The sequence below is a fragment of the Streptomyces sp. NPDC018029 genome (genome assembly GCF_044327655.1).
GTDB lineage: Bacteria > Actinomycetota > Actinomycetes > Streptomycetales > Streptomycetaceae > Streptomyces.
In genome coordinates, this window is sequence record NZ_JBIRFV010000014.1 from 114,248 (window position 1) to 169,157 (window position 54,910).

General features: G+C 72.1%; 55 protein-coding genes, 1 tRNA gene and 1 riboswitch (2 of these 57 cut by a window edge). Of the genes, 19 read left to right on the plus strand and 37 right to left on the minus strand.

The genetic code is table 11. The annotated features are described in order from the left end of the window. The 4 genes in view from ACH4D5_RS34315 to ACH4D5_RS34330 are tightly spaced (at most 3 nt apart) and all read right to left on the minus strand, a layout consistent with a single transcriptional unit that may run on beyond the window. On the minus strand, positions 1-129 hold the 5' end (the start) of the coding sequence (locus ACH4D5_RS34315) for a glutamine synthetase family protein (RefSeq protein ID WP_398310532.1). 1,383 nt of this gene lie to the left of the window's left edge; the window shows 129 of its 1,512 coding nt (coding positions 1-129); it begins with the start codon at positions 127-129; its stop codon lies beyond the left edge, outside the window. A 3-nt stretch (positions 130-132) separates the two neighbouring features. Further along, the gene (locus ACH4D5_RS34320; protein WP_398310535.1) at positions 133-1,530 is read right to left on the minus strand and encodes an amidase; all 1,398 of its coding nucleotides are present in this window, start codon (positions 1,528-1,530) and stop codon (positions 133-135) included. Continuing rightward, entirely contained in the window at positions 1,527-3,464 is a 1,938-nt protein-coding gene (locus ACH4D5_RS34325) for a hypothetical protein (RefSeq protein ID WP_398310538.1), read from the minus strand. Before ACH4D5_RS34325 ends, ACH4D5_RS34320 begins: the two co-directional genes overlap by 4 nt. After that, entirely contained in the window at positions 3,461-3,787 is a 327-nt protein-coding gene (locus tag ACH4D5_RS34330) for an ATP-binding protein (RefSeq protein WP_398310541.1), read from the minus strand. Before ACH4D5_RS34330 ends, ACH4D5_RS34325 begins: the two co-directional genes overlap by 4 nt. Before the next feature lie 197 nt (positions 3,788-3,984). Here ACH4D5_RS34330 and ACH4D5_RS34335 point away from each other — a divergent pair, with 197 nt between their 5' ends. Continuing rightward, a complete protein-coding gene (locus ACH4D5_RS34335) occupies positions 3,985-4,470 on the plus strand; it encodes a VOC family protein (RefSeq protein ID WP_398310544.1) in 486 nt (161 codons plus the stop codon). A gap of 93 nt (positions 4,471-4,563) precedes the next feature. On the opposite strand, the gene ACH4D5_RS34340 is transcribed toward ACH4D5_RS34335, so the two are convergent. Next, a complete protein-coding gene (locus tag ACH4D5_RS34340) occupies positions 4,564-5,016 on the minus strand; it encodes a carboxymuconolactone decarboxylase family protein (protein WP_398310547.1) in 453 nt (150 codons plus the stop codon). Between the two features lie 181 nt (positions 5,017-5,197). Continuing rightward, positions 5,198-7,381 carry an MMPL family transporter gene (locus ACH4D5_RS34345; protein WP_398310550.1) on the minus strand — a complete coding sequence of 728 codons (2,184 nt, stop codon included), beginning with the start codon at positions 7,379-7,381 and terminating at the stop codon, positions 5,198-5,200. Positions 7,382-7,598: 217 nt separating this feature from the next. On the opposite strand from ACH4D5_RS34345, the gene ACH4D5_RS34350 reads away from it, so the two are divergent. Beyond that, positions 7,599-8,468: a sigma-70 family RNA polymerase sigma factor gene (locus tag ACH4D5_RS34350; protein WP_398310804.1), complete on the plus strand. Its 870-nt coding sequence runs from the start codon at positions 7,599-7,601 to the stop codon at positions 8,466-8,468. 61 nt (positions 8,469-8,529) lie between these two features. Here the strand turns inward: ACH4D5_RS34350 and ACH4D5_RS34355 are convergent, their stop codons facing one another. The 12 genes from ACH4D5_RS34355 to ACH4D5_RS34410 form a co-directional block, all read right to left on the minus strand. Continuing rightward, on the minus strand, positions 8,530-9,027 hold the full coding sequence (locus ACH4D5_RS34355; RefSeq protein WP_398310553.1) for an RICIN domain-containing protein: 498 nt from the start codon (positions 9,025-9,027) through the stop codon (positions 8,530-8,532). Between the two features lie 98 nt (positions 9,028-9,125). Next, positions 9,126-9,992, minus strand: coding sequence for an alpha/beta hydrolase family protein (locus ACH4D5_RS34360; protein WP_398310807.1), 867 nt, complete (start codon positions 9,990-9,992; stop codon positions 9,126-9,128). A 521-nt stretch (positions 9,993-10,513) separates the two neighbouring features. Continuing rightward, complete coding sequence (locus tag ACH4D5_RS34365) at positions 10,514-12,082, minus strand: FAD-dependent monooxygenase (RefSeq protein WP_398310556.1); 1,569 nt, start codon at positions 12,080-12,082, stop codon at positions 10,514-10,516. Between the two features lie 97 nt (positions 12,083-12,179). Next, positions 12,180-13,745 (minus strand): FAD-dependent monooxygenase, encoded by a 1,566-nt coding sequence (locus tag ACH4D5_RS34370; RefSeq protein ID WP_398310559.1) that lies wholly within the window; start codon positions 13,743-13,745, stop codon positions 12,180-12,182. Position 13,746: 1 nt separating this feature from the next. Continuing rightward, positions 13,747-14,691 (minus strand): aromatase/cyclase, encoded by a 945-nt coding sequence (locus tag ACH4D5_RS34375; RefSeq protein ID WP_398310562.1) that lies wholly within the window; start codon positions 14,689-14,691, stop codon positions 13,747-13,749. Between the two features lie 44 nt (positions 14,692-14,735). Next, a complete protein-coding gene (gene fabG, locus ACH4D5_RS34380) occupies positions 14,736-15,521 on the minus strand; it encodes a 3-oxoacyl-ACP reductase FabG (RefSeq protein WP_398310565.1) in 786 nt (261 codons plus the stop codon). Positions 15,522-15,534: 13 nt separating this feature from the next. Next, entirely contained in the window at positions 15,535-15,801 is a 267-nt protein-coding gene (locus ACH4D5_RS34385; RefSeq protein WP_398310568.1) for an acyl carrier protein, read from the minus strand. A 68-nt stretch (positions 15,802-15,869) separates the two neighbouring features. Then, a complete protein-coding gene (locus tag ACH4D5_RS34390) occupies positions 15,870-17,081 on the minus strand; it encodes a ketosynthase chain-length factor (RefSeq protein WP_398310571.1) in 1,212 nt (403 codons plus the stop codon). Next, positions 17,078-18,349, minus strand: coding sequence for a beta-ketoacyl-[acyl-carrier-protein] synthase family protein (locus ACH4D5_RS34395; RefSeq protein ID WP_398310574.1), 1,272 nt, complete (start codon positions 18,347-18,349; stop codon positions 17,078-17,080). Before ACH4D5_RS34395 ends, ACH4D5_RS34390 begins: the two co-directional genes overlap by 4 nt. Next, the gene (locus ACH4D5_RS34400; RefSeq protein WP_398310577.1) at positions 18,346-18,675 is read right to left on the minus strand and encodes a TcmI family type II polyketide cyclase; all 330 of its coding nucleotides are present in this window, start codon (positions 18,673-18,675) and stop codon (positions 18,346-18,348) included. Before ACH4D5_RS34400 ends, ACH4D5_RS34395 begins: the two co-directional genes overlap by 4 nt. A 169-nt stretch (positions 18,676-18,844) precedes the next feature. After that, positions 18,845-19,540, minus strand: a complete 696-nt coding sequence (locus ACH4D5_RS34405) for an antibiotic biosynthesis monooxygenase family protein (RefSeq protein ID WP_398310580.1) — start codon at positions 19,538-19,540, stop codon at positions 18,845-18,847. A 60-nt stretch (positions 19,541-19,600) separates the two neighbouring features. After that, a complete protein-coding gene (locus tag ACH4D5_RS34410) occupies positions 19,601-21,064 on the minus strand; it encodes an FAD-dependent monooxygenase (protein WP_398310583.1) in 1,464 nt (487 codons plus the stop codon). Positions 21,065-21,239: 175 nt separating this feature from the next. Here ACH4D5_RS34410 and ACH4D5_RS34415 point away from each other — a divergent pair, with 175 nt between their 5' ends. Continuing rightward, positions 21,240-21,707 carry a nuclear transport factor 2 family protein gene (locus tag ACH4D5_RS34415; protein ID WP_398310586.1) on the plus strand — a complete coding sequence of 156 codons (468 nt, stop codon included), beginning with the start codon at positions 21,240-21,242 and terminating at the stop codon, positions 21,705-21,707. Between the two features lie 50 nt (positions 21,708-21,757). Here ACH4D5_RS34415 and ACH4D5_RS34420 read toward each other — a convergent pair whose 3' ends face one another. Both ACH4D5_RS34420 and ACH4D5_RS34425 read right to left on the minus strand, forming a co-directional pair. Further along, complete coding sequence (locus ACH4D5_RS34420; protein WP_398310589.1) at positions 21,758-22,174, minus strand: pyridoxamine 5'-phosphate oxidase family protein; 417 nt, start codon at positions 22,172-22,174, stop codon at positions 21,758-21,760. Positions 22,175-22,263: 89 nt separating this feature from the next. Continuing rightward, complete coding sequence (locus ACH4D5_RS34425) at positions 22,264-22,392, minus strand: hypothetical protein (RefSeq protein ID WP_398310592.1); 129 nt, start codon at positions 22,390-22,392, stop codon at positions 22,264-22,266. A 211-nt stretch (positions 22,393-22,603) separates the two neighbouring features. Here ACH4D5_RS34425 and ACH4D5_RS34430 point away from each other — a divergent pair, with 211 nt between their 5' ends. Then, positions 22,604-22,870 carry a DUF6059 family protein gene (locus ACH4D5_RS34430; protein WP_398310595.1) on the plus strand — a complete coding sequence of 89 codons (267 nt, stop codon included), beginning with the start codon at positions 22,604-22,606 and terminating at the stop codon, positions 22,868-22,870. Between the two features lie 37 nt (positions 22,871-22,907). Here the strand turns inward: ACH4D5_RS34430 and ACH4D5_RS34435 are convergent, their stop codons facing one another. The 12 genes from ACH4D5_RS34435 to ACH4D5_RS34490 form a co-directional block, all read right to left on the minus strand. Further along, positions 22,908-23,975: a ParB/RepB/Spo0J family partition protein gene (locus ACH4D5_RS34435; RefSeq protein WP_398310598.1), complete on the minus strand. Its 1,068-nt coding sequence runs from the start codon at positions 23,973-23,975 to the stop codon at positions 22,908-22,910. Between the two features lie 293 nt (positions 23,976-24,268). Continuing rightward, positions 24,269-25,150: an ABC transporter permease gene (locus ACH4D5_RS34440; RefSeq protein ID WP_398310600.1), complete on the minus strand. Its 882-nt coding sequence runs from the start codon at positions 25,148-25,150 to the stop codon at positions 24,269-24,271. Further along, positions 25,137-25,925 (minus strand): ABC transporter ATP-binding protein, encoded by a 789-nt coding sequence (locus ACH4D5_RS34445; protein ID WP_398310603.1) that lies wholly within the window; start codon positions 25,923-25,925, stop codon positions 25,137-25,139. The genes ACH4D5_RS34440 and ACH4D5_RS34445 overlap by 14 nt, the downstream gene beginning before the upstream one ends. 29 nt (positions 25,926-25,954) lie before the next feature. Continuing rightward, a complete protein-coding gene (locus ACH4D5_RS34450; RefSeq protein ID WP_398310606.1) occupies positions 25,955-27,115 on the minus strand; it encodes an ABC transporter substrate-binding protein in 1,161 nt (386 codons plus the stop codon). 2 nt (positions 27,116-27,117) lie between these two features. After that, the gene (locus ACH4D5_RS34455) at positions 27,118-28,443 is read right to left on the minus strand and encodes a sulfate adenylyltransferase subunit 1 (RefSeq protein WP_398310609.1); all 1,326 of its coding nucleotides are present in this window, start codon (positions 28,441-28,443) and stop codon (positions 27,118-27,120) included. A gap of 1 nt (position 28,444) precedes the next feature. Beyond that, positions 28,445-29,392: a sulfate adenylyltransferase subunit CysD gene (cysD, locus tag ACH4D5_RS34460; protein WP_398310611.1), complete on the minus strand. Its 948-nt coding sequence runs from the start codon at positions 29,390-29,392 to the stop codon at positions 28,445-28,447. Continuing rightward, entirely contained in the window at positions 29,389-29,925 is a 537-nt protein-coding gene (gene cysC, locus ACH4D5_RS34465) for an adenylyl-sulfate kinase (RefSeq protein WP_398310614.1), read from the minus strand. The genes cysD and cysC overlap by 4 nt, the downstream gene beginning before the upstream one ends. Positions 29,926-29,972: 47 nt before the next feature. Then, positions 29,973-31,460 carry an FAD-dependent monooxygenase gene (locus ACH4D5_RS34470; RefSeq protein WP_398310617.1) on the minus strand — a complete coding sequence of 496 codons (1,488 nt, stop codon included), beginning with the start codon at positions 31,458-31,460 and terminating at the stop codon, positions 29,973-29,975. A gap of 2 nt (positions 31,461-31,462) precedes the next feature. Beyond that, a complete protein-coding gene (locus ACH4D5_RS34475; protein ID WP_398310620.1) occupies positions 31,463-32,956 on the minus strand; it encodes an FAD-dependent monooxygenase in 1,494 nt (497 codons plus the stop codon). Positions 32,957-33,193: 237 nt separating this feature from the next. Further along, the gene (locus tag ACH4D5_RS34480; RefSeq protein ID WP_398310623.1) at positions 33,194-34,732 is read right to left on the minus strand and encodes an alpha/beta hydrolase; all 1,539 of its coding nucleotides are present in this window, start codon (positions 34,730-34,732) and stop codon (positions 33,194-33,196) included. A gap of 280 nt (positions 34,733-35,012) precedes the next feature. Beyond that, the gene (locus tag ACH4D5_RS34485; protein ID WP_398310626.1) at positions 35,013-35,738 is read right to left on the minus strand and encodes a sulfotransferase family protein; all 726 of its coding nucleotides are present in this window, start codon (positions 35,736-35,738) and stop codon (positions 35,013-35,015) included. A gap of 137 nt (positions 35,739-35,875) precedes the next feature. Then, positions 35,876-36,322, minus strand: a complete 447-nt coding sequence (locus ACH4D5_RS34490; RefSeq protein WP_398310629.1) for a carboxymuconolactone decarboxylase family protein — start codon at positions 36,320-36,322, stop codon at positions 35,876-35,878. A 313-nt stretch (positions 36,323-36,635) separates the two neighbouring features. Between ACH4D5_RS34490 and ACH4D5_RS34495 the strand changes: the two genes are divergently transcribed. From ACH4D5_RS34495 to ACH4D5_RS34515, 5 genes are all read left to right on the plus strand, one after another. Next, entirely contained in the window at positions 36,636-37,373 is a 738-nt protein-coding gene (locus ACH4D5_RS34495) for an SDR family oxidoreductase (RefSeq protein WP_398310631.1), read from the plus strand. Positions 37,374-37,504: 131 nt separating this feature from the next. Then, positions 37,505-37,822 (plus strand): Rieske (2Fe-2S) protein, encoded by a 318-nt coding sequence (locus ACH4D5_RS34500; RefSeq protein WP_398310634.1) that lies wholly within the window; start codon positions 37,505-37,507, stop codon positions 37,820-37,822. A gap of 12 nt (positions 37,823-37,834) precedes the next feature. Further along, a complete protein-coding gene (locus tag ACH4D5_RS34505; RefSeq protein WP_398310637.1) occupies positions 37,835-38,563 on the plus strand; it encodes a gamma-glutamyl-gamma-aminobutyrate hydrolase family protein in 729 nt (242 codons plus the stop codon). 219 nt (positions 38,564-38,782) lie between these two features. Beyond that, positions 38,783-40,561 carry an FAD-dependent monooxygenase gene (locus tag ACH4D5_RS34510; RefSeq protein WP_398310640.1) on the plus strand — a complete coding sequence of 593 codons (1,779 nt, stop codon included), beginning with the start codon at positions 38,783-38,785 and terminating at the stop codon, positions 40,559-40,561. Between the two features lie 124 nt (positions 40,562-40,685). Further along, positions 40,686-41,552, plus strand: a complete 867-nt coding sequence (locus tag ACH4D5_RS34515; protein WP_398310643.1) for an NmrA/HSCARG family protein — start codon at positions 40,686-40,688, stop codon at positions 41,550-41,552. 98 nt (positions 41,553-41,650) lie between these two features. On the opposite strand, the gene ACH4D5_RS34520 is transcribed toward ACH4D5_RS34515, so the two are convergent. Next, positions 41,651-42,427, minus strand: a complete 777-nt coding sequence (locus ACH4D5_RS34520; RefSeq protein ID WP_398310646.1) for an alpha/beta fold hydrolase — start codon at positions 42,425-42,427, stop codon at positions 41,651-41,653. 218 nt (positions 42,428-42,645) lie between these two features. Here ACH4D5_RS34520 and hemG point away from each other — a divergent pair, with 218 nt between their 5' ends. The 6 genes from hemG to ACH4D5_RS34550 all read left to right on the plus strand — a co-directional run bounded on the left by hemG (position 42,646) and on the right by ACH4D5_RS34550 (position 47,793). Next, on the plus strand, positions 42,646-44,106 hold the full coding sequence (gene hemG, locus ACH4D5_RS34525; RefSeq protein ID WP_398310649.1) for a protoporphyrinogen oxidase: 1,461 nt from the start codon (positions 42,646-42,648) through the stop codon (positions 44,104-44,106). 48 nt (positions 44,107-44,154) lie between these two features. Then, positions 44,155-44,793, plus strand: a complete 639-nt coding sequence (locus ACH4D5_RS34530; RefSeq protein ID WP_398310652.1) for a disulfide bond formation protein DsbA — start codon at positions 44,155-44,157, stop codon at positions 44,791-44,793. A gap of 158 nt (positions 44,794-44,951) precedes the next feature. Then, a complete protein-coding gene (locus ACH4D5_RS34535; protein WP_398310655.1) occupies positions 44,952-45,401 on the plus strand; it encodes a YdeI/OmpD-associated family protein in 450 nt (149 codons plus the stop codon). Between the two features lie 447 nt (positions 45,402-45,848). Continuing rightward, a complete protein-coding gene (locus ACH4D5_RS34540; RefSeq protein ID WP_398310658.1) occupies positions 45,849-46,475 on the plus strand; it encodes a hypothetical protein in 627 nt (208 codons plus the stop codon). A gap of 111 nt (positions 46,476-46,586) precedes the next feature. Continuing rightward, positions 46,587-46,832 carry a hypothetical protein gene (locus tag ACH4D5_RS34545; RefSeq protein WP_398310661.1) on the plus strand — a complete coding sequence of 82 codons (246 nt, stop codon included), beginning with the start codon at positions 46,587-46,589 and terminating at the stop codon, positions 46,830-46,832. A 181-nt stretch (positions 46,833-47,013) separates the two neighbouring features. Beyond that, entirely contained in the window at positions 47,014-47,793 is a 780-nt protein-coding gene (locus ACH4D5_RS34550) for a hypothetical protein (RefSeq protein ID WP_398310664.1), read from the plus strand. Between the two features lie 3 nt (positions 47,794-47,796). On the opposite strand, the gene ACH4D5_RS34555 is transcribed toward ACH4D5_RS34550, so the two are convergent. Next, positions 47,797-48,303: a hypothetical protein gene (locus ACH4D5_RS34555; RefSeq protein ID WP_398310666.1), complete on the minus strand. Its 507-nt coding sequence runs from the start codon at positions 48,301-48,303 to the stop codon at positions 47,797-47,799. A 44-nt stretch (positions 48,304-48,347) separates the two neighbouring features. Between ACH4D5_RS34555 and ACH4D5_RS34560 the strand changes: the two genes are divergently transcribed. Next, positions 48,348-48,920, plus strand: coding sequence for a S1 RNA-binding domain-containing protein (locus ACH4D5_RS34560; RefSeq protein WP_398310669.1), 573 nt, complete (start codon positions 48,348-48,350; stop codon positions 48,918-48,920). A 25-nt stretch (positions 48,921-48,945) separates the two neighbouring features. On the opposite strand, the gene ACH4D5_RS34565 is transcribed toward ACH4D5_RS34560, so the two are convergent. From ACH4D5_RS34565 to ACH4D5_RS34575, 3 genes are all read right to left on the minus strand, one after another. Then, complete coding sequence (locus ACH4D5_RS34565; RefSeq protein WP_398310672.1) at positions 48,946-49,380, minus strand: VOC family protein; 435 nt, start codon at positions 49,378-49,380, stop codon at positions 48,946-48,948. Between the two features lie 126 nt (positions 49,381-49,506). Further along, positions 49,507-51,117, minus strand: a complete 1,611-nt coding sequence (locus ACH4D5_RS34570) for a hypothetical protein (RefSeq protein WP_398310675.1) — start codon at positions 51,115-51,117, stop codon at positions 49,507-49,509. A gap of 418 nt (positions 51,118-51,535) precedes the next feature. Next, positions 51,536-51,609, minus strand: a tRNA-Met gene (locus tag ACH4D5_RS34575). An 868-nt stretch (positions 51,610-52,477) separates the two neighbouring features. After that, positions 52,478-52,638: riboswitch (cyclic di-AMP (ydaO/yuaA leader) on the plus strand. A 4-nt stretch (positions 52,639-52,642) separates the two neighbouring features. On the opposite strand from ACH4D5_RS34575, the gene ACH4D5_RS34580 reads away from it, so the two are divergent. From ACH4D5_RS34580 to ACH4D5_RS34590, 3 genes are all read left to right on the plus strand, one after another. After that, on the plus strand, positions 52,643-53,362 hold the full coding sequence (locus ACH4D5_RS34580; RefSeq protein WP_398310678.1) for a transglycosylase SLT domain-containing protein: 720 nt from the start codon (positions 52,643-52,645) through the stop codon (positions 53,360-53,362). A 301-nt stretch (positions 53,363-53,663) separates the two neighbouring features. Further along, entirely contained in the window at positions 53,664-54,455 is a 792-nt protein-coding gene (locus ACH4D5_RS34585) for a hypothetical protein (protein WP_398310681.1), read from the plus strand. A gap of 338 nt (positions 54,456-54,793) precedes the next feature. Then, positions 54,794-54,910, plus strand: the 5' end (the start) of a protein-coding gene (locus tag ACH4D5_RS34590) for a catalase (RefSeq protein WP_398310684.1). The gene runs 2,163 nt beyond the window's last position; the window shows 117 of its 2,280 coding nt (coding positions 1-117); its start codon is at positions 54,794-54,796; its stop codon lies off the right edge, out of view.

The window sequence follows — 54,910 nt, forward strand, 5'->3', positions numbered from 1 at the left end:
GGCGAGGTCGGCCTCGATCTGTTCGGCGGCGGCCGACTGTTCCTCGTTCCACAGTCCGTGGTCGGCGACGAAGGAGGGGGTGCCGACGGCGTCCTGGGCGGCTACGGAGCGCCATGACCGGGTGTACATGGTTCAGGGGGTCCTTTCGGTGGCGGGGACGAGCGCGGGCCGGGCGTGGGGCGGGGGCAGCGGCCCGAGCTCCCGCTCCAGCCGGTGGGCCACTCTCAGGACCAGGTCGTCGGCGCCGACGGGTCCCACGAGCTGGACGCCGGCCGGCAGTCCGGAGGCGGTCAGGCCGGCCGGGAGGGTCACCGCGGGCTGGCCGGTCATGTTGAAGGGGTAGGAGGCCGGTGACCAGGCCAGCCAGAGCAGGTCGCGGGGGTCGGCCGCCCAGGGCGGGGCGATGGCGTCGAGGGCGAATGGCTCGATGGGGACGGTGGCCATGGCCAGCAGGTGGTGGCGGCGCATCACCGAGCGCAGCCGGGTGCGCAGTTGCTGGCGGACTCCTTCGGCGCGCATCAGGGCGGTGCCGCTCAGGGTGCGTCCGTAGCGGACGATCTCCAGGCGGCCCGGGTCGCAGTGTTCCTCGTCCTGGCGGTCGGTACCGGCCGCTTCGGCCGCGGCCAGGATGTCCACGAGGGCCGGGTAGAGGTCGTCGCAGCGCACCTCGACGCGCTCGACCTGGTGTCCCTGGCCGGCCAGGGCGGCCATCGCCTGTTCGCTCACCGTGCGGATCTCGTCGGTGGTGCCCTCGTACTCGATCCATCCGATGCGCCGGCAGGGGCGGTCGGCGGGCAGGTCGATGGAGCCGAGTCCGGAGTCGGGGTCGGCGGGGTGGGGGCCCGCGATGACGGCGGCCAGGGCGGCCGCGTCGGCGACGGTGCGGGCCAGCGTGCCCTGGTGGGCGAGCCGGTCGACGCCGTTGGGGACGTAGGGGACGCGGCCGTAGGAGGGTTTGTAGCCGGCCACGCCGCAGAATGCGGCGGGGATGCGGATGGAGCCGGCCCCGTCGGTGGCCAGGGCGCCCTCGCCCAGGCCGGTGGCCACCGCGGCGGCGGCCCCGCCGCTGGAGCCGCCCGCGGTGAGGTGGGGCGCGTAGGGGTTGGCGGTGGGCGCGGTGAGGCGGCCCAGGGTGGCGGCGCTCCAGCCGTACTCGGAGGTCGTCGTCTTGCCGATGACGACGGCGCCGGCCGCGCGCAGCCGGGCGACGGCCGGGGCGTCCTTGCGGGCGCGCCGGTTGGTCAGCAGGGAGCCGCGGGTGGTGGGCAGGTCGCGGGTCTGCAGGAGGTCCTTGACCGAGACCGTGACGCCCAGCAGCGGCGCCCCGTGCCAGGCGTCGGCGCCGCGTTCGCGGATGCGCCGGTCGGCCGCCTCGGCGGCCTGCAGGGCGGTGTCGCCGGCGGCGGTGACGAACGCGCCCAGCGTGTCCTGTTCGCGCACCGCGTTCAGCACGCGCTGGACGTGCTCGGTGACGGTGCTCTCCCCGCGGCGCAGGCGTGCGGTGAGCTCGGCGATCCCCGGGGCGGTCATCGTGGGGTTTCCACGGGGTCGGGGCGGGCCGGCCCGGTGGCGGTGATCGTGCGCCAGTGCCAGGCGGCGTCGAATGCGGTGACCTGCAACGGCGCCCCGGCCAGGGCCAGTTCGGCGGCCAGCGTGGTGGCGCGGGCGATGAAGCGCGAGACGCGGTGGGCGGCGAGCAGGTCCTGTGCGTCGAAGGCGGTGCCCGCGCAGCGCAGCAGGCGCAGGTCGACGAAGCCGTTGAAGGTGCGTCCGGCCACCTCGACGGGCTGCGGGGAGCGGATGGAGAAGCGCACCTTGTTGTTGACGTGCCCGTGGTGGTGCTGGTCGGAGAAGAACGCGATGTCGGGGATGGTGGGCGGCACGAAGTGGTCGCGGGCCACCACGGCGGGGTGGCGGGGCAGGTTGCCGGGGACGAAGTGCCAGGAGTTGTACTGCATGCGGGAGGACATCGCCCAGGCCGCGTCGGCCACCGCCTCGATGGAGCCGCCGAAGTGGGCGCGGGCCCGGGGCCGGGGCACCACGCAGCAGAAGTAGTGGGTGATGTCCCAGCCGCAGATCTCCGCCCAGTTCTCCGCTTGCAGCGCGCCGATCAGGGCGGGCAGGGAGCGCATGCCGCGGCTCATGGCGAAGTCGACGTCGCACACGTCCGCGACGGCCGCCACGCTCTCGTGGACGAGGGCTTCCAGGCCGGTGCCATGGGAAGCGTGCGGGCGGGCGAGCCACTGCGGGGCGGCGGCGGCGCTGTCGCCCAGCGCGTCCAGGGTGGCGCCGTCGAGCGGGAGGCACTCGGCCAGGCGCCGGCTGATCTCCTCGTCGAGGCGGCGGGCGCCTTGGGCCGGGGCGGCGATGCGCTCCACCTTGTGCATCAGCGTGCCGTGGATCTCGCGGTAGAGGGGGGCCTGGCGGATCACCTGCCGGCGGCGTGCGCCCAGGGCGTCGGCCAGGGTGTTCAGGTCCTCCATGCCGTGCGAGGCGGCGGGGGCGACCGGTTCGCCCGGGACGCTGTTGTAGGAGCGGCGGATGCGCTCCAGCATGGCCGCGACGTGGTCGATGCTCAGCTGGGTGCCGTTGGCCTCCTCGACGCGGCCGAAGCCGGCCGAGCGGATGAGCAGGGTCAGGCCCGCCACCAGTTGCACGTCGTGGTCCGACCACAGTTCCAGGGGCAGTTGCTGCAGGCTGCTCAGGACGCAGTCGGGGTGGCCCGGCCACAGGGTCTTGCCGGTGAGGCTGTTCTGCTCGCGGAAGTTGGTGTACTGCCGGTCCTCCTGGTAGAGGACGAAGGGGGCGGTGCGCAGGGCGGCTTCCTTGGCCTGGTCCAGGAGGGCGTCGCGGCCCTTGTCGCCCTGCCGCTCCAGCCAGGCGCGGCAGTCGGCCAGGGTGGCCGCGCCGCGGGCGGCGGCGCGGTTCAGCTCGGCGTGGTAGGCGCGGGCGGCCTGCAGCGACCAGGGCACGCGCACCACCCCGCCGACCAGGTTCCGCCGGTCCAGGGGCCCTTGGGCGGGGCCGCGCAGGAGGATCCGGCCGGTGGTGGCCAGCGCCAGCTCGCCGATGAAGACGGGTTCTTCGTCGGCCGCCTCGATGAGGTCGAGGGCTGGGTCGGCGCCGCCGCCAGGGTGGGGGTCGGGGTCCTTCGGGCGCCAGGTCAGCTGCCACAGGGCCTGGAAGGCGGCCTCGTCGGAGGTGCTCAGGGCCCGCAGCTGGACCTCGGGGGGCACGTGCCGGTCGAGGCTGAGCAGGATGTCCACGCAGGCGCGCAGGTCCGCGGCGGTGCGGGCGCGTTCCCAGACCCGCTCCAGGAGGCCGGGGAACCCGGCGCCGGGCTCGCGGGCGCGGTCGGGTCCCGGCGCGGTGCCCGCGGGGGTGCCCAGCCTGCTGGGGCGGCGGCTGACTCGCTTCCTGGCGTTGGCGGCGCGGCGGCTCTCGCGCTCGGCCGGCCCGCTCATGAGGTGCCCGCGGTCAGGTCGATGTGGCTCCACACGCTCGCGTCGGTGGGCTCCCAGTCCTCGTCGACGTAGATGCAGTCGACGGGGCACTCGAGCACGCAGGCGGGACAGCCCGAGCACAGTTCGGGAATGATGATGACGTCGAGACCGCGGTCGAATATGGCGCCGAACTCCTCGGGACAGCTGCGCAGGCAGCTGTCGCAGGTGATGCACTCCGAGGTTTCTATGCGGCGCGGTGGCTTCTTCCAGTTCTCGCCGCGAGTTCGCGCGGCGATCCGCTCGGAACGGGCGGATTTCGCCGCCGGTAATGCGTTCTCGCTCACGGAACACTCACCCTTCGGGTCGGTTCGAGACGCCCACATCGTTACGACGGGGTCTCGACCACTCCATGAGCTTCGGTGGTGGATTACTCGACTGCTTTGTTCAACCGGAGAAATGCCCGGTTGAACAGTGGCGGGTGGCCGATACCGTCGGGCCGGGAAGCCGACGGGGACACCGACCACGAACAGGAGCAGCCACGATGCCTGCGACGCCGGGGCCGAAACTGATGACGTTCCTGACCTTCAGGAGCCAGGCCGAGGAGGCGCTGGAGTTCTACACCGCGCTCTTCGACAACTCCGAGGTGCACCGGATGATCCGGGCGCGCGCCGGGGAGCCGGGGTGGGAGGAAGGCGTGCTGCAGCACGCCGTCTTTACACTCGACGGGCAAATGTTCATGTGTACGAACATGCCGCCGCCCGGGGCCGTTGGATACGATCTTGCGCCGTGGGATTCGTATGAGTTCTCCCCCGCGACCGCGATATACGTGCAGTGCGAATCGGAAAGCGAATTTGATCGTCTCTACACGGCGCTTTCCGAGAAGGGTGAGGTCATCATGCCGGCGGGCGGGTATGAATTCAGTGCCCGGTTCGGGTGGCTGACCGACCGGTTCGGGGTGTCCTGGCGCATCAATCTCGTGCCGGCCAGGGGGGCTCGCGCCCGCCGGGCGGCGGGCGCGGCGGGCTGAGGCGGGCGCCGGGCGCGGACCGGCAGACGGACACGGCTGAGGCCGGCCCACCGCTGGAGGTGGCCGGCCTCAGCCGTGTCCGTGCCCGGCCGCTCAGCCCCAGGCGCCGGCCACCTGCTTGGTGGTCACGTTCAGACGGTTGAAGAAGTTGGACAGGGCGACCATCAGGACCAGTGCCGCCAGGCCCTTCTCGTCGTAGTGGGCCTTGGCGCGCTCCCAGACGTCGTCCGGCACCGGGTCGCTGCGGTCGGCCAGCCGGGTGACGACCTCGGCCAGCTCCAGCGCGGCACGCTCGGCGTCGGTGAAGTAGTTCGTCTCCCGCCAGGCGGCGACGGCGAACAGGCGCTCCTCGGTCTCGCCGGCCTTGCGGGCGCCGCGGGCTCCGGAGTCCACACAGGGGCTGCAGCCGTTGATCTGGCTCGCGCGCAGGTGGACCAGGTCCAGGGTCGCCTTGGGGACCCCGCCGGAGTAGATCGCCTTGTACATGTCCTGCACAGGCTGGGTGGCGTCAAGGATCATCGCCGGGTTCTGCAGGCGCGCTTCCATGGTTCTTCCTCTCTTCGATCAATACGACGCCGCTCGGGCAGCGTCACTTCTATGACGAACGGGGACGGACATGTGTGACAGCGACAGGTCACCGGGTCGGCGGTGACCCGGCGGGCGGGTCGGGGGCGGGCGCCGCGCCGCGGGGGAATCCGGCGCGGCGCCCTTCCGTCCGGCGCGCCGGTCAGGTGCCGACGTCGACGCGGGCGGTCTGTGCGGGGCGCTCGCCGGCGGGCGGCGCCTCGTCCTCGGGGTGGCCCGGGCGCCAGATGCGCGGGCCGATGCCGAGGGAGAGTGCGGGGATCAGCAGGCTGCGCACCAGGAAGGTGTCCAGCAGGATGCCGATCGCGACGAGCAGGCCCTGCTGCAGCGAGCCCACGGTGGGAATGGCGGCCAGGACACAGAAGGTGGCCGCCAGCACGACGCCCGCGGAGGTGATGACGCCGCCGGTGACGGTCAGGCCGGTCAGGGTGCCCTCGCGGTGCCCGCGCAGCTTGACCTCCTCCCGGACCCGGGCCATCAGGAAGATCGTGTAGTCCACCCCGAGAGCGACCAGGAACAGGAAGCCGATCAGCAGCAGCCCGCGGTCGATGCGCGGGTAGTCGATGGCGTGGAAGAGCAGGGAGGCCGCGCCGACGGCGGAGGCGTAGGAGAGCACCACCGAGGCCAGCAGGACGAGCGGGGCGACCACCGCGCGCAGCACCAGGACCAGCATGAGCAGGACGACCGCGAGGATCAGCGGGATCAGCAGCATCTCCTCGTCCTTCTGGGCGTCGGAGGTGTCGAGCACGATCGCGGTCTGGCCGCCCACGACGGCCTCCGCGCTCTCTCCCCCGGCCCGGTCCAGCGCCGTGCGCATCCGCTCCACGGTGTCCTTGGCCGCCGCGGTGTCCGGGGCGTCCTCGAACACGGCCGTCAGGTGGGTCCAGCCGCCCGCGGTCCGCTCGGTGGCCGCGGACTCCACGCCGGAGACGTCCTGGACGGTGCGCAGGGCGGCATCGGCCGCGCCGGCGGGCACGTAGATGTCGGCGGGCGCCGCCGAGCCCGCGGGGAAGTGCTCGGCCAGCAGCCGCTGGCCCTCGACGGAGTCGACGGTCTTGGTGAACTGCTCGGCCTGGGTCTGGCCGGTCTCCACCGTGGTGGTGCCAAGAGCCAGGACGGCCAGCACGCCCAGGGAGGCGGCCCAGATCACCCGGGGCCTGCGGCCCACGGCCTGCGCCACGCGGGCCCAGGCGCCGTGCTCCTTCTCCGCGCTCGCGTCGTAGCCGGGGGTGTGGCGCGGCACGAAGGGCCAGAACGTCCAGCGGCCCAGGATGACGAGCAGCGCGGGCAGCAGCGAGGTCATCGCCAGGAAGACCACCGCGATGCCGATGGCCACCACCGGGCCCAGGCCCTGGGTGGAGTTCATGCTGCCGAAGACCAGGCAGAGCGTGGCGACGCCCACCGTGGCCGCGGAGGCCGCCAGCGCCGGCATCGAGCGGCCCACGGCGATCTGCATCGCCTCGTGCCGGTCCGCGTGGCGGTGCAGTTCCTCGCGGTAGCGGGCGATGAGCAGCAGGGCGTAGTCGGTGCCCACGCCCACGCACAGGATCATCAGGATGTACGCGCTGAGTCCGTTGACGAGCAGGCCCGCGTGCTTGGCCAGCAGGTAGACCACGCCGCTGGCGACCTGGCTGGCCAGGAAGACGGTCAGCAGCGGGACCAGCCACAGCACGGGGCTGCGGTAGGTCAGCAGGAGCAGCAGCGCGACGACGCCCAGGGCCGCGCCCAGCAGCGCCCCGTCCATGCCGCTGTAGACCTCGGCGAAGTCGCGGACGCTGCCGGCCTCGCCGGCGACGCGGATGTCCAGGCCGCCCGGCGCACCGTCCTTGACGATGTCCTCGGACTCGCTCACGGCGTCGGTGAGGACCGCGTTGTCGCTGGGGCTGGTGCGCAGCGGGTAGCTGAGGAAGGCGGCCTTGCCGTCCTCGGAGATCTGGGGCTTGGGCACGTCGCCCACGGCGACGTCGTTCTCCAGCTCGGTGCGGTCCGCCGCGATCTTCTGCCGGTCGGCGTCGGTGAGTCCCTCGCCGCGGGCGTAGACGATGATGGCGGTGCTGCTGTCCTTGTCGGCGAAGTGCTTCTCCGCCAGGGCCACCGCCTGGGTCGACTGGGCGCTGGAGGGCAGCCAGGTCTCGGGGTCGTTGTCCTGGACGTCTCCCAGCTTGGCCGCCAGGGAGCCGCCCGCCATGATCAGCACCAGCCAGATGACGAGCACGGCCCACTTGGAGCGGCGGCCGCTGACCATTCGGGCGTACCGGGTCAGGAAACCGGCCGCGGCACTCGGATCGTCACCGTGCGTCACTGGTCGCCGACGTAGAGTTGTCATGGATGCTCGCAAAGGGTCAGGGAGCCTGCTCTCGACAGCTCCGAGCTGAATCCGGGAGAGAGCGCGACCAGGGGCGCGGAGTCTTTCGTGGCCGGCGGCCGCCGCATCCCGTCACACGCGGGTGGTCCCGTTCGTCACTGCTATGACGCCCGGCAGCGCGAAGATGTGACAGGCGTTTGTCACACACCGACCGGGATCGAAGGGGACGACGGTGGTCATGCAGGAAAACGAACGGTTGGCACGCGCGTTCGAGGAGAAGCGGCCGCGGCTGCAGGCCGTGGCCCACCGCATGCTCGGTTCGTCCGACGAGGCCGAGGACGCCGTGCAGGAGGCCTGGATCAGGCTGCACCGCAGCGAGACCGACAGCGTGGAGAACCTCGACGGCTGGCTCACCACGGTGGTGGGCCGGGTCTGCCTCGACATGCTCCGCGCCCGCAACCGCCGCGAGGAGTTCCTCGCCGAACACGCCGAACCCGCGGGCGAGCCCCGCACCGAGGAGCTCTCCGACCCCGAGCAGGCGGCCGTGCTGGCCGACTCCGTGGGGCTGGCGATGCTGGTGGTCCTGGACACGCTCGCCCCGGACGAGCGGCTCGCCTTCGTCCTGCACGACACCTTCGCCGTGCCGTTCGCCGACATCGCCGCGATCATCGGGCGCAGCCCGGCGGCCACCCGGCAGCTGGCCAGCCGGGCCCGTCGGCGCGTGCACGGTGCCTCTCCCCTGCCCGACCTGCAGCGCCAGCACCAGGTCGTGGACGCGTTCCTGACCGCCGCGCGCAGCGGCGAGTTCGAGCGGCTGCTGACCCTGCTGGCCCCCGATGCCACCATGCAGGCCGACGACACGGCGGTACGCATCGGGGCCGCGCCGCTGACCGAGGGCGCCCGGGGCGTGGCGAGCATCTTCTCCGGCGGCGCCGAGGCGGCCCGCATCGCGCTCATCGACGGGTCGGTGGGCGCGGTGTGGCAGTCCAAGACGCGCCCGATCGTGGTCTTCAACTTCACCATCGAGGACGGGAAGATCGCCGCCATCGACCTGGTGGCCGGGCCCGAGCGGCTGAAGGAGCTGGACATCGTGGTGCTGGACGCCTGAGCGGCCGCTTTCGCCGTTTCGTCCCGGCGGCGACGAAACGGCGGGGGCGGGTGCCGGCCGCTCAGCCGATGGTCCACCGCTGCGTGCGGTCGTTGCGGTCGCACGTGGCCGTCCGGTAGAGGCCGCCGGTGGTCTGGTAGAGGCAGAGGCGGGTCGCTGTGTTCCGGAGCATGACCGCACTGGCCGGCGCGGGCTGGATGACCTGCCACAGCTGGTTGTTCCCGCCGTTGCAATCGCCTATGTAGACGTGCCGCTCCTTGTTGCTGTCCAGGCAGTGGTCCCAGACGTAGTTCTGGAGTGTCGAGGAGGTGTTGGTGGTGCCGGTCCACCGCCAGTACTGCTCGCTGTAGGCCTTGTCGCAGGGCAGGGCCCACAAGTTGTAGTAGTGGTTCTCCGCGATGCACTGCTTGTACTCGTAGTTCGCGAACCGGGCCGGGGACGCCGCGGTCTCAGCGGCGGCGGCCGTCCCCGGTGCCGCCAGGGTCAGCGACAGGGCGAGCCCCACCGACGTCCCGATGACCGACACGGCCTGCTTGATCCTTCTCCCTGAAATGGACAAGATCGGTTCCTCCCAATCGCTGTGTGACTCCTGCGAGTTGGCGTCGGCAGGCGTCGGCACATGGTCGCAGGGGACCGTCTTGATCGGGGCGCGGCCGGTCAGCTTTCGGGGGCGGCGGGTGCGGTGGCGGCCGGGGGCAGGCACTCCTCCAGGAACGCCAGGGCCCGCAGGTGGTAGGCGCGGGCCGCCCAGCCCAGGCTGATGTTGTGTCCCGCGTCCGGCTGGCGCTCCAGCAGGACGCGGGGGGAGGCGGTGAACCCGGCCGCCAAAGCAGCCAGTTCGCTCTCCCCCTGGTGCCACCACCCCTCGTGCTCGGCGAAGGTGAGCCGCACCGGCACCCGCACCCGGGCCGCGAGCCGGTCGAACGCGCCCGGCCAGGACGCCAGGTCGGCCGCCTCCCGCGCGGGCATCGGCGCCACCACGCCCGCACTGGCCCGGAAGGTGCCCGGCGGATACAGCCGCAGCGGCCCCCAGTGCCGCCGCCGGTTTCCGGGACGGCCGCCGCGCACCTCGTCCTCGGCGCCCGGCGCGTACCGCCGGCCGCAGCCCGAGACGTCCACACCCAGCAGCCCGTCGCCGTGCTGCGCGTGCGCGGCGGCCGACAGAGCCAGCTTGCCGCCGAAGGAGTGCGCCAGCAGGAAGACGCCCGCGCCCACACGGTGGCGGCGGGCGAAGTCGGCGATGGCCGCGCGCAGCAGCGGGCTCTGCTCGGCGACCGGCAGCCCGGCGGGCAGCGCGGCGGCGGACCGGCCGTAGCCGGGGCGGTCCACCGCCAGCACCGTGTAGCCCAGCCGGGCCCCGAGCCGGAGCAGGGACAGCTCCGGGCGGGCCGCCCCGTCGAAGTACCCGGCGCTCATGCCGCCGCCGTGCACCGCCACGACCAGCGCGCGCGGGGCGGCCCCGGCGGGTTCGCTCAGCAGGGCGGACAGGGTGAGTCCGGCCGCGTCCAGCACGATCTGACGCACCCCGCCGTCCGGGGCGGCCCGCCGGACCTGGACGGTGCGCTCCGCGCCGCCGGACACCGCGCCGCCGGGCTCCTCACCGATGGGCACCGCACCGGCGGGTACCGCGCCGGTGAGCGCCACACCGGCGGGTGCCCCGCCGACCGCCTCCTCACCAGCAGGCCCCCCACCGGTGAGCGCCGCACCAGCGGCTGCCCCACCAATGGACTCCTCGCCAATCGCTTCCGCGCCAGCGGACGCCACACCGGCGGCTGCCCCACCGGCGGACTCCTCGCCAACCGCCTCCTCACCAGCAGGCCCCCCACCGATGGGCACCGCACCGGCGGACCCCTCGCCAACCACCTCCTCACCAGCAGGCCCCCCACCGATGGGCACCGCACCGGCGGCCGCCCCACCGATGGACTCCTCGCCAATCGCTTCCGCGCCAGCGGGCGCCGCACCGGTGGGTGCCTCATCGGCGGGCTGCGCGTCGGCGGGCGCCGCGTGACGCGGACCGGCCGTGGCCGGTCCAGGAGCCGTTGCCACTACGCGGCTCGATCCTCGCCGAACCACCGGCCCAGCGCGTCGGCCAGCCCGTCCGGTGTGCCCTCGCCCGTCCACACCACGTGTCCGTCGGGTCGTACCAGGACCGCGTCCAGGCCGGCCAGTACGTCGCTGGCGCCCTCCACCGGCTTGGCGGTGGCCGTCACCACGTCGACGCGGTCGGACCAGCGGGCGGCGATGGCACGGACTCCGGCGTCGTCGGACAGGTCGAGCAGGACGCCGCGCGCCGGGTGCAGCAGGCGCAGCGTGTCGCTCTCGCCGTCGGCGCCGGTCAGCGGGCGCTTGGCCAGTCGGCGGCCGAGCAGGGGGTGGGCGGGGGCCGCCGTGTCCCGACCCGAAGCGCCGGGTGCGGCGGATGCGGCGGATGCCTCGGGGGTGTTCACGTCGTAGCGGATGTCGAGGTGGCTGACGATGCCCGCCAAGTGCCGTTTGACCGCGTCGTGTTCGATGAGCTCGGCGAACAGGGCACGCAGCGGGTCCGACTGCTCGCCACCTAGGAACACGATGCCCTGGGCGCGGGTGTTCATCAGCAGCCGCCGGCCCACCGGGTGCCGCTCCTGGTGGTAGGTGTCCAGGAGCGTGGCCGGGGCGGTGCCGCGCACCGTGGCGGCCAGCTTCCAGCCGAGGTTGGCCGCGTCCTGCACGCCGGTGCTCAGCCCCTGTCCGCCGGCCGGCAGGTGGATGTGTGCCGCGTCGCCGGCCAGCAGGACCCGGCCGCGCCGGTACTGGCCGGCCTGGCGGGTGGCGTCGCTGAAGGAGCTCACCCACTGGGCGCTGCCGCCGCTGATGTCCTCGCCGGTGATGTGCTGCCAGGCCGCGGCGACCTCGGCGAAGGTGACGTCGTCGTCCCGGTCGCGGGCCGGGACGCCGTGCGGGCAGACGATGATGCGGTCCACGCCCTCCTTCAGCGGCGCCGCCATCACCATGCCGTGCGGCAGCCGTTCGCCCAGGAAGCGGGGCTTGAGTCCGCAGCCCTCGACGTCGGCCAGGAACATCGTGCGGCTTGCGGGCAGTCCGGGAAAGTCGAAGCCGGCCGCCCTGCGGATGCCGCTCTGCCCGCCGTCGCAGCCCACCAGGTAGGCGGCGCGCAGCTGCCGGGTGCCGTCCGGGGTCGCGACGGTGACCTCGACGTGGTCGCCGTCCAGGAAGCCCTCGGCCAGGCCCAGCACGTCCCAGCCGCGCCGGATGTCCGCGCCGAGCTCCAGCGCCCACGCCTCCAGGACGGCCTCGGTCTCGTTCTGCGGGATGCCGCGGGCCCCGAAGTGGGCGTCCTCCAGCGTGGTGTAGTCGAACTGCACCCCGCCGAAGTGGCCCAGGGGGCTGGTCGCGAGCGTCTCCCCCTGCCCGAACCGCGGCAGCAGCCCGCGCTGGTCGAACACCTCCATGGCCCGGGCGGTGAAGCCCAGCCCCCGGGACTGCCCGGTCGGCTCGGCCAGGCGCTCGACGACGGTGACGCGGGCCCCGCCCAGGCGCAGTTCGCCCGCGAGCATCAGCCCCGTCGGTCCGGCGCCGACCACGATGACGTCGGTGTCCACCGCTGTCCCTGCCATGATTGTCCTGCCTCTCCTCGCTCGGATCTGGTCTGTGGTGTGGCGCGAAGGCGCTCGTGCGGCGCGGTGGTGGTGGCGGGCGAGGGCGGGCGGCAGGTCAGCGGGGGGTGCCGAACCAGCGCTCCAGGGCGGCCGCGGGATCCTCGCCGTCGCCGGGCTGTGCGCCGGTGTCCGCCGCCCAGACGACGTAGCCGTCCGGGCGCACCGCCACCGCGCTCACCTTGTCCAGCTCGCCGGGCTCGCTGCCCGGCTCCGGGCGGGCCGCCACCAGGTCGATGCGGTCGGCCCAGCCCTCCCCCACGGCCGGCACCCGGCCCTCCAGGCCCAGCAGCAGTCCGCGCCCGGACCTGAGCAGTTCCAGGGTGGTGCAGGTGGAGCTGCCCACCCGCAGCCGGGCGTGCGGCAGCCGCAGGCCGGTCAGCCGGTGGCCCGAGCCGCAGCCGGCGTAGCGGATGTCCAGGCCGCTGATCATCCCGGCGAGGCGGGTGCGCACCCGCTCGTGGGGCAGCAGTTCGGCAAGGACCGTGCGCAGCGGCTCTACTTCGCGGCTGCCCAGCAGCAGCAGCGCCTGGGCGCGGATGTTGGCCAGGACGGCGCTGCCCACTGCGTGGCGTTCCTGGTGGTAGGTGTCCAGCAGGTCCTTGGGGGCGTGGCCGGCCAGGACGGCGGCGAGTTTCCAGCCGAGGTTGAAGGCGTCCTGCAGGCCCAGGTTGAGGGCCTGGCCGCCGATGGGCATCTGGCGGTGGGCGGCGTCGCCCGCGTACAGCACGCGGCCGTGCCGGTACTGCGCGAGCTGGCGGTTGGCGTCGTCGAAGTGGTTCACCCACAGGGGTGTGCCGGTGCTGATGTCCTCGCCGGTCACCCGCTGCCAGGCGGCGGCCATCTCCTCGAAGCGGGGCGGTCGGGTGCGCCGGCGTACGGCTGCTCCGAACTCGTGGACCATCACCCGGGTCACGCCGTCGGGGCGGCGCGCGGCGATGGCCAGGCCGCGCGGCAGCCGCTCGAAGCGCCGGTCGGGGATGTCGATGCCCTCGACGTCGGCGCGCAGCAGTTCGCGGGCGGCTTCCTGGCCGGGGAAGTCGGCTCCGGTCAGGCGGCGCACCGTGGAGTCCTGGCCGTCGCAGGCCACCAGGTAGCGGCCGCGCAGCCGGACGGGGCGGCCGTCGCGGCCGACGGCTTCGGCCTCGACCCGCTCGCCGTCCTGGGTGAGGTCGAGCAGTTGCAGCCGGTGGCCGCAGCGGATGTCCGCGCCGAGCGAGAGCGCCCACTCCTCCAGGACCGACTCGGTCTTGGTCTGGGGCACCTTGTGCTGGCCGGGGTAGGCGCCGGGCAGGGTGAGGTCCAGGGGCAGGCCGCCGAAGTGGCCGCGGGCCTCGGTGGGCGGGCTGCCGAGGTCGGTGAGCAGGCCGCGGCTGTCGAAGATCTCCATGGTGCGGGCGTGCAGGGTGGAGGCCCGCGACTCCTTGGTGGGGCGGTGGCGCTGCTCGACGACGGCCACCTGGATGCCGTGCAGGCACAGTTCGGCGGTGAGCAGCAGCCCCACGGGTCCGGCACCGACGACGATGACCTGGGTGTCCATCACCTCGGTCGCCTCGGTCACGTCGGTCGCCTCGGTGCGGCCCGGGCCGGGCCCGCGGGTGCGGTCGGCGTCCTGCGCGGCCATGTCAGCGCGTCCGCTCCGCGTAGTCCTTGGCGTGGCCCAGGGTGGCGCGGCTGTTGGTGCTCAGCGCGCTGTGCACGTACTCGCGGGCGTCGGCGACCGTGGCCTGCTCGCCGAGTATCTTGGCGATGTTGGCGGTGTTGATGGACACGGTGTGCTGCGAGCTCGCCTCGGTGGTGCCCGGGCCGGTCTCGGTGAATGTCCACACGCCGGTGTGCAGGGTCATCAGGGCGGGCAGGGTGACCTGCTTGTAGGCGATTTTGCGGGTGTCCAGGGCGACCCGGTAGGACTTGGTGGTGTGCACCGAGCCGTCCTTGGCGCGGGTGTCCATCTCCAGGATCTGCAGCCCGGGGGCGGGTTCCTCGAAGCGTACGGTGGCCACGTGCGGCAGCCGCTCGGGCCACCGGTCGGCCTCGTTGACGAAGTCGAAGACGTCCTTGGCGGCGCCGTCGATGTGCACGGTGTCGGTGAAGGAGAAGAGGAGTTTCTCGCTCTCCGCGGCGTGGGCGTGTTCGACGTTGTCCTTGAGCGCGGCCAGTTCCGAGGTGCTGTTGGTGTCCACGGCCCGGTCGATCCACTGCAGGTCCTGCGGGTCGTCGTCGATGGCCCGGTAGTCGTGCAGCAGCCGGATCCGGGAGCTGTCGGTGCCCAGCGGTTCGACGATCCAGGTGCCGCCCATCGCGGCGACCGGCGCGGTGGTGACCTCCTGGCGGAAGTCGATGCGCAGGGCCTCGGGGTCCAGGGTGCGGCGTGAAGTCCAGTTCTTGGCCTGGCCGTTGGCGGTGGCCCAGATGTGGATGCGTTCTTGGTGGGCGCCGGTTGCCTGGCGTTCGACGTGGATGGTGGGCGGGAAGATCTGCGGCCAGTGGCTCACGTCCGCCAGCAGGCGGTAGACCGTGGCCGCGGGCGCGCCGATGGTGATCTCGTGCTCGACCTGACGCGTCGTCATGACTGTGGCTCCTTGAGCGGGGCTGTCGGGGCGGTCGGGGCGGTTCAGAAGTTGCCGAGGCCGCCGCAGACGTTGAGCGCCTGGGAGGTGATGGAGGCGGCGGTGTCGGAGGCCAGGTAGCCGATCAGGCCGGCGACTTCCTCGGGGGTGCTGTAGCGGCCGAGGGGGATCTTGGCCTGGAACTTGGTGAGGATCGCCTCCTCGGTGGTGTCGTAGGCGGCGGCGTAGCCCTGGCGCACCCGCTGGGCCATCGGCGTCTCGACGTAGCCGGGGCAGACGGCGTTGACGGTGATGCCGGTGGGGGCCAGTTCGTTGCCGAGTGCCTTGGTGAAGCCGACGACGCCGTGCTTGGAGGCGGAGTAGGGGGCGCCGAGCACGACGCCCTGCTTGCCCGCGGTGGAGGCGACGTTGATGATGCGGCCCCGCTCCTGGGTGCGCATGCCGCCGGTGGTGAGCACCGCGCGGGTCATGCGGAAGACGCTGGTGAGGTTGGTGTCGATCACGTCGTCCCACAGCTCGTCGGTGAGGTCCGCGGTGACGCCGCCGCCGGAGCGGCCGGCGTTGTTGACCAGGACGTCGATGCGGCCGTACCGGTCGACGGCGGCCTGGACGAAGGCGGTGACGGAGGCGCCGTCGCGCACGTCGAGCACCTGGCCCTCGGCCTCCAGGCCGTCGTTGCGCAGGGCCTTGACGGTCGCGATGACGTCGCTCTCGGTGCGCGCGCCCAGGAAGACCAGGTGGCCTTGGGCGGCCAGCAGCCGGGCGGTGGCCAGGCCGATGCCGCTGGTGGCGCCGGTGACGAGCGCGACGCGGGAGGTGGACTGTGTCATGGCGGGTGTCCTCTCAGGCCACGCGGGCGGCGGCCAGCCGCTCGTTGACGGTGTCGATCAGTTCCCGGGGGGTCAGGGCGTCGGTCAGCGTGTCGTCGTCGAGCGATATGCCGTACTCGCGCTCGATGCAGCCGCCGGTCTCCAGCAGGGCGAGCGATTCGTAGCCCAGCAGGGCGAAGGTGGTGTCCAGGATGTCGTCGGGCCGGGCGCTCTCGTCGGCGCCCGCGGCCTCGACGAGGATGCGCTGGAGGTCGGCGAGGGTGAAAGGTCGGTCGCTCATGTCGGTGTTTCCTTCGTCTCGGGGCCCGGCCGGCGCGGCGGTGTTCCGCCTGCCGGGGCGCGGGCGGCTCACTGCCCGGCGCGCACGACCAGTGCGGAGTTGAACCCGCCGTGGCCGCGGGCCACCACCAGCGCGGTGCGCAGGGCGGCCGGGCGCACCTGGTACAGGACCAGGTCCAGGTCGTACTCGGGGCAGGGGTCGATGTGGACGGTGGGCGGGATGACGCCGGCCCGCATGGCGAGCAGCGCGCAGGCCACGTCCAGCGGTGCGGCGCCGGAGTGCAGGCGGCCGGTCATCGTCTTGGGCACGGTGACCGGGACGCGGCCGGGGCCGAAGACCTCACTGATCGCCTCGGCCTCGGCCCGGTCCAGTTCGGGCACGCCCGCGCCGTCGGCGAAGACCACGTCGATGTCGCCGGGGGCGGTGCCCGCGTCGTCCAGGGCGGTGCGGATGGCGGTGCGCAGGGTGGAGCCGCGGCCGCTGTGCGGGGGCGGGTCGATGGTCGCCCCGTAGCCGGCCAGTTCGCCGTAGACCTGGGCGCCGCGGGCGCGGGCCGCCTCGGCGGGCTCCAGGGTGAACAGCGCCCCGCCCTCGCCGGGCACGTAGCCGCGGGCGTCGCGGTCGAAGGGCAGGTAGGCGCGGGTGGGTTCGTCGCTGTCGCTCATCCGCCCGCCGGCGAGCTGGGCGACCCAGCCCCAGGGGCAGACCGAGGCGTCCACGGCGCCGCACACGATCAGCGGGGTGCCCTTGCGCACCAGCCGCCGGGCCTGGGCCAGTGCGTCCAGGCCGCCGGCCTGGTCGCTGACGACGACGCCGCTGGGCCCCTTCATGCCGTGCCGGATGGAGATCTGGCCGCTGTTGACCGCGTAGAACCAGGCGAAGGACTGGTAGGCGGAGACGAACTGGCTGCCCTTGGCCCACAGTTTCTGCAGTTCGTCCTGGCCGAACTCGAAGCCGCCGGCGTGGCTGGCGGTGACCACGCCCATGTCCAGCGGGTCGAAGGCGGCCACCTCCACGCCGGCGTCCGCCAGCGCCCAGTCCGCGGCGGCCAGCGAGAGCCGGGTGACGCGGTCGGTCTGCGGCAGCAGCCGGCCCGGCAGGTGCTCGGCGGCCTCGAATCCGGGGATCTCGCCCGCCAGTTGGGCGGGGTAGCCGGAGGGGTCGAAGCGGGTGATGCGGCCGATGCCGCTCTTGGCGCCCACGGTGGCCGCCCAGTAGTCGGCCGCGCCCAGGCCGTTGGGGGCGGCGATGCCCATGCCGGTGACCGCGACCGGGGTCATACGGTGCTCCTTTGCGCGCTGGTGAGCACCATGGCGCTCTGGAATCCGCCGAAGCCGCTGCCGACCGTCAGCACGGAGTCGACCCGCTGGTCGCGGGCCGTCAGCGGCACGTAGTCCAGGTCGCATTCGGGGTCCGGGGTGTGCAGGTTGGCTGTGGGCGGCACGACGTCGTACTCCATCGCCAGGGCGGAGGCGGCGATCTCGATGGAGCCGATGGCGCCCAGCGAGTGGCCCACCATCGACTTGATGGAGCTGACCGGGGTGCGGTAGGCGTGCTCGCCCAGCGCCTTTTTGAACGCGGCCGTCTCGTGCCGGTCGTTCTGCTTGGTGCCCGAGCCGTGGGCGTTGATGTAGTCGACCTGCTCGGGGTTGAGGCGGGCCTCGTCCAGGGCCAGGCGGATGGCCTCGGCCATCTCCGCGCCGTCCCGGCGCAGTCCGGTCATGTGGTAGGCGTTGGAGCGGGTGGCGTAGCCGGCGATCTCGGCGTAGATGTGCGCGCCGCGGCGGCGTGCGCTGTGCAGTTCCTCCAGGACGAAGAAGGCGGCGCCCTCACCGAGGACGAAGCCGTTGCGGGTGCTGTCGAAGGGCCGCGAGGCCGTTGCGGGCGCGTCGTGGCGCGGTGTGGTCGCCTTGATCGCGTCGAAGCACGCCATGGTGATCGGTGAGATCGGCGCGTCCGAGGCCCCGGCGACCATGACGTCGACGGAGCCCTCGCGCACCAGCTCCACGGCGTAGCCGACGGCGTCGATGCCGGAGGTGCAGCCGGTGGAGACGACCGTGGAGGGTCCCTCGGCGCCGACCGCCCAGGCCACCTCCGCGGCGAAGGAGCTGGGCACCAGGTAGTTGTACAGGTGCGGCACGGCGTAGCGGTGGTCGACCAGGTCGAGGCGGCCGCCGTCGCTGACGACGCGGTATTCGTTGTCCAGGCCCATGGTGGCGCCCACCGCGCTGCCCACGACCACGCCGATGCGGTGGGGCGGGTGGGCGGCCAGTTCGGCGCCGCTGTCCTCGACCGCGCCGCGCGCGGTGACCACGGCGAACTGCGCGGCCCGGTCCATGCGCCGCACCTCCTGCGGGCTCAGGCCGTTCTCCAGGCCGCAGAAGTCGGCCTCGGCCGCCACCTTGGAGCGGAACGGGGCGGGGTCGAAGAAGGTGATGCCCCGGGTCGCGGTGCGGCCCTCGCTGAGCAGCTGCCAGAACTCTTTTCGGCCCAGGCCGCCGGGGGCCAGGACCTCGATGCCGGTGATGGCCACGCGGCGCTGCGTCATGCGCCGGCCTCCCAGGAGTAGAAGCGCTTGGCCATGGCGTCGGCCGGGGAGCGCCAGGTCGCGGGGTCGTAGGCCTCGATGTGCGGCTTGAGGTCCTCGCTGATCCTGACGAAGCGCGGGTCGTCCTTGGCCCGTTCGATCCGGGAGCCTCCGTCGTCGCTGTCGAAGTCCTGAAGGTGGAAGTAGAGGCCGCGGTAGGCGAAGAGCTGGCGGCGCCGGGTCCCCATCCGGTGGGGCATGTCGGTGGCGTCGAAGTCGGTGAACAGTTCGGCGACGTCGCGGCTGGAGTCGATCGCCATCCGGGCCACGATCAGCGTGCTGTGCATACCTCGCTCCTTGCGGTGGGCGCCGGGCGCTGGGCGCTGGGCATGACGGGGTCGGGGCCGGCGGGCCGGTGTCGAGCGGCCCGGGGCCGGGCGGGGCGCCCGGCCCCGGCCGGTGGCCGGGGCCGGGTGTGCTCGATCGGCCGGCCCGCGCGGCCGGTCCCGGCAGGCCTCAGGCGCCTGCGGCGCGGCTGTGGATGACCCGGTAGGAGTTCCAGTCGCTCTCGGTCTTCAGGGCGTTGATACGCGCCTCGGACTTCTGGCGGGTCTCGGACTGCTGCGCCAGGGGCTGGTTGCGGTGGGCGTCGTACTGCTCCTTGCTCGCCCACTGCGAGTAGACGACGGCGAAGGGCCCGTCCAAGAAGCGGGCGCGCAGGCCCTTGAAGACGCTGTGCGAGCGGTAGCCGTCCACGTCCACGAGCCAGGACTGGCCCTCGCCCAGCTCCGCGATCAGCTCGTCCTGGTTGCCTTCGGCGACCTTGAAGATCTCGATGACGGTGTGGTCGTCACGGTCGGGCGAGACCTCGGTCGCCTCGCCCTGGGAGGGGTGGCGCTGGGTGTGGACGATCTCGCTCTGCAGCAGCCGGATCGAGGTGGTGATGTCCTGGAAGACCGGCAGCGTGCGGTGCTTGAACTCCTCGCCCGCATACCGCTTCTCCAGGTCCTCGCCGCTGCGCCACTGGATGAAGTTGGCGGTGCCGGGGCTGTCCTGGCCGGCGTGCACGGTGGAGGAGATCCAGCCGTCGAAGGCCGCGGTGTCGACGATCTTCCGCATCTCCTGGATCAGCTTGTCCTGCTTGTCCGGCCGGTCGGTGGTGAACAGGTTGAGGACGGTCAGGTACTTGTCCTGGGTGGAGATGTAGGGCATGGCGGGATGTCACTTCCTGTCAGGAATGGATGCGGACCGTGGGGCCGGGGTTCCGGGGGTTCAGGCGGCGGGGCCGAACCAGCGCTCCAGCGCCCGGGGCAGGGTCTCGGCGCCCGGGTCGGGCGTGATCCAGGCGATGTAGCCGTCGGGGCGCAGCAGGATCCCGTCGGCGTCGGGCAGGTCCTGGCCGCGGTCCGCGCCGACGAGGTCGACGCGGTCCGACCAGGCCTTGGCGGCATCGAGCAGCGGGCGGCCGGCGCCGAAGTCGAGCAGGACTCCCCGGCCGGCGTGCAGCAGCTCATAGACGCCGGTGCGCTGTCCGTCGCAGGTCAGCTCGGCGTCCTGGAGGCGCCGGCCGAGCAGCGGGTGCTCCCCCGCGCCCACCTCGTGGCGGATGTCGAGTCCGGTGACCATGCCGACGAGGTGGGTCTGCACCGACTCGTACTGCGTGAGCTCGGTGAACACCTCCAGCAGCGGGGTGATCTCCTCGCCGCCGAGGTAGAGGATGCGCTGGGCCAGGGTGTTGGTGAGGATGCGGGCGCCGACCGGGTGCCGCTCGCTGTGGTAGGTGTCCAGCAGCGCGTCGGGGGCCAGCCCCTTGAGGACCAGCGCCAGTTTCCAGCCGAGGTTGACCGCGTCCTGCACGCCGGCGCTCATGCCCTGGGCGCCGATGGGCAGGTGGATGTGGGCGGCGTCGCCCGCCAGGAAGACCCGGCCGCGCCGGTATTCGGCGGCCTGCCGGCTCACATCGGTGGTCGAGCTCACCCACAGCGGGGTGGCCGCGTGGATGTCCTCGCCCGAGAGCTTTTGGAAGGTGTCGGCGACTTCCTCGAAGGTGATCGGGCCGGCGCTCTTGCGCAGCGGTTCGGTGCGGTCGTAGTAGATGATGCGGCAGCGGTCCGGGCCCAGCGGCAGCACCATGATCATGCCGTCGGGCACCCGCTCGCCGGCGAACCGGGGCCGCAGCCGCACCCCGGCGATGTCGGCGAAGCGCAGCTCGATGGCCGGCTCGGTGCCGGGGAAGTCGATCCCGGCGGCTTCGCGCACCGCGCTGCGGGCGCCGTCGCACCCGATGACGTACCGTCCGCGCAGCCGGCCGCCGTCGGGCCCGGCCACCTGCAGCGTGACGCCGTCGGCGTCCTGGACCAGGCCGGTGATCTCGACGGACCGGCGGATGCGGGCACCCTGCTCGGTGGCCCAGCCGGCCAGCATCGCCTCGGTGCGGGACTGGGGTATCCCCCGCGCGCCGTACGAACCGCCGCTGAGCACCCGGTAGTCCAGCGGCACTCCGCCGAAGTGCCCGGCGGGGATGACGTCGACCTCGCCGAGGCGGGACAGCAGCCCGCGCTGCCCGAATTCCTCGATGGTGCGCGCGGAGAATCCAAGAGCGCGTGACTGCTGCATCGGCTCGGCGAGCCTGTCGACCACGAGAACGGAAATTCCGTGCAGGCCGAACTCACCGGCGAGCATGAGTCCCGTGGGACCCGCGCCTACGATGATCACGTCCGCGTCATAATTGTCCATCGTCGTCCATCCGCCCTCTTCTGGTTGATGTTTTACGAGTATGGACAGCGCCGGAGCGGGCGGTAAAGAGACGCCGGTTCACAGCTTCTGCAGTCCAGTACAGAAACGTGCGGAGAATGTCAGATCTTCTACAGGCGGGGTTGGTCGGGGTGCCTTTGTGGGCCCATTCTCAAGCATGACCTCGACTGAAGCTGAAGCCTTCACTCCGGACACGGCCATGGTGGATGCCTTTACCGTGCGCGGGCTACTGGACCGCTATCTCCTGGCGTTGGACACCGAAAAGCTCGACGACGCGTGGGCGCGCACCCTGTTCACCGAGGACGCCGTCGTCGCGTTCCCCCTGAGCCGGCACGAGGGAAGGGCCGGGCTCGCGGAATGGCACCGCAGCGCGCTGGCGCATTTCGCCCGCACCCAGCATCTGAATTCGCCCGCGGTGGTGGACTGCGCGGGCGACGAGGCGAGTCTGCGCGCCAACCTCGTCTCCACGCACGTGCACCATCCCGGCGGCGAGGGGCCCGAGTTGTTCACCACCGGCACCTCGGTGAGCGGCTCGGCCTGCCGCACCGCGGCCGGCTGGCGGCTCGCCCGGCTCTCCTTCGGGCTGATCTGGGTGGACGGGGTGCCGCCCGGCGCGCGCGGCTGATGCCCCACACGCCCTCAGCGCCCTCAGTGCCCTCAGCAGGCTCGGCGGGCTCAGCAGTTGAGGGTCGTCACCCGGTCGACCGCGATCTCCACGACCACCCGTCCCGGCGGGTTCGGCGGCCCGGAGAAGTAGCGCTCGGTGTAGCGGCGGACCCCCTCGGCGACGCGTTCGGGGGCGTCGAAGACCTGGGCGGTGCCCTCCAGGGCGACCCAGGCGAAGCCGTCCACCTGGCACAGCGCGACCCGGGCCGCCGGCGAGGCCAGCACGTTCTTGACCTTGCGCGTGGTGTTCACCGTCAGGACGCGGGCCAGGCCCGCCCGCTCGTCCCAGGTGAACCGCACGGGCGTCAGATGGGGCGAGCCGTCGGGCCGCAGCGTGCTCAGCACGGCGGTGTGCGGCGCGGTGAGGAACGCGCGGGCCGAGGGGGACAGCGCCGTCGTGCCGGCGCGCCGCGGGGAGAGCGTCATCGTCTTGGACTCCTCTTTCGGTCACCGGCGCAACGCGCCCTGGCACACCACCGTCGCGGCTCGCGGTCCCGGCCGGGAAGGGGCGTCGGTCAGTCGATCCCGCGGACCACGTTCGCCTCCGCGGGCTCGTCCTCGTCGTCGTCCACCCCGGCGAGCCGGAGCACCGGCGCGATCCCTTCCACGCCGCGTCCCTGGCGCTCGCGTTCGGCCTCGTCCATGGGCCTCTCCTCCTGCGACCGTGCGCCCCGCGGAGCCGCGGAGCGCGACTGCTCCACCCGGCCACGGTGGCAAGGCGCTCTCGAGGCCGGGCGGAGGGGCGGCTCGAGTCCGCCTCGACACCGCGTCGACCAAGGGCCCGCACAGTCACGGCCCGGCGCACCCGCATCCGCTGCGGCCACCGGTGGCCGCGCCCCCCTCGGAGGGATCCCCATGGCCGGCTTGATCAGGCGTTTCTGGCACGAGGTGTACGCGGCCCTGCAGGCCTACGGCGCCATCTACATGTCGGGGGCCTGGCTCCCGCCCGCCGCCGCGCCGCCCGCCGCCGCATCCCACGGCGGTGCGCCGTCCGGCGCGGCGCCCCGGGAGCTGGCGGGCCCGCCCCGGGACCATCCGGAACGGCTGTGCCCGGAGGTCGCGCTGACCCCGGTGGAGCGCGCGCTCAACCGGCAGCTGGAAGGCGGCGAAGGCGGCTTCTGACGTGGCATCACAGGGGCGGGCCGCGCGCCGCCGGGCCTCACACCGCTCCCTGCCGGCCCCTGAGCCGCTCGGCGAACAGGCTCCACTCCTTGCTGACGCTCTCCGCGATGGGGGCGATGACGCCGACCCAGTGCGGCGGCACGGCGCCCACGAGCTCGCGCCAGCCGTCCGGGTCGCCGGCGTGCTGCGCCATCCACTGGAGGAACTCCTTGCCGCCCGCGGTGTAGCGGATGCACGGGTCGTTGGCGACCTTGGCCGCGACCGTCTCCCAGACGGGGGGCTCATCGGCCGGTGCGCCGGTGCGCCGCGGGGGCGGGTCCTCGGCGGCCGGCGCCTGGGCGTGGCCGGCCGCCGGGGTCTCGACGGCCCGGTCGGCCGGGTGCAGGGTCAGCCGCGCCCCGGTCCCCCTGAGCCCGTTGCGTTCGGGGCTGACACCGCGGCGCAGCCGGGCGCTCACGTCGTGCACGGTGCCCAGGGACACCTCGGTCTCCCGGGCGACCTCCCGCAGCGTGGCGTCGGGGTGGGCGTGGATGTAGGCGGCGGCGCGGCGCCGGCCCTCGCCGGCGGTCACCGAGCGCAGTTTCCCGTCCAGGCCCAGGCGCTGGCCGCCCGGCGGGGTGGCCAGCGCGGAGCGCTCGCGCAGGGCCGCGATCGTCTTGGCGCTCAGTCCGGTGACGCTCGCGATGGCGCGGTCGGACCATTCGGGATGCGCCCGCAGCACGCGTTCGGCGCCGCCGATCCGGTCGGCCTTCGACAGCGGAAGTCCGTGCGCGCTGTTGGCCTTCATGGCGATGACGAGCGCTTCGGCGTCCGAGCAGTCGATGAGCCGCGCTTTGATGCTGTGGTCGCCGCAGAGTTTTGCGGCCTCCAGTCTGTGCAGCCCGTCGATGATCCGCCAGCCGTCTTTCTGGACGAGCACGGGCGGCAATTGGGAGCGGCCCGACGCCTCGACGAGCAGTTGGAGGTACGCGGCGTTGATTCCGCCCTGGCGCAGGTGCAGTCCGGGTGAGAGCGCATGGACCGGGAGTTCCTGCTCCGGTGTGTTCTCGATGTTTTGCGGGCTGATTTCCGGGCCGATTCCGGTGCTGCTTCCAGGGTCGATCACGGGGGTGATCCCGGGGGTGTTTTTTTCACCGGCCACCGGTTCGTCGCACCGTAATTCGGCGGAACTCAAACCGTCTGCGATCACCGTAGCCCGCCCGTCATTGAAAGCCATCCGGTGTGCCCTTTCTGCCGCTATTCCGGATGAGCGTCGCAGCGGGGTCTCTAGCCCCGGTCGAGGGTGAGTTGACGGTCGTCGGACCGCCGCCCGAGCGGGTTCGGACCACGGCCCGAGCCGGTTCGGAGCACGGCCCGAGCACGCTTCAGGGCTTGACGGGCTTCAGGACTTGACGGGCTTCAGTGCTTGACGAGCAGGCCGCGGCTGCGCAGGACCCAGCGCTCCAGGGGGCTGAAGATGAGCAGGTCGATGGCGATGCCGACCATGAGGATGAGCAGGATGGCTTCGAAGACCATGGCCATGTCGCTGGCGTTGCGGCCGTTTTCCAGGAGCTGGCCCAGACCGATGCCGAGGTCGGGGAAGGAAGCGATGATCTCGGCGGCCATCAGCGAGCGCCAGGAGAACGCCCAGCCCTGTTTGAGTCCGGCGACGTAGCCGGGCAGGGCGGCCGGCAGCACGACGTGCCAGGTGCCCTTGAGGCCGGTGGCGCCCATGGTGCGCCCGGCCCGCAGGAACAGCGGCGGCACCTGGTCGACGCCGGAGACCAGGCCGTTGGCGATGGAGGGGACCGCGCCGAGCAGGATCACCGCGTACATCATGGAGTTGTTCAGGCCCAGCCAGATCACCGCGGGCGGCACCCAGGCCACCGAGGGCAGCGACTGCAGGCCGGACAGGATCGGGCCGATCGCCGCGCGCAGGAACTTCAGCCGGGCCACGAGCAGCCCCAGGGGGGTGCCGATGAGCAGGGCGAGGCAGAAGCCGAGCAGGCCGCGCGAGACGGACGTCCAGATGTAGCCCAGGAGTTCGCCCTCCAGCCAGGCCTGCCGCGCCACGTCGTACACCGCGCCCGGGGAGGGCAGCTTGCTGGGGTCGTCGACGATCTCGAAGGAGACCAGCGCCTGCCACACCGCGAGGACCAGTGCGACGGCGGTGACGGGGGGCAGGACCTTCTCCCGCAGGGTCTGGGTGAAGGGCTTGCGGATGTGCTGGGTGGTCTCCAGGGCGTCGAGGCCGGCGAGGTCGTTGCCGTCCTTGGCGGTGGGTGTCTCAGTACTGGCCATGCCGGCGGATCTCCCCCCGCAGTTGTTCGGTGATCTCGATGGAGAGCTCGGCGACGGCGGTGTCCTCGATGCGGCGCGGCTGGGGGATGTCCACGTCCCAGGCGCGGGCGATGCGTCCGGGCCGGGAGGACAGCAGGATCACGCGCTGGGCCAGGCGGGCGGCCTCGCGCACGTTGTGGGTGACGAACAGCACCGAAAGGCGGGTCTCGCTCCAGATCCGGGTCAGTTCGTCGTGCAGCACGTCCCGGGTGATGGCGTCCAGGGCGGCGAAGGGTTCGTCCATCAACAGCAGGCGGCTCTCCTGGGCCAGGGCGCGGGCCAGCGCGACGCGTTGGCGCATGCCGCCGGACAGCTCGTGCACCCGCTTGCCGTGGGCGCCCTTGAGGCGGACGAGTTCCAGGAGCTCGTCGGCGCGCTCGCGCCGTTGCCTGGGGGCGATGCCGCGCAGTTTGAGGGCGAGTTCGATGTTCTTGCCGGCGGTCAGCCAGGGGAACAGGGCGTGTTCCTGGAACATCAGGGCGGGCCGGCCGTCGGTGGTGATCTCGCCGGTGGTGGGCCCGTCGAGGCCGGCGACGAGGTTGAGCAGGGTGGATTTGCCGCAGCCCGAGGCCCCCAGGAGGGTGACGAACTCGCCGGGTGCGACGGTGAGGCTGATGTCGTCCAGCACGAGCTGTGGCCCGGCGGGGCCGGAAAACGACTTCGAGACGTGTTCGAGGCGGGCGGCGTGGCGGGCCGTCGCGGTGGCGTCACCGGCCTCGGCCAGCGTCGTGGTCATGGTCGTCACCTCCTGGGAACGCATCGGGGTCAGCCGACGCCGAGGCCGGCGTCGTCGGCTGGGGGCCGGCCGGCGGCCGTCAGGATCGTGTTGAGCGGGGTGAGGTCGTAGATGCCGGTCAGGTCGGGCTCCTCGAGCAGGCCGGCCTCGACGGCGTGCCCGGCCTGGGTACGCAAGGTGGCGGCCAGCGGGTCGTCGGTGAAGTCGACCGACTTCCAGGCCGCGTCCAGGACCTGGCGGGGCAGGGCCTTGCCGGCGTCGGCCGCCAGCTGTTCGTTGGCGGCCGCCTTGGCCGCGGCGGGATGGGCGCCGATCCACTTGTTGGTGTCCACCGACGCCTTGAGCACCGCCTGGACGACCTTGGGGTGCCGGGCGAGGAACTTCTGCGACACGATGATGTTCGTGGTGACGAACCTTTCGCCGGGCCACAGCGTCTCCTCGTCCAGCAGGACCTTGCCGCCCTCGGCGACGAGCTTGGAGGCGGTCGGCTCGGGCACCCACGCGCCGTCGATGGAGCCGGCCCTGTAGGCGTCCGGGGTGACCTTGTTGTCGCTGCGCACCGCGGTCACCTCGCCCTTGCCGCTCTGCGCGTCGACGTGCCAGCCCTGTTCGGCCGCCCAGTTGAGGAAGGCCACGTCCTGGGTGTTGCCGAGCTGCGGGGTGGCGATCTTCTTGCCCTCGACGTCCGCGAGGGAGGTGATCTTCTCGGGGTTCACCACGAGCTTCACGCCGCCGGAGGCCGAACCGCCGATGATGCGCAGGTTCTTGCCGCCCGACTTGGCGAAGCCGTTGATGGCCGGGGACGGGCCGATCCAGCCGATGTCGAGCGACCCGGAGTTGATCGCCTCGATCTCGGAGGGGCCTGCGTTGAACGTCGCGTACGTCGCCTTCGTGGCGCCCAGCGCCTTTTGGAAGAAGCCCTGCCGGTTGCCCACCAGCGCGGTGGCGTGGGTCAGGTTGGCGAAGTAGCCGATGCGCACGGAGTCCAGGCCCTCGATGCGCTGCGCGCCGGCGGCGATCTTCGCTCTGCCCTGGTCGTCCTTGGCCTGGGAGCCGTAGCCGCAGGCGGTGAGGGCCAGCAGGAACACGGCGGCCAGGACCGGGAGGGTACGGCGCGGTGCGGTACGGCGCGGCACAAGGCGGCGCGGCGCGCGGCGGCGGGCGGGCGGGGTCGGGCCGGCGGCGGGCATGCTCAAAAGTCCCATCCGTCGTCCCCGGTGCCGTCGGCGGCCGGGTCCGGGGAGGCGAACGACTCGCCGACCATGCCCGCGGTGAGGGTGGTGCCGTCGCCGGGGTCGATCAGGATGAACGAGCCGGTGCGCCGGGAGTCGGCGTAGGAGTCGACCGGCAGCGGTTCGGCGGTGCGCAGCTCGACCCGGCCGATGTCGTTGGCGGCGAGCTGTCCGGGGTGCGGGTACAGCGACAGGTCGTCCAGGGTGAGCCGGGAGGGGATGTCCTTGACGATGGCCTTGACGGTGCGGGTGCCGTGCTTGAGCAGCACCCGGTGGCCCACGCGCAGCGGCTGGTCGGCGACGTGGCACACGGTCGCCTCCACCTCCCGGGTGGTGGCCGGCGCGTCCTTGGCCGGCACGATCAGGTCGCCGCGCGAGACGTCGAGGTCGTCGGCGAGCAGCACGGTCACCGACTGCAGGGTCCAGGCGCTGTCCACGGGCCGGCCCAGCCGTTCGATGGCGGTGATGGTGGAGGTGCGGCCCGAGGGCAGGACGCACACCTCCTGCCCGACGCGGAAGGTGCCCTCGGCGATCCGGCCGGCGTAGCCGCGGTAGTCGGGGTGCTCGGGGGTCTGCGGGCGGATCACGTACTGCACGGGCAGCCGGGCGGAGCAGGGCGCCAGGTGCGGGCTGACCGGCACGGTCTCCAGGTGTTCCAGGACGGTGGGGCCGCCGTACCAGTCCATGTGCGCGGAAGGGTCCACGACGTTGTCGCCGGCCAGCGCGGAGATGGGGATCACGGTGACCTCGGGGCCGCCCAACTCCTTGACGTAGGCGGTGTATTCCTCGGCGATCGCGGTGAAGACGGACTCCTGGTGGCCGACGAGGTCCATCTTGTTGACGGCCAGCACGACGTGCGGGACGCGCAGCAGGGCGGCGATGGCGGTGTGGCGGCGGGTCTGTTCGACGACGCCGTTGCGGGCGTCGACCAGGATCACCGTCAGTTCGGCGGTGGAGGCGCCGGTGACCATGTTGCGGGTGTACTGCACGTGCCCGGGGGTGTCGGCGAGGATGAAGCGGCGCCGCGGGGTGGCGAAGTAGCGGTAGGCGACGTCGATGGTGATGCCCTGCTCGCGCTCGGCCCGCAGGCCGTCGGTGAGCAGCGCCAGGTCGGGGGTGGCCTGGCCGCGGTTGCGGGAGGCGTGGGCGACGGCTTCCAGCTGGTCGGCCAGGACCGACTTGGAGTCGTGCAGCAGGCGGCCCACCAGGGTGGACTTGCCGTCGTCCACGGAGCCGGCGGTGGCGAAGCGCAGCGTGTCGACGGTGGTGTCGGTCAGAACACTCATCTCAGAAGTACCCCTCGCGCTTGCGGTCTTCCATCGCGGCCTCGGAGAGCTTGTCGTCGGCCCTCGTCGCGCCGCGTTCGGTCAGCCGGGACGCGGCGATCTCCGTGATGACCTTGTCGATGGTGTCGGCGTCGGAGTCCACCGCGCCGGTGCAGGACATGTCGCCCACCGTGCGGTAGCGCACCCGGCGCCGCTCGGTGCGCTCCCCCTCCCGGGGGCCGCCCCAGGGGCCGGCGGTCAGCCACATGTGGTTGCGCCGGAACACCTCGCGTTCGTGGGCGAAGTAGATCTCGGGCAGTTCGATGTGCTCACGGGCGATGTACAGCCACACGTCCAGCTCGGTCCAGTTGGAGAGCGGGAAGACGCGGACGTGCTCGCGCGGCAGGTGCCGGCCGTTGTACAGGTTCCACAGCTCGGGGCGCTGGCGGCGCGGGTCCCACTGGGAGAACTCGTCGCGCAGGGAGAACACGCGCTCCTTGGCGCGGGCCTTCTCCTCGTCGCGGCGTCCGCCGCCGAACACGGCGTCGAATCCCTGCTGTTGGATGGTGTCCGTCAGCGGCCGGGTCTGCAGCGGGTTGCGGGTGCCGTCGGGGCGCTCCTTGAGCTCTCCGCGGTCGATGTAGTCCTGCACCGAGGCGACGTGCATGCGCAGTCCGTGCCGGGCCACCGTGCGGTCGCGGAAGGCCAGCACCTCGGGGAAGTTGTGCCCGGTGTCCACGTGCAGCAGGGCGAAGGGCACCGGTGCCGGGGTGAAGGCCTTCAGTGCCAGGTGCAGCATGACGATCGAGTCCTTGCCGCCGGAGAACAGCACCACCGGGTTCTCGAACTCGCCCGCCACCTCGCGCAGGATGTGGACCGCCTCCGACTCCAGCGCGTCGGGGTGCGAGAGGGCGCAGGGGGTCTCCCTGTCCTGCTCGCCGGCCCTGACCGGGTCGACGGTCGGCGTCATAACAGTCCCCTTTCGGTGAGCAGGGCGTACACCGCGGCGGCGGACTCCCGCACGCTCTGGTGCTGGGAGTCGATGCGCAGGTCCGGTGCGGTGGGCTCCTGGTACGGGTCGTCCACGCCGGTCAGGCCGGTCAGTTCCCCGGCGGCCTGTTTGGCGTACAGGCCCTTCACGTCGCGTGCGCTGCACACCTCCAGGGGGGTGGCGACGTGCACTTCGAGGTAGGGGGTGCGGTTGCTGTCGTGGCGCTTGCGGACCGCTTCGCGGCTGTCGGTGTACGGCGCGATCACCGGGACCAGCGCCAGGATGCCGTTGCGGGCCAGGAGTTCGGCGACGAAGCCGATGCGCTGCACGTTGGTGTCGCGGTCGGCGCGGGAGAAGCCGAGGCCGGCCGAGAGCGCCTCGCGGATCTCGTCGCCGTCCAGGACCTCCACGCGGTGGCCGTCGGCGCGCAGCCGGTCGGCCAGTTCGTAGGCGATGGTGGTCTTGCCGGCGCTGGGCAGTCCGGTGAGCCAGACGGTGACTCCGGTCGTCACGGGCATCTCCTGGGGGTCGGGGGTGGCGTCCGTGCGGCGCGTACGGGTCAGAGCGGCCGGGCAGTGGTGGTGCGGGGGGTGCCGAACCAGTGGGCCAGTGCGTCGGTCAGGTCGCTGTCGCTGCCCGGGTCGGTCCAGGCGACGTAGCCGTCGGGCCGGATCAGGACCGCCTCCGGCGCGTCCGGGTGGTCGCTCCAGGTGGCGGTGACGATGTCGATGCGGTCGGCCCAGTCCTCGGCGAGCTGGGCCGCCTTGCCCGCGCTCTCCGCTCCCGCCGTGCAGATCAGTACGCCGCGGGCGGTGTGCAGCAGGTCGGCGACGCGCGCGGAGGTGCCGTCGGGGCGGGTCAGTTCGTGGTGGGGCGGCATGCGCCGGCCCAGCACGGGGTGCTCCCCCGGCCCCAGGTCGTAGCGGATGCCCAGGCCGCTGAGGACGCCGGCCAGGTGTGCGGCGGCGTCCTTGTGGGTCATCAGTTCGCTCAGCACGGCGCGCAGCGGGGCCATCTCCTGGCCGGTGAGGCGCAGTTCGATGGCGGCGCGGGCGTTGCGCGCCAGTTGCCGGCCGATCGGGTGGCGTTCGCCGTGGTAGGTGTCCAGGAGGTCTTCGGATGCCTGGCCGCGCAGCACGGCGGCCAGTTTCCAGCCGAGGTTGACCGCGTCCTGCACGCCCACGCTCAGCCCCTGGGCCATCGCCGGCGGCTGGACGTGGGTGGCGTCGCCGGCCAGGAAGACGCGGCCGCGCCGGTATTCGGCGGCCACCCGGGAGGCGTCGGTGAAGCAGCTGATCCAGCGGCACTGCCCGTGGTGGATGGACTCGCCGGTCAGGCGCTGCCAGGCGTCGGCCAGGTCGGCGTAGGACAGCGAGTCGCGGTCCTTGGGGCGCATGCCCCGCTCGTAGGCGACGACCCGGGTGACGCCGTCCTCCAGGTCCATCGCCATGATCATGCTGCCGTCGGGGAGGTTCTCGCCGATGCGGCGGCGGCGGGTCTCGATGCCGGTCACGTCGGCCGTGTAGAAGCCACGGGTGGGTTCGGGGCCGGAGAAGTCGATGCCGACCAGCTTGCGGACGGTGCTGCGGCCGCCGTCGCAGCCGATGAGGTAGCGGGCGCTGTCGTGGCCGGGGCCCCGGTCGTGCTGGAAGGTCACGTCGACACCGCCGGGCCGCTGGTGCAGCGCGGTGACCTCGTGGCCGCGGCGCACCGGCACCCCGAGTTCGCCCACCCAGTCCTCCAGCATCCGCTCGGTGCGGAACTGGGAGACGCCCCGGGCGCCGCTGTGGTCCTCCGCCAGGATGCCGAGGTCGATGGGCACGCCGCCGAAGTGGCTGTCGGCGGGCTCGGTCGCGCCGAGCCGGGTGAGCAGGCCGCGCTGGTCGAAGCTTTCGACGGTGCGCCGGGTGAGGCTGGCGCCGCGGGACTCGCGCGCCGGGGCGGGCAGCTTTTCGTAGACGACGACGTCGGCGCCGCCCAGGCGCAGTTCGCCGGCCATCATCAGCCCGACCGGGCCCGCGCCGACGACTATCACGTCCCTGGTCATGCTCACGCTCCTGTTCGGTGGGTGGCGCGGGGGGTGCCGAACCAGTGGGCCAGTGCGTCGGTCAGGTCGCTGTCGCTGCCCGGGGCAATCCAGGCGACGTAGCCGTCGGGCCGGATCAGGACCGCCTCCGGCGCGTCCGGGTGGTCGCTCCAGGTGGCGGTGACGATGTCGATGCGGTCGGCCCAGTCCTCGGCGAGCTGGGCCGCCTTGCCCGCACCCTCCGCTCCCGCCGTGCAGATCAGTACGCCGCGGGCGGTGTGCAGCAGGTCGGCGACGCGCGCGGAGGTGCCGTCGGGGCGGGTCAGTTGGTGGTGGGGCGGCATGCGCCGGCCCAGCAGGGGGTGCTCCCCCGGTCCCATGTCGTAGCCGATGCCCAGGCCGCTCACGATGCCGGCCAGGTGTCCGGCCGCGTCCTTGTGGGTCATCAGCTCGCCCAGTACGCCGCGCAGCGGGTCCATGTCGGCGTCGCCGAGGTAGAGCATCGACGCGGCCTGGGCGTCGCGGATCAGTTGCTGTCCGACCGGGTGGCGTTCGCCGTGGTAGGTGTCCAGGAGGTGCTCGGGCGCCCAGCCGCCCAGCACGGCGGCCAGTTTCCAGCCGAGGTTGACCGCGTCCTGCAGTCCGGCGCTCAGGCCCCAGGCGGCCAGCGGCGGCATCGCGTGCGCGGCGTCGCCCGCCAGGAGCACCCGGCCGCGCCGGTACGCGGCGGCCAGGGCGGCCGCGTTGTTGCAGGACCACATCCACTGTGCCTGCGCGTGGTGGATGGACTCGCCGGTCAGGCGCTGCCAGGCGTCGGCGATCCGCGGGAAGGTCAGGGTGGCGGGGTCCTGGTGCGGGGACAGGCCCTTGTCGTGGACGACGATGCGGTAGCGGCCCTCGCCCAGCGGGGTGCACACCACCATGTGGCCGCCGGGCAGGCGTTCGCCGATGGGCCGCGGGCGCAGCGTCACCACGGTGATCTCCGCGGTGTACATGCCGCGGGTGGGCTGCCACTCCTGGGCGGGGATGCCGGCCGCGGTGCGGACGGTGCTGTGCGGGCCGTCGCAGCCGACCACATAGCGGGCGCTCACCGTGTCGGGGCCCTGGGGTCCGGTGAAGCTCACCTGGACGCCGTCGGGCCGCTCGTGCAGCGCGGTCACCTCGTGGCCGCGGCGCACCGGCACCCCGAGCTCGGCCAGCCGGTCGCCCAGCATGGCCTCGGTGCGGGCCTGGGACAGGCCCAGGACGCCGCTGTGGTCCTCGTCCAGCATGCCGAGGTCGAAGCGGACGCCGCCGAAGTGCCCCATCGGGCCCCACCGGAATTCGCCGAGCCGGGGAAGCAGTCCGCGCTGGTCCAGTGATTCCGCGGCCCGCCGGTTGAAGCCGAGCGCGCGGGATTCTCCACAGGGGGCGGGGAGCTTGTCGAAGACGGTGACATTCACACCGCCCAAGTGGAGTTCACCGGCCAGCATCAATCCCACGGGACCGGCACCGACAATTATTACGCCAGTTTCCATTGTTGACCTTCCACGCGGGACGGCTGAGGAATCGTCGATGTCAAACTACACATCACCATGTCCGGCTGCAATGACGGTGATGAATTCATAAGCGGGGCCGGTGGTTTGGGCGTTCAACCGCGCATTTCACGCGGTTGAACGCGACGGGCGGACGGCCAACTTCCGGATACCCGCGGCCCTTTCCGGATGCGGGAAGAACAACTTCCGGATGCGGGACGGGCACCTTCCGGGCGTGGGCTAGGGCGTGGGGACCGGCTGGGGGCCGGCCTGGCAGGTGGCGTCGGCGCCCCGGGTGGCGGCCGGGCGGCTGCCGTCCTTGAGGTAGGCGCCGACCAGGTCGTTGACGCAGGCGTTGGCGTTGCGGGACAGGGACGTCTCGTGCTCGTAGCCCTCGCGCTCCACCAGCAGCCGGGAGTCGGGGAAGCGCCGGTGCAGGGCGCGGGCGCCCGACAGCGGGGAGCCGGCGACGTGCTGGCCCTGCACCACCAGGACGTTCACGTCCTTGGCGCCGATCTTTCGCGGTGTGTCGGCGGGTGCGGGCCAGAAGGCGCACGGCGCGTTATACCAGGCGTTGTACCAGGTCAGGAAGGTGTTGCCGGCGCGGTACTGGCGGGAGTAGTCGGTGTGCCAGCGCTGCCAGTCGCGCGGCCAGGGCGAGTCGCTGCACTGGACGGCGTTGTACATGGCCTGCTTGTTCTGCGTGGGGTAGCCCGGTTCGTTGAAGCTGGCCTTCAGGCCCGCGGGGTCCTTGCGCAGCACCCAGTCGGCCAGGGCCTTGGTGTGCCCGGTCCAGGCGGAGCGGCGGTAGAGGGGGACCAGGAAGATCTCGGTGTATTCGGCCGGGCCGATCCGGCCCTCGACGGGCGCCTTGCGGAGCATGTCCATGCCTTCGTAGTACTTCGCCTCGACCGCGGCCCCGGTGGTGCCCAGGTGGTAGGTCGCATCGTGCCGGGCGATCCAGGAGAAGTAGTTCTCGGCGCTCTTCTCGAAGGTCGCGTTCTGTTCGAGGACGTCCTTGTACCAGCCCTTTTCGGGGAGCATCACGGTGTCCAGGACCATGCGGCGCACCCGGTGGGGGTACATCGAGGCGTACAGCGAGCCGAGGTAGGTGCCGTAGTCCCAGCCGAAGTAGGTGAGTTGCTCCTGGCCCAGGGCCCGGCGGATCAGGTCCAGGTCGCGGGCGGCGTCCTTGGTGCCCAGGTGGTCGAGGGTGGCGCCGTGGGCGCGGCCGCAGCTGGCGGCGAAGTCGCGGGCCTTGGTGCGCCAGGCCTCCTCCTCGGCCGTGGTGGCGGGGACCAGGTCGGCGCGGGCCGCGCCGGGCCAGACGTAGCCCGGATCGCAGGTGATCTTCGGTTCGCTGGCGCCGGTGCCGCGCGGGTCGAAGCCGATCCAGTCGTAGGTGGCGCCGACGGCCGGGGACAGCCCGGAGGTGCCCTTGGCGAACCGGGTGGGCAGGTCGCGGCCGAACTGGCCGGGCCACTGGCCGCGGTTGAGCAGCACGATGCCCTGGTACTGCTCCTCGGGTGCGGTGTGCCGGGCGCGGGTCAGCGCCAGTTCTATGGTGCGGCCCTGGGGCCGGTCGTGGTCGAGCGGGACGGCCAGCGAGCCGCACTCCAGCCCTTTGAGCAGGCCCCCGACGACGGGGTCGCTGTCCGGGCAGGGCGACCAGGAGATGCCGGACACCGGCCGCTCGGCCGGGGCCTTCGCCGGTGCCGCGGCGACCGTTCCCGCCAGGGCAGTGGCGGCCGCCGCCGTAATTGCTAGGAACTTCCTCACGTAATCCCCTTCTTGAGGCTGGTCCGCCGCCGGGCCGATATTCGGGCAGGCCGGCGAAGCCGGTGTTTCACGGGCAGGGTCCAGGGGGCGGCGCGAGACTATCCGCTGCGGGAAGTGGCGTGAAAACAACTACGGTTGAACAATGACCGCCGGTCGAGCGGGGCTGGAATGGCGGTATCGGGCCAGTGCGGCGGGCCGGTTCCGTAAACACGAAAAACCCCGCGGAGCAGCCGGAAATTCGGCTCTCCGCGGGGGAAAGGAGAAAAGAGAGGGAGTGGTGTTACCGCGCTGCGCCGGGTATGGACGGGCCGCCGGGCTGGGACGGGTTGCCGGGCACGGACGGACTGCCGGGGGCGGGCGGGCCGCCGGCGGCCATCTGCTGCATCCTCTCGCGCATGTTCGCGGTGGTGTTGGCGTGCGGGAAGTCCGTTGCCGGCGCCTCTTCGCCCAGGAAGGCGCACAGCGGGTCCCAGCCCTGCTTGACGTCGTAGACCAGGAGGTTGTCGGCGGGGACCGCGTCGATGATCTCCTGGTTGCGGCGGTGGTAGACCTCGATGGCGTGGTCCTTGTCGGAGAACCGGCCCTTGAACAGCCCCTCCCAGGTCATGACGTTGGTCATGCGGTAGACGCGGGCCTGCCGGGTGCCCTGCTCGGGAGGGGTCTGCTGGTTCTTCAGGACGAACTGGTACAGCGTGTTGTACGTGCTCTCGTACCAGCCCTCCGCGTCGCGCACCGTGAGGACGACCTTGGCGTCGGGGAACGCCTGGAGGATCTGGTCGTAGTAGAAGGAGGGCGGGCCGTCCACCGCGGAGGCGTACCCCTCGAACACCGCCTCCCAGTCGGGCTGTTGCCCCTCGCAGACGATGCGTTCCCACTGCTCGAGCCGCTTCTCGTCGCCGACGATGTCGAACATGTGGTAGCAGGGGCCGTAGCCGAGCTGTTCCAGCGCCACCTGGAGTGAGGTGGTCCCGGTCCTGCCGAGACCGGCGTTGATGAGCTTCAACACGGTGCGGTTCCTTCCCTGCGGCGGGGTGTCGGCTGGGGGCGTGCGGGGCCGGCCGTCACTGCTATGACGCCCGGCGGCGCGCAGATGTGACAGGCCCAGGTCACCGGGCGGCGGTGGCCGAGGAGGGCGGGGGTGGTTCAGCGCCAGGGTGCGGGCACCTGCCGGGTGGCGACGTTGATGCGGTTCCAGCAGTTGACCAGGCCGATGTGGATGACCAGGGAGGCGAGTTCCTCCTCGGTGTAGTGCTCGGCCGCGTCCTGCCAGACCTCGTCGGGCACCGCGTCCTCGCGGCCGCTGAGTTCGGTGGCGTCCTCGGCCAGCGCCAGGGCGGCGCGCTCGGCGGGGCTGAAGCAGGTCGCCTCGCGCCACTCGGCGACCTGGGGCAGGCGGGTGTCGGCCGCGGCGGCCTGCCCCAGGTCGTCGGGGATGGTGTAGACGCGGCCGTTGATCTGGCTCACCCGCAGCCGGATCAGGTCGAGCGTCCGCTGCGGGACGCCGACCTTGCCGATGACCTTGGTCAGGTCGAGCAGGGGCTGCAGGGCGTCGGCGACGACCAGCGAGGGGTTGTTCATCCGAGGTGGCATCGGGGCGTCTCCTGGGGGTCGGGCCCGCACCGGCATCGCTCCTGGGCCTCCCGGCCAGATGCGCGGGGGCGGTGAGCGGAGCGGGGGGGGCGGGCAGCGGCGAGTGCCGGTGCACCAGGCTGCCGTCGCGCTGTCCGTCCTGCAAGGGGGCGGCGAACGGCGCGGTGCGCGGCCGGTGTTCGACCGCGCGTTGCCGCAGTTGAACATCCCCGGCGTTCACCATGGCCTCGGGTGGGCCGGTCGAACTGTGTGAGTCTTCGACGGGTTCCGCCATGGGTGATCCACCCCCTACCCCCTCTTCACGACAGAAGGGATGACAGACGTGCCCCTCGACAAGATCGCGCTGATCACGGGCGCCAACAAGGGCATCGGGCAGGAAACCGCACGGCAGTTGGGCGAGCGGGGCGTGCTCGTCCTGATCGGCGCCAGGGACGAGGTGCGCGGCAAACAGGCGAGCGCCGTGCTGGCGGACCGCGGCATCACGGCGGTGCCGCTGCACATCGACGTGCGCGACGCGGCCTGCGTGGCCCGGGCCGCGGTCCTCATCGAGCAGCGCTACGGCCGCCTGGACATCCTGGTCAACAACGCCGGGATCGCCGGGGGGTTCACCGGGGCGCCCAGCCAGGCGGCCGCGGACGACCTGCGGGAGGTGTACGAGACCAACGTGTTCGGCGTGGTCACCGTGACCAACGCGATGCTGCCGCTGCTGCGCCGCTCGCCGGCCGGGCGCATCGTCAACATGTCCAGCCACCTGGGCTCGCTGGCCCTCAACGCCGATCCGGCCTCCCCGATGGCCCACGTCAACATGCTCGCCTACCAGTCCTCCAAGACCGCGCTGAACGCGCTCACCCTGGCCTACGCCAAGGAGCTGCGGGACACCCCGGTCAAGGTCAACGCGGCCCATCCCGGCGTGGTGGCCACGGACATCAACGGCCACCGGGGACAGCGCACCCCCGCCCAGGGCGCCGTGATCGCGGTCCGCCTCGCGCTGCTGGATGCCGCGGGACCCAGCGGGGCGTCCCTGTCGGAGGACGGCCCGGTGCCCTGGTAGCAGGGGCCCGCGGGCTCCGATGAACCTCGTCTTCTGCTCGGCTCATCCTCGAGAGCCCGGGCGGAACGTGACTGACGGCGCGTGAGATCCGGGAGATACCGGACCCCTGATGCAGGAGGAGAGCGGGAGCGATGAGCTTCATCAAGGTTTGTCCGGTGGACAAGATCCCGGCCGACGGCGCGATCGCGGTGGAGGTCGAGGACGCACCGGTGGCGCTGGTGCGCAGAAACGACACGGTGTACGCGGTCAGCGATCTGTGCTCGCACGCCGAGGTCTCCCTCGCCGAGGGGGAGGTCTACGGCACCACGATCGAGTGCTGGCTGCACGGCTCGTGCTTCGACCTGCGCACCGGCCGGCCCGTCAACCCGCCGGCGACCCAGCCGATCGCCACCTACCGGGTGAAGGTCGAGGACGGCTTCGTCTACGTGGCGCCCCGCCCCAAGGACTAGGGACAGGTGGACATGAAGTCAGCACAGCGAGCGCAGTCGGCGAAGCCGGTGGTCGGGATCACCGCACGGACGGTCCCGGTCACCTTGCAGGGCGCCGACATGGTGGTGAGCCTCTCGCTCCAGTCGCACGTGGACTTCCTGGCCGCCGCGGGCTGCATTCCCGTGGTGCTGCCGCTGGGGCCCGGCGTCGAGCAGCTCGTCGGGAATCTGCAGGGGCTGCTCGTCCCGGGCGGCCCGGATGTGGATCCCGCTCTGTACGGGCAGGAGCGGCACCCCACCACCCGCGCCGCCGGCCCGGGCCTGGACCGCGCCGAACTCGCCCTGATCGGCGCCGCGTTGGAGGCAGGGCTGCCGCTGCTGGCCATCTGCCGCGGCATGCAGCTGCTCAATGTGCGCTGCGCGGGCACCTTGCACCAGCATCTGCCGGAGGTCACCGGCAGCGACGCCCACCGCCCGCAGGGCGCCGGTTTCGAGTTCGGCCGGCACGTCCTGGACGTAAGGGCCGGCAGCCTCGTCGCCCGGATCTTCGGCGAGGACACCCCCAAGACCGCCTGCCACCACCACCAGGCCGTGGACCGTATCGGCACCGGCCTGACCGCCACCGCCCGCACGCCCGACGGCGTCGTCGAGGCGGTCGAGGCGGTGGGCCATCCCTTCGCGCTCGGCGTGCAGTGGGAGGCCGGCCAGACCGAGGACGACCGCCTGCACCGGGCCCTGGCCGACGCGGCCCGGCGCAGCTGAGCACCGGGCGCCGAGCCGCCCGGGAAAAACCACCCCGCGCAATCCACCCGTCATCGACCCGGGCTAGAGAACCCCTGGTCATGCTTCGCGCACATCTCGGATCAGCATGCGCGGTTCAGCATGCACAGCCGATCACGACACATTCCGTGTCGCCTTTCATTCCCGGCACATTCGGCAGTCCCCGTGAGCGTGAGACTGTCACCTTCCGGAAGGACGAAAATGGGAGCAGTCGAGGTTCCGGTTCTTATCGTGGGCGGTGGCGGATGCGGTCTTGCCGCCTCCAACTTCCTGTCCGACCACGGTGTGGACCACCTGCTCGTCGAACGGCACGCGGACACCGCGCACGTGCCGAAGGCGCACTACCTCAACCAGCGCACGATGGAGATCTTCCGTCAGCACGGGCTCGACGGGCCGATGGTGGAACAGGGAGCGCCCCTGGAACTGTTCGGGAAGCTGCGCTGGCTGACCTCGCTCGCCGGCGACCGGCCGATGGACGCCCGGCACATCCACGAGATCGACGCCTTCGGCGGCGGCTCGCTGCGCGAGCGGTACGCGGCGGCAGGCCCCGTCATGCCGGTCAAGCTGCCGCAGGTGCGCCTGGAGCCGATCCTGCGCCGCACCGCCGAGGAACGTAACCCCGGACGTGTCCTGTTCGGCCACGAGATGGTCGCCTTCACCGACGAGGGCGACCGGGTGGTCGCCGAGATCCGCGAGCGGGCCACCGGCGAGAGCACCACGGTCACCGCCCGCTATCTGATCGGGGCCGACGGCGGCCGCACGGTGGGCAGCGCCCTGGGCATCGAGATGCAGGGCGTGCCCGGCCTGCTGGACGTGACGACCGCGTACTTCACCGCCGACCTGTCGCAGTGGTGGCAGGAGGGCACCCTGCTGACCCACTTCCTCAACGCCCACGACCCGGATCTGTGCAGCAACCTCATCGAGATGGGACCCAGCTGGGGCAAGGCCTGCGAGGAGTGGGTCCTGCACTTCCCGCCCATGGACCCCGACCAGCTCGACGAGGAGTCGGTCGTGGCCCGGGTGCGCCAGCTGCTCGGCCTGCCCGAGCTGGAGCTGAGCCTGCACCACGTGACCAACTGGACGGTGCAGGCGCTGGTCGCCGAGCGGTACCGCAAGGGGCGGGTGCTGCTGGCCGGCGACTCCGCGCACCGCCAGCCGCCCACCGTCGGCCTCGGGCTGAACTCCGGCATCCAGGACGCCCACAACCTGGCGTGGAAGCTGGCCGCGGTGCTCGGCGGCCGCGCCGACGACGCCTTCCTGGACACCTACGAGGCCGAGCGGCGGCCCGTGTGCCGGCTCAACGTCGACTGGGCGGTGTCGGCGGCCTCCCACCACCAGGCCGTCCTGGACACCGTGGGCCTGGGCCCGCACGCCCCCGCCCAGCGCCGGCAGCGGATGTTCGCCGCCTACTTCGACCAGTCCCCCATCGGTGAGGTGGTGCGGGCCCGGACCGCGGAGATCCTGGACACCCACCGCGCCGGCTGCCAGGCGCACGACTTCGAGATCGGCTTCAACTACGAGCAGGGCGCGGTCGTCCCCGACGGCAGCCGGCCCCCGGCCAGGACGGCGATGCGCGATGTGTACCGGCCCACGACCCGGCCCGGGCACCGGCTGCCGCACGCCTGGCTCGAGCAGGACGGCCGGCGCCTGTCCACCCACGACCTGACCGGCTCCCCGGCCGGGTTCGTGCTCATCACCGGGGCGAGCGGCGGCGCGTGGGTGGAGGCGGCCGCGCAGGTGGCGGAGAAGCTCTCCCTGACCATCCACGCGGTGCGCATCGGCGAGGGCGCGGAGTTCACCGACGCCGAGGGCGTGTGGGAGAGCGTCCGCGAGGTCGCCGGGGACGGCGCCGTCCTGGTGCGCCCCGACAACCACGTGGCCTGGCGCAGCATGGGCGCCGGCGAGAACCCGGCGGACCTGCTCGCCCACGCGTTCTCCCGCATCCTCGACCCGAGTGTCACTGCGGGTTCCGCTTCCTGATCGAGCGACAGACGAAAAAAAAGGGGGGCCCGGCCCTGGTGCGCGGCATTCCCGGCGGGCCGGGACCACCCCTGTCGGTGGGGCAATGGACGACGTCGGCGGCAATGGACAACGGAGGAATACGGTGGCGGTAGACGGAGCGGTCCTGGTGCTGGGCGGAACCGGCCGGCAAGGAGGTGCGACGGCCCGCGAGCTGCTGCGCCGGGGGCGGGTCGTGCACGCGCTGGTGCGTGATCCGCAGGCGCCCGCGGCGCGTGCGCTCGCCGAGGCGGGTGCGGTGCTCGTGCGCGGCGACCTGGAGGACCGGGCGTCGCTGGACGCGGCGATGCGGGGCGTGCAGGGGGTGTTCAGCGTCCAGACGTTCCGGGGGCCCGGCGGGGTGGCCGCGGAGGAGCGGCAGGGCAGGGCGGTGGCCGACGCCGCCGCCGAGGCGGGCGTGGCCCACTTCGTGTACAGCTCGGTGGGCGGCGCGGACCGCTGCGAGGTCATCCCGCACTTCCGGAGCAAGTGGAACATCGAGCAGTACCTCCACAAGCTCGGCCTGCCGGTGACGGTGCTGCGGCCGACCATGTTCTACGACGTCCTCCTGGACCTGGGCCCGCGGCTGGTGGACGGCGAGCTGGTCCTTGGCCTGTGGCTGCGTCCCGAGGTGCCGGTGCAGGTGATCGCGACGAGCGACATCGGGGCGTTCGCCGCGGACGCCTTCGGTGACCCGGCCGCGTGGCTGGGCCGGCAGGTCGAGATCGCCGGTGCGGAGCTGACCGGGCCGCAGATCGCTGCGGCGTTCGGGACGGTGGCCGGTGTCCCGGCCCGCTACGAGCAGCGCTCCTTCGAGCCGCTGCGCCAGGCCCGCCCGGACCTGGCCGCCATGTTCGACTGGCTCGACACCGAGGGCTACAGCGCCGACATGGCCGAGCTGCGCCGCCTGCGGCCCGGCCTGGTCGACCTGGAGACGTGGCTGCGCGGCAACTGGAGCGTGCCGGTGGCCTGATGCCGGGGCCTGGCGGGCGGCGTCGCCGCCAAAAGGGTTCGGGCATGCCGCCGCCGCGGCCGGTTGTGTAACGCCGGCCGCGGCGGCGGAGTGGTTTGTCAGGTGGTGGCGAACCCGGCCAGGACGCGGCCCAGGATGTCGGTGTCGATGCGGTGCCAGGAGCCGGGCAGCTGCATCCCCCAGCCGTTGGGCAGCACGGTCGCGGTCGCCCGGGCCGCGTCGCGCAGCCAGTCGCCGGTCGCGTCGCTGTTGAGGACCAGCGCCGGGGTGCGCAGGGCGGCCAGGCGCTCGGCGGGCACCTCGAAGTCGCCCAGGATGGTCGTGTCGTACACCAGGGTGTGGGCGTTGGCCTCGTTCGTCGCCCACAGGGGGGCCTTGCGCCAGTCGGCGATGGTCTCGGGGCTCAGTCCCAGCAGTTCGCGCAGCCAGTACTCCGCGGTCTCGCCGCGCCGCTCCTGGGCGAGCAGCGTGCGCAGGGTGTCCATGCAGTCGGCCGGGGGCTTGGGGTGGGGGGCGATGCGGAAGTAGGGCTCGTGCAGCGCCAGTTTGGTGATCGGCACGCCGGCCAGGGCCGCTTCGAGGGCCAGGTTCGCGCCGGTGGAGCCGGCGAAGACGACCGCCTGCCCGCCGGCGTCGTCGATGACCGCCGCCAGGTCCTCGATCTCGCGCTCGACGGCGTACTGGGGGGCGTCGCCGCTCTGTCCCCGGCCGCGGCGGTCGTAGACGTAGGTGGTGCAGTGCGGCGCCAGCTCCGGGACCAGCGCGTCGAAGATGGTGTGATCGCGGAACGCGCCGTTCATCAGCACGATGGGCGGGCCGTCGCCGGTGCTGCGACAGGCGATCGTTGTGCCGTCCTGGGACACGACCTTCCGCATGCCACCACTCTCCTTCGGGTTCCCCGGGTGTGTTGTCGCAGCGAATGTCCAGTGCTCCGGTCGATGGCGGGTTGAGGATGAATCGGGTGCGGCGCCACACGCAAAGGGCCCCAAGTGCCCCTGGATCCAGTGGATTTCGGGTCCACTCCCGCTCAACCGAGACTATCGACACCCCTTCAAAACTGATGCGACACCGTATCCACGAAGGAGCAGGTCGTATGGCGGACAACGGAATGGCTCGGGCGGGCACGGTTCCGCATGTGGTCGTCGTCGGGGGTGGCGTCGCCGGGCTGGCGGCGGCGTTCTTCCTGCGCGAGGAGCCGGTGCGGGTGACTGTCCTTGAGGCCGGGTCCCGGCTGGGCGGGCAGCTGTCCGTGTCGGAGCTGGCGGGCGTCGTCATCGACGAGGGCGCGGAGTCGACCTATGCCCGGCGGCCCAAGACCGCCCGCCTGCTCACGGCGGCCGGCCTGGAGGACCAGGTCGTGGCGGCGGGCACCAAGTCGATGGCGCTGTGGAGCGGAAAGCAGCTGCGGCCGCCGCTGGACCGGCAGTTCATGGGTGTGCCCTGCGACATGGACGAGCTCGCCCAATCCGGCATCCTGTCCGAGGCGGGCATGGCCCGGGCCCGCCAGGACCTGACGCTGCCCCGCAGCGAGCGGGACGGAGATATGTCCGTGGCGGACTTCGTCGGCGCACGCATGGGCCATGAGGTCGTGGACCGCCTGGTGGATCCGTTCCTGTCCGACGCCTACTTCGGCCGCGCCCAGGAGCTGTCGTTCCAGGCCACGCTCACCCCGCTGGTCACCGCCGCGCGCCGGCGCGCCTCGCTCGCCGAGGCGGCCGGGGCGCTGCTGCCCGCTCCGCCGCCGCCGGGGCAGGCGCCCACCACCGGCATCTCCACCCTGGCCCGGGGGCTCGGCTCGCTGCCCCAGGTCCTGGCGGACGGCCTGCTGGCCGCCTCGCCCGGCTCGGCGGTGCGCACCGGGACCGCGGTGCGCGCGCTCGAACGCCGCGCGCACGGCTGGCGGGTGAGCGTGGATGGCGCCGCCGGGCCGGAGCACCTCGACGCCGACGCCGTCATCGTCGCCACCCCGGCCGCCCACGCCGGCCCGCTGCTCGCCGGGGCCGGCAGCCCCCAGGCCGCCACGGCGCTCGCCGAGATCCCCTACGCCGGCTCCGTGATCATCACGCTCGCCTTCCCCCGCGAGGCCCTTGCGGCGATGCGCGCCCTGGGGCACAGCGGCTACCGGGTGCCTGCGGTGGACGGGCGGGCGCTGAAGGTGGTCACGTTCTCCACCATGAAGTGGCCGCACCTGGCGGGCGAGGTGGACATCGTGCGCTGCCAGGCGGGCGGCAGCGGCGGCGAGGACCTCCTCGGGCGCGAGGACGCCGACCTCGTCGCGCTGGCCGCCGCCGAACTCGCCGAGGTCACCGGCGTGGTGGGCAAGCCGCTTGACTCGCGGGTCAGCCGGTGGGGCGCGGCGGTGCCGCAGTACACGGTCGGGCACCTGGAGCGGGTGGCGCGCATCCGCGCCGGGGTCAAGGACCGGCCCGGGCTCGCGGTGTGCGGCGCCGCCTACGACGGGGTCGGGGTGGGCCAGTGCGTGGCCAGTGCCCTCAAGGCCGCCGAGGAGGTGCTCGGCGCGCTGCCCGCCCCTGCCCCCGCCCCCTCGGCATGACAGGCCCGCACCCCACCGCAGCACCAGATCCTTGCGAAGGAGGCTGACATGCCGATGCCCCAGGACAGCGCCGACTCGACGCCCCGGCACACCGTGAGCGCCGTCGACTTCTGGTTCGACCCGCAGTGCCCGTGGGCGTGGATCACCTCGCGGTGGATCCACGAGGTGGCGGGACAGCGGCCCCTCACCATCCGCTGGCACGTGATGAGTCTCGCCGTCCTCAACGAAGGGCGCGACGTGCCGCACAAGTACCGCGTCGGGCTGGGCTTCGGGCCGGTGCGCGTGTGCATCGCCGCCGAGCAGAAGTACGGCCCCGAGGTGCTGGGCCGCCTCTACACCGAACTGGGCACCCGCTACCACCACGAGAAGGCCCCCAAGGACCGGGCCACCCTGCGGGCCGCGCTGGAGGCGGCCGGCCTGGACGGCGAGCTGGCCGCGGCGATGGACTCCACCGAGTACGACACGGCGCTGCGCGCCTCGCACCGCGCCGGCATGGACCAGGTCGGCCAGGACGTGGGCACCCCGGTGATCGCCGTGGACGGCAACGCGTTCTTCGGCCCGGTGGTCACCCCGGTGCCGCGGGGCGAGGCCGCGGCGAAGCTGTGGGACGGCGTGCTGCTGGTCACCGCGACGGACGGGTTCTTCGAGCTCAAGCGCACCCGGGACCGCAAGCCGGTGTTCGACTGACACTGATGCCTTCGGCCGTCGGCCCGCGCTGCGCCACACGGATGGCGCCGAACCCCGCCCCCAGGGCGCCCGCCCCCGTCAGGATGTGACCCAGCACGGTCACCGAACGCGCGGAAGTGACCGTCGCGCCGCGCACCGGCACACGTCGACAGGAGCAGATGATGAAGTTCCGAACCTACGTCGAGCCTCCCGAGCCCATGCGGGGCCTGGAAGTTCCTCCGGAGGTCGTGGAGAAGCTCGACGGAGGCAAACGACCGGCGGTGACCATCACGGTCAACGGGCACTCCTGGAACAGCCGGCTCGCGATCATGCGGGGCCGCCACCTGATCGGCTTCAGCAAGGCCAACCGGGAGGCCGCCGGGGTCGAGACCGGTGAGGAGGTCGAGGTGGAACTCGCCCTGGACACCGAACCCCGGGTCCTGGTCGAACCGGACGACTTCACCCGGGCCCTGGACGCCGACCCCATCGCCCGCAAGGTCTACGACCGGTTGTCGCCCAGCCGCAAGCGGGCGCACGTGCACGCCATCGAAAGCGCGAAGAAACCCGAGACGCGCCAGAGGCGGATCGAGAAGGCGGTGGCGGCGCTGCGCGACGAGGCGTTCACGTAACCCCTGCCGGGTCACTCACCCCCGTACCCCCGCATGCGCCCCGTGCCTTGACAGCACCCCTTCGGCAGCCCGGCCGCGCCCGCCCCGGACTGCCGAAGGAACGGCGAGAGGCGCACTCCGGGGGGCGGGGCTTGGCATCAGCACTCCCCGCTCCCCGACCTCGCCGGGGGACCCCAAACCGCCAACCGGCACTGCCCTTCTTGCCGGACGCCTCGGGCCTGACGGACAGTCAGTAGCTTAGGAAAACTCACCCCGGTGCGGTTGCGGCGAAAGTCCTGGCCTCAAAGGACCTCGGACCCCCATGCGCGGTACGCGCGGCTTTGGCCCCATGGCATTCTCTGACGGTCGTGACGCCGCGCGCGCCACTGCCGGCCTCCCCTCCCCCTCCCCCACGAACCAGCCACCCCCCGCACCGAGAACCACAGAATCAGGAAACACAGGAAACACATGAGTACTCAGCGCACCACCCGGTACCGCCGGCGCATCGGCCTCGCGGCCCTGGCCGCCCTCACCGCTCTCTCCGTGGCCGCGTGCGGCGGCGGCTCCGGCAAGAAGAGCAGGTCCGGCGGGTCCGGCGGGGCGGCGGAGTCGAGTCAGGCGCCCAAGCACCTCAAGCTCGGGCAGGCCGGGCCGGTGCAGGAGATAACCAAGTACGAGAAGACCGGCACGTTCTCCCTCACGCCGACGAAGGTCACCCTGGGCAAGCCGGCCGACCTCGACGAGCTGAACGACCAGAAGAAGTACAAGGACCTGAAGGTCGCCTGGATCTATGTGAAGGCCACCCACGTGGGCGGTTCCGCGGTCAAGGAGCCGATGGTGATGAGCGACGTGAGCGGCGAGACCTCCGCGGGTGAGCCCGCGACCAAGTTCATCCTCATCGGCGACCTCTCCAGCCGCCCCGCCGACTGTGTCGGCGACGACGGCAGGAAGAGCCTGGAGGGCGAGGACATCTGGAAGAAGGGCGAGACGCGCACCGTGTGCGAGCCCTACCTCATCCCCGCCGACGCCACGCTGAAGGCGGTGACGTACTCGCAGGGGTACTACAAGGAGCCGATCAAGTGGGCCGTGCGGTAGGCACTCCGGGGCCCGTTCGGGTGGAGAGGGTGGGCTGTGCCGTTACCCGGCCCCGCTGCCGCGGCAGGTGACATAGCGACAGTACCTGCATATTCCAGGAGGAATATACTCATGCGCGTTCGCTCGACCATCCTCGCCGCCGCCCTGACCGCGTCCGTCCTGGCCCTCGGGGCGGGCGCGGCCGTCGCCAACGACGACGACCACGACCGCTACGCCCCGCACCACCAGCTGAGCTACGACCACGAGGGGTTCGCCGGTACGTACGACAGCGTCGGCGGCCCGCTCGGCATCGTCTGGGCCGAGGCCGCGGGCTACGACCACGAGGGCACGGGCCACGCGCCCGGCGTCCGGCGCTGACGCACGCGCTCGGCAGCCGCAGGCGGCGCGGTGGCAAGGCGGGATCGGTCCCTCCTTGCCACCGCGCTGTGCTCCGGGCCGCCCTGAGCGCCCCTGCCCACGGGCCCGCTCACCCCGCTCCTGCGCGCACTGGGTGGCGGGGGGCAGCCGGCGGGGGCCGGCCACGGAAGGCAAGGACCCGATGACGCATGCCACGGTCCCGGGCGGGCGTGAGGTGCTGCTGCATCGCCTGCGCGCGGCCGCGGCGGCCTCGGCCGCGCAGGGTGAGTGCTGGCCTGTGCTGCTCGCGGACCTGCTCGGCGGCGTGGGGGCCACCTGGCAGGAGTCGGCCGAGGTGTGCGCCGACGCCGCGTGGCAGGCCCGTGCCATGGGGCGCAGCGCGCTGCTGTTGCTGGAACCGCACGAGGTCGCCCGTCGCATCGCCCGGCACGACGAGCCGGCCGCGGCTCGCGCCCTGCGCCACCTCTACCTCAACAGTCTGCGCTACGACTTCCGCTGTCACAGCATCGAGGACCTCTTCGCGACACTGGCCCGGCACGGCGGCGACGAACTGGACTGCTACTCACGGGCGTTGTGGGCCTTCGCCCTGCTCGCCCGGTCCGACCGCAGCGGATACCCGCGCATGGAAGAGGTGCTCGCGCAGGCCGGCAACCATGCCAAGACGCTGCACGTCCTGTTGCACGGCCTGTGGCTGTCCCACGGCCTGGCGGGCCGCGACGAGGCCATGCTCCGCATCCTGGGCCACGAGGCGTTCGCCGACCGGACCGACCCGATCGCGCTGTTCCGCGAAGCCACCGCCCACCGCGGCCTGGGCCACTACGCCCAGGCGCTGGCGGCCATCGACGAGGCCGTGGAGCACCTGTCGCCGGCCGCGGTGCACGTGCACGCCGACTTCGCCCGCGAACGCTCCCTGATCATCGCCATGCGCGAGCTGGGGCACCGCCCCGGCTCGTGCGGGTGACCGCTACCGCCTCTGCCGGCTGTGCGGCCGCCGCTTTGGGCGTGACTGCGCCCGGTCCAGCACCAGGTTCGCCACGATCCCGAGCACGGTGGCCGCCGCCGAGGGCAGCCACGGGTTGGCGGCGTGCAGCCCGGGGGTGAACTCCAGGACGAACAGGGCGGCCAGGAACGTGGTGAGGCAGGAGCAGAGGGCCTCCACCGCCTGCCGGGTGCGCTGCGAGGGCGGGTTGAGCCGCAGCAGGAAGCGCACCGGCGCGGTGAAGACACCGGCGAGCAGCCCGCAGGGCAGACACAGCAGGGCGGCCCAGAGCAGGGTGCCCGCCCCGTCGAACTCGATCGAGTCGCTGAACGCGGCGGTGACGAGCAGGACCATGAGCAGGAGGAAGAGCATGACGAGGGCCGCGACCCCGACGCCGAGGCCCGTGATCCCGACCACGGCCAGGAGCTTCCCCCTGGCACTGAAGGAGCCCCAGGTGGGTTCTTCGTCGTCTTGCCGGCGCTGGTCGCTCATCGCTCACTCCCTCCTGGCACGGCGCCCCGTGAAAGGCTGGCGGCATGATGGGTGGACGGTCTGAAAACCCGGAGCTGTGGACGTTCCTGGAAGCACTGCACTACGGCCAGCTCCTTTCCGGCACCGTCGCGGCGATCGAACGGTTCGGCGTCTTCGTGGCGCTGGACGAGGGCCCCGGCCACCCGGTCTTCCCCGGCGTCGGGTTCGTCACCGTCCCCGATCTGTCCTGGCGGCGCATCGAAGCAGCTTCCGACGTCGTGCGGGTCGGACAGCGGGTCTCAGGCGAGTTCCTCCAGTTCGACACCTGGAACCTGGAGGCCAGACTGTCCTTGCGAGCGCTGCTGCCGGACCCCTTCCAGGCATTTGCCGACAGCATCGCGGTAGGGCGGAAACTGCGCGGACAGGTCACCAAGCTGGTCCCCTTCGGCGTCTTCGTCCAGGTCGCCGACGGCATCGAGGGACTGGTCCACCTGCGCGAGCTCACCCGGACGCCCGTGCCCGCCCCGTCGGATGCCGTCCAGGTCGGCGACGAGGTCACGGTCGTCGTCACCGAGATCGACCGAGAGCGGCGCAGGCTGGCTCTTTCCCGGCGGCAGGCCTCACCCGAGCACCGGTGAGCCCTCGGTGACAGCAGGTGGCGGGTCAGTCGAGGCAGAACTCGTTGCCCTCGATGTCCTGCATCACGATGCACGACTCGTTGTCCTCGTCGGCGGGCAGCAGTTGGACGCGGGTCGCGCCGAGTGCGACCAGGCGGGCGCATTCGGCCTCGAGGACGGCCAGGCGCTCCTCCCCCACGAGTCCGGTGCCGGCCCGCACGTCCAGGTGCACCCGGTTCTTGGCGGTCTTGCCTTCGGGGACGCGCTGGAAGAACAGGCGCGGGCCCACCCCTGAGGGGTCGCTGCACGCGAACCATGCGCCCCGCTCCTCGGCGGGCTGGGCGCGGTTGAAGTCGTCCCAGGTGGCGAAGCCCTGCGGGGGCGGCGGTACGACGTAACCCAGCACCTCGCACCAGAAGCGGGCCACGCGCTCGGGCTCCGCGCAGTCGAAGGTGACCTGGAACTGCTTGATCGTTGGCATCGGCGCACGATAGCAGGGGCCGTGTCGCTCATCTCCGGGCGCGGTTGCCGAAGTTGTCCGGCCGGCCCGGTCCACGCACGAAGGCGGGGCCGCCTTCGTGCGTGGCGCTCAGTGCCCCGGGGCCTGCTAGCGGACGTCGACGTAGTCCTCGCGGCCGTAGTCGGCGTAGTGGGAGCTGACCGTGTCGGTGTAGCGCATCTGCCAGGTGCCGTCCTGCTGGGCGGTGAACTTCTTGCTGAACGTGCCGTTGCTCAGCGTCCTGGTGCTGCCCAGCTCCTTCCAGTCGGAACCGGCCGTCGCGGCCTTGAACCAGACGCGGATCTTCTGCCCGCCGTACGGCCGCCAGGTGGATCCGGACTTCTGCATCAGGCCGCCCTTGGCGGTGACCTTGGTGCCCTTGCGGACGCCCTCGGGCGTGACACCGTCGTCCCAGACCTGGGTGTACTTGCGGCCCAGCTTGAAACTCGCGCTATCCACGCCCGAGTTGACCAGGCGCAGCCGCCACTGGGCGCCCGCGTCGGCCTTCTTCGGCGAGGAGGCGGTGAAGGAGTCGCCGTAGGCGGCGTCGAAGGTGCCGGTGCTCGACCAGGTCCCTCCCGCGGGGCGGTGGTCGATGGACACCTGTGCCGTGGTGCCCGCCGGGTAGGTGCCCTGGGTGACGCCGAGCTTGCCGGTGAAGGTGACCTTGCGGTACTTGCTCACCGTGGCCTTGACGTCCGTCAGCTCGCTCGTGCGCGGGGGCCTGGCCAGCGTGAAGGAGTGCGGGGTCGGGGCCGTGAACCAGTTCCGCGCACTCGGCTGGACGCTGACCGGGCCGCTGCGCCGGACGGTGTAGCCGGTGGAGAAGGCGCCGTTCTCGCCGCTCACCACGATCTTGCCGGGGTCTCCGGTGCCTTCGGGGCCGATCCGCACCTCGGCGGCGAGCGGCTTTTCGGTGCCGTCGTCCGCGATGCGGGTGAGCTTGCCGCTGACCGGGATGTCACTGCCGTAGGGCGCGGTGACCGTGCCGGCCGGGGCGTCGACCTTGAGCTTCAGTTCCTGCCGGCGGAAGGGCAGGTGGAGCGACTCGTACTGCTGGTCGAACATGTACTCATAGGTGACGTCGGTGCCGCCCTCACCGGAGTACCCCGACGTGGTGAACCGCCCTGCCGCGTTCGTCCACACCCATCCCTCTCTGCGGGTCTCCCGGGCGCGGTAGTACATGCCCACCCCGGCGAAGGGCTTCACCTCGTGGGTGCGGGGGTCCTCGGCCACCAGGGATCCGGTGACCTTGGCGGTCGGGTTGTCGTAGGAGATCCAGGGGTGGCTGCTGGTGAGGGTCAGCTTGGGGTTGAGCCCGTAGTTGAGAAAGCCGGTCGACCGCTGGACGATCTCGTCGGGCTGTCCGTCCCTGGCCACGACGTCGATCACGTAGGCGCCCATGGCGGGCAGGGTGACCGGCTCGGAGCGGAAGGTGTCCTCGTAACACTGGCCCGTGTCGGGGCAGGTCTCGGTGCCGGTGAGGCGGAGGCTGGCGAGGACCTCGGGGTCGTTCTTGGCGTGGATCTCGAGCGTGACGTCCCTGGGGTGGAAACGCGCGGACATGTGCTCGTAGAGGGCGTAGAGCTTGCCGCCCTCCTGCAGGGTTTCCGTGCGGCTGCGCGAATCGCCGTCCCCTGCGTGCGCCGCGGGTGCGGCGACCAGTGTGGCGGTGCAGACCACGAGGCCCGTGGTCAGCGCCGCCGTGAGCTTCTTCAAGACTCCCCCATCGGATCTTGCTGTGTGTGTCGCGCGTTTGACCGGTGGGGTGGGCGAATGGTTGTGCGACTGGTGGCACGGGTCAGGGCTGTCAGGGTGTCGGTGTCAGTGGTGCCGCCCCTGCGGGCCGGGCGGAGCAGTCATGTCGGCTGTCCGGCAGGCCCATGACGTTCAGTACGGGTTCTTCGCCTCGGGAAGCTCGAAGGTGAAGTTCGCCGGTGCGGCCAGGTTCTCTTCCGGCCCATCGTCAGCCGGCCCGTCACCGCCATGCCGGTCATGTGCGGTGCCCTGACCGGCAGTTCAGCTGTCGCTTCGGACGAAAGGCCGCCCCATTCCCGGTTCGGCCGGGTGCTTCGCGGCCGCCGGTAACACACAGCAGGGCCCGGATCCACATGGGATCCGGACCCTGCTGTTGCAGTAGCGGGGACAGGATTTGAACCTGCGACCTCTGGGTTATGAGCCCAGCGAGCTACCGAGCTGCTCCACCCCGCGTCGTGTTCCTTCACCCTACGCCACTTGGGAGGTGCCTCGCACCACGGTGCGGGCGCAGCAGGCATCTGCGGGCGGCGGTTCGCCGCCGGGTGGGCGGCATCTTGTACGCGGGCAGGCCGGCAAGTGCCTTGCCCGGCCGTTCCCTTTCACATCCGCCCCCGGCCGCTTTTCGTTCCCCTGTCAGTTTTCGTCGGAATGGAAAGGGAAATCCTGCAGGCCGGTCGGGTGGGCGCCGTTGCGGTGACTGTTCTTCTTTTCTGGGCAGGCGTCACTTTCTTTACCGGGCTTGCCATTCCGCCTGCCCGCCGGGGGCGAGTTGCGGGCGTCCGGTCCCCACAAGCCCTTGCCAGAAGCGTTATTGACGTGGTGTTCGCTGTTGTCTCACGACGGCAGTGATTGCAGCTCCCCCACGAGCGGACCCCGGGACGGACCGGGCAGGCCGACAGGTCGACCCCGGCCGGAGGTATGACCGTTCTGCCGCGAATGGGCACCTTTGCGCTTGTCCGTATTCCACCGAATCGGTCCACCTTGAGGCTTTAGTAGCCTAGGTGAGACTTTGACCGCTCTGTGGGTGACTTGAGCGAAATACCGCCCTCTGCTGCCCGGCCGCGTCGCGCGCCACCCGGCTCCCGCCCAGTGAAATGGGTCACGCCCCGCGGCCCGTGGCGGCGCGGGCCGCTGTGTGCGGTTTCGTTCTGCGCAAAGAGAGTTGGGTTTTCGATCAAAGAGAGGGCGGGGTCGTGAGGGCCCGGGAAGAGCCCCGTGCATTCCTCTCATTCGAATTCCGGCCTTGTTCCGCACCGGCTTTCTCGCCTAACGTCACCGTCAATCCGGATGGAACGCCGAATCCTGCCGCTGTCCGGAAACTCTCCCACCCACACCCACTCACTTACGCACGGCAGGAGCGGGGGACCCAGGTAAGCCGCCGATCCCGGTGACGGGACGGCTCGGGGTGAAGTCGCATTCCCTGCGACCGGACATCTCCCGTCCGAACCCGACAGCTCACCCCGCAGGCGACGGAGAGGAATTCGTCATGCCCGCAAAGGGTAAGCACCGCCGCCCCAAGTCCAGCCCGCTCACCCGGGGCATCGCCGCCGCGGGCACGGGCGGCGCCGTGCTCGTTCTTCCGGTGCTCGGCGCCACCACGGCCGCCGCCGCGCCGGCCGCCGCGGCCGCCAAGCCCGCCGCGGCCCCGAAGACCTATGTCGTCGTCGCGGGTGACTCCCTGGCCGGGATCGCCCAGGAGCACTCCGTGAGCGGCGGCTGGCAGAAGCTGTACCAGGACAACCGCGGCGTCCTCGGCGACGACCCGAAGCTGATCCACCCCGGCCTCAAGCTCACCCTGGGCACCAAGGCCCCGGCCGCCCCCGAGCGGGCGGACCGCTCCGAGCGCGCCAACGCCGCCGAGCCCGCCGCGGTGAAGAAGTCCTACGCCAACAACCTCGACGGCTGGATCCGGCAGTCGCTCGACATCATGGCCCAGCACGGCATCCCCGGCACCTACGAGGGCATCCACCGCAACATCATGCGGGAGTCCTCCGGCAACCCGATGGCCATCAACAACTGGGACTCCAACGCCGTCGCGGGAACCCCCTCCAAGGGCCTCCTGCAGGTCATCGGCCCCACGTTCTCCGCCTACCACGTGCCCGGCACCTCGACGGACAGCTACGACCCGGTCGCCAACATCACCGCCGCCTGCAACTACGCGGCCGACCGGTACGGCTCGATCGACAACGTCAACGGCCCCTACTAGACCGCACCCCCACCCCTCCCCGGTCGGTGACTGAGCCCCGGAACGCATGGCGTTCCGGGGCTCTTCGCGTGGTCAGGCCGCCGCCCATGTCATCGGATCTGTGCAAACACGGGTCGGTTCACAGCATGCTCAAGGAGAATGGGCCGCTCCGGTTGTCCGTACTATCGCCGTGTCAGGGCATCTGTGTACTGAATATTGCTGTCACCCCGCAGGCCCGGGCCCCAACCCCGGTCCCGGGAAGCACACATGTGCAGCAGGTTCTTCAACTCCGGCCCCAGGTCCGGGAAAGGTTGTGCGCCCCATGTCCGAGAACGTTTCCGCCACCGAACTGACATCGCAGTACACCGCTCAAGTCCGTGCCGACCTCGAACGCAACGCCAAGGAGCAGCAGCGCCTCAGCGCGGAAATCGCCTCCTTGCAGGAGCAGTTGGCGGCCCATCAGCGTGACCACGCGGTGCTGGTCAGCATCCAGCAGGCGCTCGGCGAGGAGCCGGCCGCCCCGGAGCCGGCGGCCCCGCAGGAGCGGGCCGCGGTGCCCGCCCCCCGTACGAAGAAGAAGTCGCCCGGCTCCGCCGCGGCGGGCAAGCGGGCGCGGGTGACCACGAGCGCTCCGCAGAAGGCGGCCGCGGGCAAGAGCGCCGGGAAGGGCGCTGCGAAGAGCTCCGGGAAGGTGACAGGAAAGGGGGCCGCGAAGAGCTCCGGCAAGGAGACAGGCAAGACCGAGGCAGGCAAGGCCGAGGCCGCCAAGCCCGCCAAGCCGGCGCAGCCGACGCTGGTCGAGCTGATCCGCGGGCATCTCGCCGAGCAGAGCGAGCCGCGCTCGGCGGCGGAGATCGCCACGGCCCTGGGCCAGGCCCACCCGCAGCGCAGCGTGAAGACGACCGTGGTGCGCACCACGCTCGAAGGGCTGGTGGCCAAGAGCCAGGCCCAGCGCAGCAAGCAGGGCTCGTCCGTGTTCTACACCGCCGCTGCGGCGCCGGTGCCCGCGCAGGCGGCCGCGGCACCGGCCGGGAAGCAGGGCGAGGAGCAGGACGGCAAGAAGCAGGGCGGCGCGGTGCAGGGTGAGGAGCAGCCCGCGGCGGCCGGTGCATGACCTCGCTCATGACCTTGCTCATGACCTTGCTCATGGTCTCGCTGCGGCAGGCCGGTGCCGGTCGCGCTCCGGCGGCGTCGCCGGTGGTCGGGTGAGGGCAGGCGGGGGACAGCGGGCATGACGGCAGGCCGGCCGGGCCGGCCTGCCGTCATGCCTGCTGCCGTGCGGCAGTTCCGGTGGCGGGTTCCGGCCGGGCGGGTCGGGCGAGGGGCCCGGACGGCGCAGTACATGTGTCCCACAAGAAGTCGTGGGGTACCCGTCGTCTCGCGATAGCGCCCCTGCCGCGTGTCACGCACCGCTGTGCGTGCCACGGTCCCGTCTCGAACGATCGGAATCCAGTGAGCGAGAAGAAGAACCCGGTGTCGGCCGCCGCGGAGAAGGCTGTGCAGAAGGTCCAGAACGCCATGCGGTCCGGTAACGAGATTCCCGGTGCCCCGGGCCCGGAGGCGGTGCCG

Coding starts and splice junctions, on each gene's coding strand:
- ACH4D5_RS34320 (WP_398310535.1), bottom strand. CDS start 1,530: ATGACCGCCCCGGGGATCGCCGAGCTCACCGCACGCCTGCGCCGCGGG.
- ACH4D5_RS34325 (WP_398310538.1), bottom strand. CDS start 3,464: ATGAGCGGGCCGGCCGAGCGCGAGAGCCGCCGCGCCGCCAACGCCAGG.
- ACH4D5_RS34335 (WP_398310544.1), top strand. CDS start 3,985: ATGCCTGCGACGCCGGGGCCGAAACTGATGACGTTCCTGACCTTCAGG.
- ACH4D5_RS34340 (WP_398310547.1), bottom strand. CDS start 5,016: ATGGAAGCGCGCCTGCAGAACCCGGCGATGATCCTTGACGCCACCCAG.
- ACH4D5_RS34345 (WP_398310550.1), bottom strand. CDS start 7,381: ATGACAACTCTACGTCGGCGACCAGTGACGCACGGTGACGATCCGAGT.
- ACH4D5_RS34350 (WP_398310804.1), top strand. CDS start 7,599: ATGCAGGAAAACGAACGGTTGGCACGCGCGTTCGAGGAGAAGCGGCCG.
- ACH4D5_RS34365 (WP_398310556.1), bottom strand. CDS start 12,082: ATGGCAGGGACAGCGGTGGACACCGACGTCATCGTGGTCGGCGCCGGA.
- ACH4D5_RS34370 (WP_398310559.1), bottom strand. CDS start 13,745: ATGGCCGCGCAGGACGCCGACCGCACCCGCGGGCCCGGCCCGGGCCGC.
- ACH4D5_RS34375 (WP_398310562.1), bottom strand. CDS start 14,691: ATGACGACGCGTCAGGTCGAGCACGAGATCACCATCGGCGCGCCCGCG.
- fabG (WP_398310565.1), bottom strand. CDS start 15,521: ATGACACAGTCCACCTCCCGCGTCGCGCTCGTCACCGGCGCCACCAGC.
- ACH4D5_RS34385 (WP_398310568.1), bottom strand. CDS start 15,801: ATGAGCGACCGACCTTTCACCCTCGCCGACCTCCAGCGCATCCTCGTC.
- ACH4D5_RS34390 (WP_398310571.1), bottom strand. CDS start 17,081: ATGACCCCGGTCGCGGTCACCGGCATGGGCATCGCCGCCCCCAACGGC.
- ACH4D5_RS34395 (WP_398310574.1), bottom strand. CDS start 18,349: ATGACGCAGCGCCGCGTGGCCATCACCGGCATCGAGGTCCTGGCCCCC.
- ACH4D5_RS34400 (WP_398310577.1), bottom strand. CDS start 18,675: ATGCACAGCACGCTGATCGTGGCCCGGATGGCGATCGACTCCAGCCGC.
- ACH4D5_RS34405 (WP_398310580.1), bottom strand. CDS start 19,540: ATGCCCTACATCTCCACCCAGGACAAGTACCTGACCGTCCTCAACCTG.
- ACH4D5_RS34410 (WP_398310583.1), bottom strand. CDS start 21,064: ATGGACAATTATGACGCGGACGTGATCATCGTAGGCGCGGGTCCCACG.
- ACH4D5_RS34415 (WP_398310586.1), top strand. CDS start 21,240: ATGACCTCGACTGAAGCTGAAGCCTTCACTCCGGACACGGCCATGGTG.
- ACH4D5_RS34420 (WP_398310589.1), bottom strand. CDS start 22,174: ATGACGCTCTCCCCGCGGCGCGCCGGCACGACGGCGCTGTCCCCCTCG.
- ACH4D5_RS34425 (WP_398310592.1), bottom strand. CDS start 22,392: ATGGACGAGGCCGAACGCGAGCGCCAGGGACGCGGCGTGGAAGGGATC.
- ACH4D5_RS34430 (WP_398310595.1), top strand. CDS start 22,604: ATGGCCGGCTTGATCAGGCGTTTCTGGCACGAGGTGTACGCGGCCCTG.
- ACH4D5_RS34440 (WP_398310600.1), bottom strand. CDS start 25,150: ATGGCCAGTACTGAGACACCCACCGCCAAGGACGGCAACGACCTCGCC.
- ACH4D5_RS34445 (WP_398310603.1), bottom strand. CDS start 25,925: ATGACCACGACGCTGGCCGAGGCCGGTGACGCCACCGCGACGGCCCGC.
- ACH4D5_RS34450 (WP_398310606.1), bottom strand. CDS start 27,115: ATGCCCGCCGCCGGCCCGACCCCGCCCGCCCGCCGCCGCGCGCCGCGC.
- ACH4D5_RS34455 (WP_398310609.1), bottom strand. CDS start 28,443: ATGAGTGTTCTGACCGACACCACCGTCGACACGCTGCGCTTCGCCACC.
- cysD (WP_398310611.1), bottom strand. CDS start 29,392: ATGACGCCGACCGTCGACCCGGTCAGGGCCGGCGAGCAGGACAGGGAG.
- ACH4D5_RS34470 (WP_398310617.1), bottom strand. CDS start 31,460: ATGACCAGGGACGTGATAGTCGTCGGCGCGGGCCCGGTCGGGCTGATG.
- ACH4D5_RS34475 (WP_398310620.1), bottom strand. CDS start 32,956: ATGGAAACTGGCGTAATAATTGTCGGTGCCGGTCCCGTGGGATTGATG.
- ACH4D5_RS34490 (WP_398310629.1), bottom strand. CDS start 36,322: ATGCCACCTCGGATGAACAACCCCTCGCTGGTCGTCGCCGACGCCCTG.
- ACH4D5_RS34495 (WP_398310631.1), top strand. CDS start 36,636: ATGACAGACGTGCCCCTCGACAAGATCGCGCTGATCACGGGCGCCAAC.
- ACH4D5_RS34500 (WP_398310634.1), top strand. CDS start 37,505: ATGAGCTTCATCAAGGTTTGTCCGGTGGACAAGATCCCGGCCGACGGC.
- ACH4D5_RS34505 (WP_398310637.1), top strand. CDS start 37,835: ATGAAGTCAGCACAGCGAGCGCAGTCGGCGAAGCCGGTGGTCGGGATC.
- ACH4D5_RS34510 (WP_398310640.1), top strand. CDS start 38,783: ATGGGAGCAGTCGAGGTTCCGGTTCTTATCGTGGGCGGTGGCGGATGC.
- ACH4D5_RS34520 (WP_398310646.1), bottom strand. CDS start 42,427: ATGCGGAAGGTCGTGTCCCAGGACGGCACAACGATCGCCTGTCGCAGC.
- hemG (WP_398310649.1), top strand. CDS start 42,646: ATGGCGGACAACGGAATGGCTCGGGCGGGCACGGTTCCGCATGTGGTC.
- ACH4D5_RS34530 (WP_398310652.1), top strand. CDS start 44,155: ATGCCGATGCCCCAGGACAGCGCCGACTCGACGCCCCGGCACACCGTG.
- ACH4D5_RS34535 (WP_398310655.1), top strand. CDS start 44,952: ATGATGAAGTTCCGAACCTACGTCGAGCCTCCCGAGCCCATGCGGGGC.
- ACH4D5_RS34540 (WP_398310658.1), top strand. CDS start 45,849: ATGAGTACTCAGCGCACCACCCGGTACCGCCGGCGCATCGGCCTCGCG.
- ACH4D5_RS34545 (WP_398310661.1), top strand. CDS start 46,587: ATGCGCGTTCGCTCGACCATCCTCGCCGCCGCCCTGACCGCGTCCGTC.
- ACH4D5_RS34550 (WP_398310664.1), top strand. CDS start 47,014: ATGACGCATGCCACGGTCCCGGGCGGGCGTGAGGTGCTGCTGCATCGC.
- ACH4D5_RS34555 (WP_398310666.1), bottom strand. CDS start 48,303: ATGAGCGACCAGCGCCGGCAAGACGACGAAGAACCCACCTGGGGCTCC.
- ACH4D5_RS34560 (WP_398310669.1), top strand. CDS start 48,348: ATGATGGGTGGACGGTCTGAAAACCCGGAGCTGTGGACGTTCCTGGAA.
- ACH4D5_RS34565 (WP_398310672.1), bottom strand. CDS start 49,380: ATGCCAACGATCAAGCAGTTCCAGGTCACCTTCGACTGCGCGGAGCCC.
- ACH4D5_RS34580 (WP_398310678.1), top strand. CDS start 52,643: ATGCCCGCAAAGGGTAAGCACCGCCGCCCCAAGTCCAGCCCGCTCACC.
- ACH4D5_RS34585 (WP_398310681.1), top strand. CDS start 53,664: ATGTCCGAGAACGTTTCCGCCACCGAACTGACATCGCAGTACACCGCT.